We start from the raw sequence: 56,943 nt of genomic DNA on the forward strand, positions 1-56,943 counted from the left end.
GAATTTATTTTCTGGCGCACAACAAGCTATCCACAGGTAAAAAAGCCATTTTATTCTGTTCCTCTATGGGTTCAAGTCATTTATCGCCGGGTAGCAGGTATTGTTAAATACCGGCCAAGCGGGCATCTCAACCGTCTTTTGATGCTATTTTTCTTATTATTTCGTGCTCTAAAATTCACAAACTCATGCCCTGATACGTATATTTACCCGATCAAAAACAGAATAAATCACTCAGTAAAAACCCAACCGCCTGATTTAATTTCCCGTACCCAGACCCGTCAACAATTAGCATTTTATAACCATGGCGCGCTAACGACTTCTTGCGGTCAAAATGGTACATTTCATTCAGTGTTGATAAAGAGCAAGGTATTATGACCTCCAGACTCCCGCCGCTTATTGCGGTAATTGGCAGTGATGGTTCCGGAAAGTCTACTGTCTGCGAACATCTGATTGTCCATGTCAAAAAATATGGTCCTGCGGTAAGGGTTCACCTCGGTAAACAGGCCGGTAATGTCGGACGCGCCGTTTCACAACTGCCATTAATGGGCAAATCCTTCGAACGCGCTATTGAGCGCAATACCAAAAAAGTCAAAACGAAAAAGACCAAACTGGGTCTGTTGCCGTCGGTGGTGATAATGACCTTTGTCGTTCGCCGTTTATTACGTTTTCGCCGCATGCTGGCTTATCGTCGACAAGGGCTGATGGTCTTAACCGACCGTTTTCCTCAGGCGCAAATTCCCGGTGCCTATGACGGAACGGTGTTCCCGCCAGACACCAAAGGCAACGGCCTGGTAAAATGGATGGCCGGGCGCGAGCGTTCTGCCTTCAGGTGGATGGCCGCACATAAGCCGGACCTGGTGATCAAACTGAATGTTGATCTCGATGTGGCCTGTGCACGTAAGCCCGATCACCGCCGCGAACAACTCAGCAAAAAAGTGGCTGCCACACCGCTACTGACTTTTGAAGGCGCACAGCTGGTTGATATTGATGCCAATAAACCTGTCGATCAGGTGATTGCCGCGGCGGAAAAAGCTATCGCTGAATTCATGGCCGCCCAGGGTTATGTGCCGGTTTATGAAGGTGAGTCGGTCGCCCACTCGCAATAACCTCCGCTTTCATCCTGCATTCCCTGCTCATGCATGAGCAGGGAATGCGCGGTTACTTTTTCAGTTCCGCAAACGCCTGAATGATTTTATCGATCTCTTCATCACTGTGTGCCGCATTGACGCTACAGCGCAGCAGCGTGACGCCAGACGGCGCCGCCGGCGGCAGAACCAGGTTGACGTAAACCCCTTTCGCTATCAGATCGCGCCAGAAATTCAGGCCATCTTCTTTCGAGCCGATCATCACCGGCACCACCGGACTGATCCGTGGCCCCAGCTCATAACCAATCTGCGCCAGCCCGTTATAAAGACGGTTGGCATTGCTCCACAGCTTTTTGCGTAATTCAGGCTGCTGCGCGATTTTCTGCAGGGAGGCACGCACCGAAGCAATGCTGGATGGCGAAGGTGACGCGGTGAAAATATAGGGGCGACTGCTGTAGCGCAGCACGTCCATGGCTTTACTGCCCACGGCAAAGCCACCAATCGAGGCCAGGCTTTTGCTGAAGGTGCCGAGGATAATATCGACCTCTTCTTCCACACCCAGCTCTTCGGCCAGACCGCGACCGTTTTCGCCCATCACGCCGAAGGAATGGGCTTCGTCGACCAGCAAATACCCGCCAAACCGGCGCTTGATATCGACAATTTCCACCAGTGGAGCCACGTCGCCGAGCATGCTGTAAATGCCTTCGACGATGATGATCGCCTCTTTTGCCCGTTCGCCCAGACGGACCATCCGGCGTTCCAGATCGTTAGCATCGTTGTGACGGAAACGAATAATTTCAGCGCCGCCCAACGCACAGGCATCATAAATACTGGCGTGGCTGTCGGCATCAATCAGCACCACCGCGCCAGGGCCCGCAAGGGTGCTGATGACGGCGAGGTTAGCGGTATAGCCCGTGGAGAAAACGATGGCACAGGGGCGGTTGAAAAAGGTCGCCAGCTCCTGCTCCAGTGCCAGGTGTGAACCGTAGCTGCCGTTTGCCATACGCGAGCCGGTGGTGCCGGTTCCCTGCAGGGCTAAAGCGGCCTGACCATCAGCAATGGCCTGCGCATCAAAGGTCAGTCCAAGGTAATTGTTGGTTCCGGCCAGCACAATTTTCTGGTCGCCAATGCGCCCTTCCGTCGCGGAGTAAATCTCATCGATACAGGTTCCAAAAGGATTCAGTCCGGACGTCTGGAATTGCTCACGCTCACCCGCGAGGCGTGAAAACTTATCATACAGACCCATTGGCGCTCTCCAGGTGAGGTTGCAGCGCGACAAGCAATTGCTCAGGCGTTCTGACATCCAGCAGAATATTAATCGGAATAGAAATATCCAGTTTGTCTTCCAGCATCATCAGCAAATCCAGCACTCTGATGGATTCCAGGCCAAGATCGTTAACGAGATCGCTGTCCGGCCTGACATCCACCCCGCCCTTTACGATGTCCTGTAAGCAGGTAAGAATATAATCCATCACTTCGTCGCGATTTAGCATAAGAACGTTGAAAACCTCTACTCGTAAGAATTAAAACAGTCTTTCACGCAGCGCGCGTTCCAGACTGACCTCTGGAAACCAGTGAATGGTTTCAGATAAAGATGTGTTGCTTGCCGACCAGTCCTGATGGGTTAATTCGCGGATTTTGCTGTGCGTCAGCATCGGCTCAGTTCTGGCCAGCCGGTTCCACAACATACTGACGTCGGCGAAGAATTTAAGCGCTGGCAACGGCACGCCCAGCAGCCGCACCGGACCTCCGCGCACCGCTGAACCGATCGCCTTCAATCGCAGCCAGTTGTATCCGCCCTGCACGCCATCACAGAGTTCGCAGGTTTGCGTCTCCGGCACGTCGGCAACCAGCCACTGGCTGACGGCTTCGGCAAGATCGCTGACGTGCAGAAACGACAGCTTCGCTTCGGGTGAGCCCAGCCGGGGAAGCACGCCGCGTAACAGCCAGTCGAAAACCGGTTTCAGCTCTTTATCACCAGGCCCGTAAACAGCCGTCGGGCGAAATATGCCCAGAGACATGCCAACGGCCATTGAGGTCAGCTCGCGCTCGGCGACAAATTTCGATCGCGCATACCAGGACAGCTGAGGATGGCGGGCTGCCAGAGACGACATAAACAGGAATCGCTTACAGCTGCCGCTTAACCGGGCCGCCTGCATCAGGCCGACGCTGCCGTTAACGTTGCATTGAGTGAAGGTATCTTGCGAACTGCCCCGCACCTGCCCCGCGCAGTGAACGACACTGGTCGCACCGCGCACCAGCTCCCAGAGTGAAGCCTGATCTTCCAGCGAGCCCTGGATCCACACCAGATTGTCATCGGTGGAGGGTTGCGGCGTGCGGGTTAAGGCCCGCACCCTGAAGCCCCGCGACAGCAGATTCCCGACGATGTGTTTCCCAATGAAACCCGTTGCGCCCGTCACTGCGACCGTGGTGCTCATCAGGCCAGCCCAGCCAACTGCACAGCAGGATAAAGGGCGGCGGATAACCAGCGCTTTTTGGCTTCTGCTCGCGCCGGTTTACCCGAGGAAGTGCGTGGAATACTGTGAGGCGGCAAAAGTTCGATATCCACCGCCACGCCGAATTCGCTTTGAATGCTGGCCGACAGCGAGTGAACAATTTGCTCACGGCGCTCCTCAGAACCGATCCTGCACTGGATCTGCAAAATAATTCTGGCGCCCTCGCCGTGCTCTTCGGTGACAAACGCAATTGCATCGCCGGCGTGAATTTCCGGCTCCGCTTCGGCAACGTATTCAATATCCTGCGGCCAGATATTACGGCCACGAATAATAATTAAGTCTTTCTTGCGGCCGGTGACGTAAAGGTTTCCGCCTGACAGATAACCCAAATCGCCGGTATCCATCCAGCCCGTCGCCTTGATCATTTGCTGCGAGACATCGTCACGGAAATAACCGTTCATCAGGCTGGGGCCGGCGATATAAATATGCCCGACCTGATGTTCCGGCAACACCGATCCATTCTCACTGCGAATATCAATGCGATGACCAGGCAACGCCTTGCCGCAATTCACAAATGAGGAGGTGGCCAGCGTATTTTTGCCTGGCGCGACGGCGCGGCCTTCGTATTCCAGCACTTCGCGGTCGATCTCATGAATTTGCGCACCGGCGTTCTCTTCCGAGAAACTCACCGCCAAAGTGTTTTCAGCTAAGCCGTAGCAAGGCATAAAAGCGTCAGGGTCGAAATGAAGATCGCTGAAATGCTCCCCGAACTGCTTAAGCAGCTCGGCAGGAATAGGTTCCGCGCCGACGCCGGCCACGCGCCAGCTGGAAAGATCCAGCCCGGCCAGCTCTTTCATGTTGCTGCGACGCAGGCACAGATCGTAGCCAAAAGGTGGCGCGACGGTGACCGTGCCACGGTTTTTATCGATCAGCTTTAACCACTGTAAAGGCCGCATGGCGAAATCTTGCGTCCGCAGATAATCCACTGAAAGCTGCGTCGCCACTGGCGTTAGCAGAAAACCGACCAGCCCCATATCGTGATAAAACGGCAGCCAGGACACGCAGCGGTCGCCAGCGCGTAATTTAATGCCGTCATGGCTGATAACCTGCAGATTGGCCATCACGGAACGCTGGGTAATAATCACGCCGCGCGGGAAACGCGTGCTGCCGGAGGTATATTGCAGGTAGGCAATATCGTCGGCGGACGGTTTTGTTAACGCAATATCCCGTTCCGGCAGGGCATTGAATTCGGCATTGCTGAGAATATGCGGAGGCGGTGCATTCTCTGTGGCTGAGCTGATTAACGGCACCCACTCGTCACTGCTAATAATCGCCGCCGGCGCGCAGCTGGAAATCAATCCTTTCAGCTTGACGATATACGACGCCCGCTGGCCGATGCCCATCGGAATGGCCAACGGAACCGCGACTAAGCCGGCATACTGGCAGGCAAAGAACGCTTCGACAAAACCGACGCTGGTCTCTGCGATCAGCGCAACGCGGTCGCCTTTTTTCAGATCCAGCGACAGCAAACGACGAGCGCCGCTTATCGCCCGCTCTTTGAGCGTCCGGTATTCCAGCACGGAAACCAGTTGATTACGCCGGTCGTAGAAGTTCATTCCTGTGCTCCCCTGGGCGGCGTAATCTAACGCCTCCACCAGAGAGCCAAAATCGGCATAGCGCATAGGAAGAGAGTGAGTTGAGCGTGTTTCAGACATAGACAAATCAGCCATAGATTCAAATCACCAAATGCGACAGGCAGGGTTGGCGAGAGAGTTGAAGTTTTATTATGAAATTTTTTATAATCCGTTATTTAACTCTTTTTATTCCGCCATTAGCTTCGCAGGCAGTTTTGCATTCGCAAACCACCCATTACTAAAGAAAAAGAGTCTCACTGGCATTCATATTCAGGATGCCAGGGTATATTCCAGCACCTTCACATGTTCATTACTGAACCTAAACACTTCATAAACAGTAGCCGGAAGCCGGTTAAAAGTGAATAGCTGATTCACGATGATTATGACAAAAGCATTAAGTGATAAAAAATAGCCGCACTCCAGCAAAAGAAACTCAGTAGACTAAAAACGCTCACGGGTCTTTACAAAACTAATAGCACGAAAGCGCAAAAGCATAAATTGCTTAACCAGTAACGGATGGACTCTGCCAATAATTTCATAAGCACGTAATGTTCAAAATAATACTGCCCAGCGTGAATCCGGATCCTTATTAACAAATAATGCTTTTGCCATCAAACGCATCAGTATTCAGTTCTGTTTATTCATCGCGTAAAGCACTCAATATTGCCTGCCAGATAGCCACGGGCTTCTTCGAACAGACGAAAATAATTAAAGGTTTTTTATGATTCACATTGAAAAAGTCGCTGACAAGCGCGATCTGAAGGCATTTATCGCTTTTCCCTCCTCACTGTACCGCGACGATCCCAACTGGATTGATCCGCTGTTTATTGAGCGTGAGGAGCATCTTTCAAAGAAAAACCCAAGCGTTGAACATATTGAGTGGCAGGCGTTTCTGGCGAAAAAAGACGGTAAGGTTGTCGGGAGAATTACTGCACAAATCGACAGTCTGCATCGTGAACGTTATGGCCAGGATACCGGGCATTTCGGCATGATTGATGCGATTGACGATCCGGCGGTTTTCGAGGCGTTATTCGCGGCCGCCGAAGCCTGGCTGAAGTCAAAAGGGGCGGTAAAGATTACCGGCCCTTTCAGCATGAATATCAACCAGGAAAGCGGCTTATTAATCGAGGGATTTAATACGCCGCCTTCTGCTCTGATGACGCACGGCAAAACCTATTACGCTAATTACCTTGAACAGCAAGGCTATGCACAAGGCATTGATCTGTTGGCCTATTGGATGAAACGCACCGATCTGCATTTTGAACCTTCGCTGACTAAGCTGATGTCTCAGATGAGAAAAAAGGTGAGCATTCGTCGCCTTAATCGTAAGAAGTTTGCCGAAGAAATGCAGGTGCTGCGGGAAATCTTCAACTCCGGTTGGCAGAATAACTGGGGGTTTGTGCCCTTCACGGAACACGAATTCGCCACCATGGGCGATCAGCTGAAATATCTGGTGCCTGACGACATGATTTATATCGCCGAAGTGGATTCGTTGCCCTGCGCATTTATCGTTGGCCTGCCAAATATTAACGAGGCTATCGCTGGCTTAGAGGGCCGTCTATTCCCCTTCGGCTGGGCAAAACTGTTATGGCGACTGAAGGTCAGCGGCGTGCGCACAGCGCGGGTGCCATTGATGGGGGTTCGCCATGATTTCCAGTTCAGTCGGATGGGGCCAATTATGGCGCTGTTGCTGATTGAGGCGTTACGAGATCCCTTTGCAAAACGCAATATTGATGCGCTGGAGATGTCGTGGATCCTGGAATCCAACACCGGCATGCGAACGATTCTGGAGCGCATTGGTGCGGTGCCCTATAAGCGCTATCGCCTGTTTGAAAAGACGCTCTGAGCCATCTGCAGACGCTATTTACCGTCGACTCTCGCGGCGGTGTTGCTTACCCGCAGCCGGCCATGTGGCACTGTACTGTAAGTGAATATCGCCGGGAGATGATTAATTAAAATAATTAATCATTAAAAGCCCCAAATAACTCACCTGACGTTATTAATTCGGTAGGGTAATTCAAACTCATTTATAAGAGTAAACGCATGTCCTTTGAAAAGAAAAAAGGCATCAATCGCTTCATCAGCAGCGTCAATAATTCCTGGGAAGGTTTGAAAGATGCCATCTTCACCGAGGATGCTTTTCGCCAACTCATCATCATTAACGCATTCTTACTGATCATTACATTTTTTCTGGACATCACAAAAACAGAAAGACTGCTGTTAATTGCCACCTGCTTTATTTTGCTGATCGTGGAATTGTTGAATACCGCCATTGAAACGGTGGTTGATCGTATCTCTTTAGAGATTCATCCCCTCTCTAAACGCGCCAAAGATATTGGCGGTGCGGCACAGTTAGTCGCCGTGGTGATGACGATCATCATTTGGCTGAGCGTTATCTTTTAGCGATTAATACCCTAAAAGCGCAGAAAAAATCCGGCACATGGCCGGATTCTTCTTAACAGTGCGCTCGCGACTTAAAAGCGGTAGCCAACACCCACATTAAATCCATTCACTGCGTAGTCCGTAACGCCGTCTGTGACTCTTGAACCCTCATAACCCACGTCGATGGTGAGATTATTCCATGGGTTGATTTGCACACCCGCGCCATACATCAGGTTGGTAGATTTATTGTCACTCGTACTGCTTGAATTTCCCAGGCCAAATTTTTCCAAGTCATAGCTGTAATTAACTTTGTTATAGTTCACGCCAACTAAACCATAGAGACTGAAAAAGTCATTGATACGATATGCCGGACCGACGGCTAAAGAATAATACTTTACATCAACTTCTGGATAGATAGTATTATTGACGTTTGAATAATGACCGTCATTACTGCCATTCCAATAGGTAAATGAGGTTATGATACTGAGAGGAGAGTTCCACTCGTAGCGATATTTCGCATTAACCCCCTGGATGTTTTTAAAATCCTGTACTTTGCTTTGCGCATATCCCAGGGTGATGGTGTGGGCTGCGGCGTGCACAACAGTCGCGGTACTAATGGCAGTTAAAATAGCCAGAGAGATAATCGTTGTTTTCATAAATCATCCTTAATTAATAAAAATTGTGCTCATCATTCCTTTCAGGAATATTAATGCGGGGTTCTCTTACCGGGAACTTTACTTCCCGTTGTAGAAACCGCCTGGGTCAACCCCACCCAATCCCCGGGCAGCCGAACTGTGGAACTTAGCCGTTGTAGTGTCAAGGCTTTTTGTTTGGTCATGGATATTGGCTAATAGAAGTAACAACCTCTTAACCAAGTGGTATTAAAAAATGCCAAAAGTTTAAAATTTTATTACTTTAAAAAAACTAAGTAAGGCAAGCCCCGCCCCCCGACACCTCCTGTATAAGATCCAACTTTTATTCCGTGTAAACATCCTGCGAGGTGATAACAAACCCTTCCCCAAAGAGCCAAAGTAGTAATGAGAAAAAAACCTTTCCTATAACAGAAACAACAATTATAAAAACCACAGTGGCAACTAAGTTAAACAATGATTGAATCACCCTGAGATTAAGATCATTTTTCATTTACCTCTCCTGATTTTTTGCGTGCCTTCTCAGCAGCTTTTGCGCTCCCCTCTGAAATTGCTTAAGCTCCAATATTTCCTATGCTACGGGGAATTTTCTCGGTAGCATTTACTTAGAGATCCCCAGTGGTCCTTCAACTTCGGTATATTTTAAAAGCTCAGGATTAAACTTAGGATTCCAACCGCCTGTCACCCATTTCCGATGGTGATAACGTTTGTCCAGCCAGCCACAATTGAGTTTACCGGGTTCCCCGTACCATCATCGGCGTACTGAGCAACTGTGTTAAGCCCTGCACCCAGCGCCCACATCGCCTGTGCTGGCGCAGTTATAGATGCCACGCCTCCAGTTGCCAACGCGCCAGCAATCGCTTTATTAACCGCCTCACCACGCTGGCAGCTGGCTGATGTTGGATTATCTGAACAGGACAGCACATCCTTACCGTGTTCTTGTACAAACTTCGCCTGCGACTGCTCATTCCCAGCCATTAGATTATTCTCAACCGTCGTTTCGCCCGACTGGGCTGCAGATACAGCATCCGCACTGCTGTCTCCGATCAACCCACCTGAAAGACCTGCGACCAGCGTTGCCAGCGCGCTTACCGTCTGCCTTTCCGATTCCGTCAGCTGGCTGCCCTGGTGTTGGTTCTGCGTCATCGTCTGTTCAGATTTTGACGACTGGCTGCCATACGACAGGTTAACCCCCACCAGGCTTCCCGCGCTTCCCCCGGCCTCTGCCAGTGACGCCCCCTGATAAGCCTGAACCCCGGTCAGTGCAGCCTGCATCCCCTTGAGCACCGCAAGCCGCCCGCTGGTTTCACTGCCGGCATCGGTTGCCATGGTCACCGCCGAATTGATTGCGCTGCCCACCACGCCCGACAGCGCCAGCGTCAGGCCGCTCTGCTTCTGCTCCACGGTGTGCTTCTGCGTGCTCTGATTTTCGGCCGCGAGGATATTCACCTCGCTGCCGCTCAGAGTCAGATCCTGAGCGGCCAGCAGGTCAGAGCCTTTCACCGTCAAGGTGTTGCCGGCGGTCAGGCTGACATTGCCGTTGGTGCTTCCCACCGTGCTGCCCGCGCTGCTGTGGGATAACGCATCGTCGGTCACCTTCAGTGAGCTGCTGCCGGCCGTGAAGCCGATGCCTCCGGTGCCGGACAGCCCGCTTTTGGTTTCTTTATACTGGTGATTTTCCTGCCGCATTTCTTCTGCGGTGGTGAGGGTCAGATCGCGGCCTGCCGACAGCGCCACGTCATTGGTACCAACAACATTGCTGCCGCTGAGTGTCAGATCGCGCCCCGCCTGCAGCGACACGCTGTCGCCGCTGAAGCTGCTACCGATCGCGGTCTGACTCTGCACCTCGTCGTGAGTGGTGACCGATTTCCGCGACAGCAACCCGCCGCTGCTCTGGTGGCTGTCTTCCGTCAGGTGGTAAGTCGCATTGCCGCTGGTCAGATTAAGGTCGTTGCCCGCCACCGCGCTGAGGCTGTCCTGCGCGGTAACCGCCGCCGCGCGCGCGTTAAGGTCGTTGCCAGCCAGCAGCGACACGTCGCCGCCGCCGTTAATCTGGCTGCCCACCTCCATGCTCTGCGTCAGGCTGCGTGAATTGCCGCCGCCCCAGTCGCCGCTTTCGCTGCCCGTGGTGGTCAGGGTGTTCAGGTTGAGGTCGTGCCCGGCAATAATCTGCGTCTGGCTGCCCGCGCCAGCGTTACTGATTTGCGCCGCGGTCAGGTTGATATCATTCATCGCCTGCAGGCCGAGCGTGCCGTTTTCACCCTGCACGTAAATGCCCGCCGGACGGTCAAAGGTGATGTTGCCCGCGCTGCCGCCCAGCGTGCTGATGCTGTTAAGGTCGCGCCCGGCAATGGCGGTCAGACTACTGCCGCCCTGCAGCGTGCCGCCAATGTTGTTGATGTCGGTGCGGGCACGCAGGTCAACCTTATCACCGCCGATAAAGCCGCTGTTATTCAGGTTATCCGCCGTCAGTTGGGTCACCGTCCGGCCGGTAATGTGCCCGCTGTTGGTCAGATCGTTGCTGACCGCCAGCGACACGCCGTTGCCCGACAGCAGCGCACCGCTGCCGTCCAGGTCGCCCGGTTTCACGCGGGCATACAGCTGCGGCACCAGAACCTGTTGCGTGCTGCCGTCCGGCAGGCTAACCGTCTGCGTCACCAGCCAGACCATATCGCTGCTTAACAGGGCCATCTGCTGCGCCGACAGCGCCACGCCTGGCGTCAGGCTGTATGTTTTGCCAAAGAGCACGCCGGCGTCCATCAACGCCCGGTACTGCGCCTCGTCATTGCTGTAGCCGTTCAGATAGCGGTTGCCCGTCAGCGCAATGACCTGCCTGCGGATCAGCTGCTGCTCGTAGTAACCATCGCCCAGACGGCGCAGCACGTTATTCGGATCCTGGGTGAACTGGTTCTGCATATAGTCGCTGCCGAGCCACTGTTTCTGGTTGGTGAAGCGCGGATCGGTCTCCACCAGATAACCAACGTTACTGTCAGGATGTAGCTGGAACAGGCTGTTGTCCGGCAGTTTCGTGTCCGGCGCTATCGCGCGGATGGTGCTGTTATCGCTGCCTGGCTGAACAATTTCCATGATTTGCCCTGGCGGCAGCGTAACGGGTGTCTGCCCGGCCGGGGCAGACACGGCGCCAGGATCGACAACCGCCACCGTGATGCCTGCGGGCTGACGGCTGGCGGTGGATGTCCCGCTACCGTTCACCGGCTCATTGCCCTGCCAGGCCAGGGTAAGCAAATCAATGGTCTGCACGACAGGCTCCGGATCATATTCACTGCTGTCTTTACCCTGCGAGGTTTTGGTTGGGCCTAACGGTTGTCGTGTCTTTTTGGCATACCAGCGGGTCTGCTGGCCTGCACCGTCGGCAGCCGCTGCAAGTTTTCCAGCCCCTGCTCAATGTCGCGTAAATCAAGCAGATTGCCGGCATGGGCCGGGAAGGCAGCGTACAGCGAAACGTAACGGTCGCTGCCCGGCGTCAGGACCACCTTGCGCACCTTGCCGGGCACAATCACCAGCTTTAGCTCGCCGCTGGTCAGATCCTGGGCCGGCGCCAGTACCCGCGTGGTGATATAGCCATGATCGATCAGGCGGTTCTGCAGCGCGCTCATCAGCAGGTTAATGCCCTGACCGCCGAGGCACTGACCGGTGGCCTGACGGGTGATGAGCCGCAGCGGCAGCCAGTGCGGTAAGGCGTCTTTGCCGCTGAGCACCACCTTATCGATTGGAAAACAGGGGTTTTCCTGTGGAAACTGAATACGGCTGAAGCTGGACGCAGGCGGCGAGAGGCGCACGTCGGGTGTTGGCGGTGTGAGCTGCTGCTCCAGCGCTTTTTGCCGCTGCTGTTGCAGAACAAGCGGTTCATCGCCAGGCGCGGCGAGGGTGTCATTTGGCCCAAAAAAAACAGAGAAAATCGCCAATAGCACCGCGTAGCGGCTGCAGATTAAACGCGGGGAATGTAATGACATATAACAATCCTTGTTATAGAAAAATTATCTGACCCGCAGATTCCTTCCAGGGGCCCTGGTTAACGCCTGATGAGACATTGACCTCTTGATCTCACTGGCACTAATCGCTCACACAATAAGCACAGGTGAACGGGAACGCAACGATATTTAAGCTAAATTTCGCGGCCTCAGTCTTATCCTAAAGAGTCTGCCGCAGCGTCCTAATCCACAGTTTCAGACGTTTATTGGCGACCAATAGAAGCAATTAAACAGCGGTTTTCGAAACAGGTTTAAAAATTAAAAGATCGCGAATCTGACCATGATTAAAACCGTGAAATAATACCCTTACGAAAATATTGATCAAAAGCTGTACAGTCTGGTATAAGTGCTCAAGCCGATTTTAGCGTCAGCCTCTCAGTCTTAACTTATTCTATTCATTGAAATATTTTATACGCGGATTGAGATAAGAACGCCTTTCACTTCATAATTAATTCATACATAAAGTGTTCTAAAAGGAAATAGAATGATGCTAAAGTGTTTCCGTCATCCACAGAAATGCCACCAGGCGACGACTTTTCCTAACGATTATTTGACTTAAATCTCTCATATCTCGCCTCTGATCCTCACCTCAAAACTCTAATTTCAGAGGGTTAATTTATTACAGAAGTGGAGTCATCTGCACCATGCCCAAGCAAAGAGTTGTCAAATCTCCGGGTGAAGAACATCTCGCTTTTATGTGCCGTTCCGCCTTTATTATTGGTTTAATCGTGATATGTGGTTGGTGTACGGTATTTCTTATTTTGCATGAATGGTCGATGGCCTCTTCAGATATCCTCCTGATTATTGCCGCAATTATCTGCTGGGGCGTAACGGAAAAGAGAAGTTTTTCGGCAGGTCTGATGCTTGCTCAGATAGTTCATATTGCCTACGCCATCTATTTCTGTTTATTTTTTGACATCCCTGAAATTGATGCACCAAGAACAACCCACCTTTATCTTCTGACGATAGCGCTGGTTGGCTATATCAATTACCAAAGGCAGAAGAGTCTGCTGCAATTGCTCATAATATTACTCTCGCTGGCGACGTTCAGCGTATTTAGTGCAGCCAATTTGGTCTTCCCTTTCGCAGAACCTATTCCGCATGAACTCAGAGCGGTTCTCCCCTGGATTAACGGCATATTGTCGACCGCTATCCTCTCTGGGGGCATCGTCGCCATGCATATAGATTTCTCGCGCAGAAGCGAAAAAATCCGATCTCTTCAGAATGCGATTTATAACGACGAATTCGTTATCTATTACCAGCCGCTGCTTAATTCGTTGGGTCATATTTCTGGGGCCGAAGCGCTGTTACGCTGGAATCATCCCAAAAAAGGGTTGGTTCCACCGTCGGAATTTATTCCCGATGCGCAGCAAGCCGGGCTGATGCCTTCGGTGGGTGAATGGGTGATCGTGAATGCATTTAAAGAATTAGCGGAATGGCGGTTGGATCCCAAAACCAGTCACCTGACGCTATCTATTAATGTCACCGTCGACCATTTGATGAAGCCAGACTTTGTTCAAAGCCTGCTGAACCAGGCCAAAATCGCGCAGATCACCCCCTCACTGGTGAAGATTGAACTCACCGAAAGCGTTTTTGCCTCTGATATTGAAACCGTGGTGGCAAAAATGACTGCGCTATCGAATGCAGGATTTAGATTCTCGCTGGATGATTTTGGTACCGGTTTTTCATCATTAAGTTACCTTCGCCGCCTGCCACTTGAGCAAATAAAAATCGACCGTAGTTTCGTGTTTGGCGCGAAAGAGAGCATGAAAGGCGCCGTTATCGCCAGGCATATTGCGCGAATGGGGCTCGATCTGAAACTTGAGGTGCTGGCAGAAGGGATTGAAACACCGGAACAATGGTCGTTGATGAAGAGTTTTGGCTGCACTGCATTTCAGGGCTTTTACTTCTCCCGCCCGTTAAGCATCGCGGATTTCAGGGAATTTACCCACAAAAAGGCCGCCCCGTAGGCGGCCTCTTGCGACACTTCCGTATGCAACCCTTCCTTATTTGTACAATTCTGCAGTCATATACACGTTGTTATTGGTGTTAGCACTGGTGATTTTGTACTGCTCGCCGTGTTGCTGTGCCTGTGCAGCGATTTTAGCTTCAGCGCCGTCCAGAGTCGATGAGGTAACGGAGACGCTCTGCGCGAAGCTACCAAATGAAATCAGGGAAAGAGCGGCTACAGCGGCAAGTGACAGTGTTTTGATGGTTTTCATGGTTGTAATCCTTAAGTTATTTGTTTTGGAGGTTTGTTTGCCTCCGATGAAACAATCATAACCCAAGTTATTATTAGTGTAGTAACAATTAGTGCTGTTATTGTGATCTTGCTATCTATTATTAACATCCTAATCACGCACGTGGAGGCTTCAGGCTTGGGCCTGATGTAGATTATTCTCCAGAGTCTCTCTATGATGAGAAGGTTTCCCACATGCTTGTTGGGACTTATCAACCAGTTAGGGACTTCGGCGGGATGACAACTTTACATGACCTTGATTTGCGACAGCTGGAAGCCTTTGCCAATGTCATCTCATCTGGCAGCGTGACGGCGGCAGCGAAAGCGCTGGATCGTTCACAATCTTCGGTTTCCCGGCTGATCCAGGAGCTGGAGCAGTCGCTGGGTTATCCCCTCTTTATCCGTAACGGCCCGCGCATTCACCCCACGGAAGAAGCGCTTCAACTGCATCAGTACGTGCAAAAAGCGCTGCTGTCGCTGCAACAAATCCGCCTGCGCGCCAATGAAATTGGCCATCAGCAGCATCGACCACTCAGTATTGCGGCCACGCCCGCACTCGCCGCAGGTTTGTTACCTCAGGCGCTGGCATTGCTGGGCCTGCAAAACAAAGTGCAGATTGTCAGCCAGTCCGCTGAACAAACCGCGCATGCCGTGATCACCGCCGAAGCGGATCTGGGTCTGTGTAGCCTGCCGCTGGAACATCATGCGGTGGATTTGCACTGGATTGGGCAATCCCGATGCGTGGTCGCGCTGCCAGAAAGCGATCCGCTGGCATCAGAAGAGTTAATTGCCATTGGTCGTTTAGCTGGCAGGCGTTTAATTGTGCCGTGGAGCCCGCTGCGCCTGCGAGGACGTTTCGAAAAGGCGCTGAAAAAGCTGAAGATCCCGCCTCATGAAACCATCGAGACCAACTCCTCCGCCAATATTCTCGCCTGCGTGCGTGCCGGTCTTGGCGTCGCCATTCTGGAGCCGGTCACCGCCTGGGGAATGCCGCTGGAAGGCGTCGCTATTCGCACGCTGGAAGAAGAGATCCCCTACTTTTTTGGGGTGATCACCCCGCAGGGTCGGCAACTCTCAGCGGCAGCTCAGTCGCTGGTTGAAGCGCTGGAGACCGCAGCCGCCAACCTGCTTCCCGCCTTCCAGCGGCTGCCGGCCACCGAACATCAGCGGGTTATGAAGCTGATAAATCAGGACTGATTTTCCAACACCCTCCTTTTCTGAACGCCCCGCCACTCATCTCAACACGCCTTTTCACTGCCGCCGCCTGCGGCATATGCTTTTTTCAGCATAAGATATAAGAATTTCATTGGTTAACAAGTAATCACCCTGCTTGACTCCCATCCGGGGGAAGTGGATTATGCGAAAACTGATTTATTACCATGCGCCAGACAGATAATGAATGCTAAATCATGCGCCAGGCAGATAATAAAATTATCTCTCCACGGGCATAAATTTGCTGGATTTCATCTTCGCCAGGCCTTTACCGCAGCACTTGTGACAGACTGAATTCACCACAAGTCGGGGAAATTTATAATGACAACGCCTGCACCTTCGCCACTGCCAATCGGCCTTTCCGGGTTGGAAGCCCAGCTTCAGCAAGATCTGGAGTTTCTGGAGCTGCCCGCAAAACCCTGGGTTCCTCAGCATCAGTATCAGGGCGAAGCCGTACGCGATGTTGTGGTCATTGGCGCGGGCATGTGCGGACTGGCCGCCACGGCCAGGCTGGTGCTGAGCGGCATCAATAATGTCATCGCTTATGATGCGGCCCCGCAGGGTTTAGAAGGACCGTGGATTACCTTCGCCCGCATGGAAACCTTGCGATCGCCGAAAACGCTGCACGGCCCGGCGCTGGGTCTGCCTCAGCTGACCTTCCGCGCCTGGTTTACCGCGCAGTGGGGCCAGCAGGCCTGGCAAGAGTTGGACAAGATCCCAAAAAGCCAGTGGATGGAATATCTGGTCTGGTATCGCCGCGTGCTCAATCTTCCGGTACAGAACAACGTGCGCATGACCGGCGTCTCGCAGGTTGGCGAATTTATCGCGCTCGATGTTGAAGGCGCGGAAAAGGGCCGTGTGCTGACCCGTCGACTGGTTCTGGCCACGGGACGGTCTGGATTGGGCGGTTTCGCCGTGCCGGACTTCCTCAACGGTATCGATCGCGCTTACTGGGCGCACTCGGCGGACGACATTGATTTTGCCGCGCTGCAAGGCAAACGAGTGGCGGTAATCGGCGCGGGCGCGTCCTCGATGGATAACGCCGCCACCGCACTTGAAGCGGGTGCCGGTTCGGTAGAAATGCTGATCCGCCGCAAAGAGATGCCACGCATCAATAAAATGACCGGGATTGGCAGCCAGGGCGTGGTGCACGGCATGCATCAGTTGCCGGATGCCTGGAAGTGGAAGTTTGTCGACTACACCGCTTCCACCCAGACGCCACCACCGCGCTCTTCAACGCTGCGCGTGTCGCGCCATCCCAATGCCCGCTTCCTACTGGACTGCGGCATCGTCGCGGTAAAACAGCAGGCGGACGGGCTGCTGATTGAAACCACTCAGGGTCCTCGCCAGGCTGATTTTCTGATCGCGGCCACCGGCTTTTCCAATGACTTTAACGGCCGCCCGGAATTTTCCGCGCTGGCCTCGCATATCCGCAACTGGGCCGACGGACGCTATCAGCCCGAGATGGGACCCGCCAGGCAGAATATGCTGGAAGCTCCGGATCTTGGCCCATCCTTTGAGTTCCGCGAGCGTGTGCCGGGTGCCTGCCCGATGCTGGCACATATCCACTGCTTTAATGATGCGGCGATGCTGACGCACGGCAAGGTCTCCGGTGATATTCCGGCAGTCAGTGCCGGTGCCGATCGTCTGGTTCGCGGCATCACCGCCTCGCTGTTTGCAGAGGATGTCGACGCCCACTTTGCCAGCATGGTGGCTTACGACATCCCGGAACTGCAGGGTGACGAATGGGTTGATTCAACCCCCTTGCTACATCAGGAGAACACGTTGTGATCGACGCAATAGATAAGGCTGCCGGACTTTCACCGGACGACGCGCTGTTTAAGGCCCGTCGCTTTCGGGCAGAATTTGTGGAGGGCGCAGAGCTTTGCCGCCTGTCTGTTTTACAGCCAGAGGACAATCAGGGACTGGCGCCGGCCTTGCGCCTGGCCCTTGCTCACCGCATGGCCGCGCTGAATGCCGCAGAAGAATTGATGGCGGACTATGAAGTACAGCTGGCCGCGCTTTCCCCTTCAGAACAGTTGCTGAAGCTGGCGAATGGCGAAGTCGATCTGGATGAGCCGCTGGCGACGATTGTTCGCCATGCCGATCTGGTCACCATGACCCCGAGCGTGGCCGCTGCCAGCGATATGACCCGTCTGCAGCAGGCCGGGCTGAACAATGCGCAAATCGTTGCGCTGTCCGAGCTGATCGCTTTTGTTAACTTCCAAACGCGCGTTGCCGCTGGCCTGCGCCTGATGAGGTCCGCATGATCCCCCTGGTCAGCCTGAAGCCTCTGGCCTGGCATCCTTACATCGCGCCCGTCGACGTGGAAGACGCCACGCCGGCACAGCGTGATGCGATGAAGGTGACGCCGTCCAACAAAAAGATTTCCGAGTACGTGCGCACGCTGGCGCACGATCCGGAAAGCTACGTTGCCCGCACCGTTTTGTTCAACGCCATTATGTACGTCGAGGGCGGGCTTAACCGTCCGGATCGGGAACTGGGGGCATTAGGGGCGTCGATCGTTAACGGCTGCAAGTATTGCGCCGTGGTTCACGCCCGCCGTCATGCCCAACTGACCAAAAGCGATAAGCTGGTCAGCGCGATCTATTTTGATAAACCTGAAATGCTTGGCCCGCGCGATGCCGCAATTTATCGCTTTGCCCGCCGGTTATCGGCTGCGCCTGCCGAAGCGACGGTGGACGACATCGCCTCATTGCGCTCTGTGGGTCTGGATGACGTCGAAATTATCGATCTTATCCACGCTATTTCGATTTTTGGCTGGGCAAATCGCCTGATGCACGTGCTTGGCCATGCCACGCCCGGGAAATAAAGAGGACTACCAACATGCTTGAACTCCACGATCTTAAGCTGTCTTACGGCAGTTCTCCGATCCTGAAAGGCGTCAATCTCTCGGTCAAACGCGGCGATGTGGTGTCGATTATCGGCCCAAGCGGCACCGGTAAGACCACCCTGCTGCGCTGCATAAACTATCTGGCGAAGCCCAATTCAGGGTTGATCACCTTCGACCAGGTCAAAATGGATTATCAGTCGCCCGATAAGCAGGCTATCCAGGCTATTCGCCTGCGGACGGCAATGGTCTTCCAGCAGTTCAACGTGTTTAAAAACATGACCGTGCTGCAAAACGTGATGGATCCTCTGGTGGTCGTACAGCGCAAATCGAAAGAAGAAGCGCGTGATATTGCAATGGAAGAGCTGAAGCGAGTGGGCCTTGACGCAAAACAGGATCACTACCCTTCCCAGCTTTCCGGTGGACAGCTGCAGCGAACCGGCATTGCCCGCGCGTTAGCGGTGAAACCGGATGTGATCCTGTTTGATGAGCCGACCTCGTCGCTGGATCCTGAACTGGTTAACGAAGTGCTGAAAGTGATTCAGGACGTCACCTCGTCAGGCATCACCTCGCTGCTGGTCACCCACGAAATGCAGTTTGCCAAAAATATCTCGAACCGAATCGTCTTTATGGACCAGGGCGTTGTCGCCGCTGAAGGCACGCCGACGGAAATTTTCGATAATCCGTCCCTTCCACGACTCGCCCAGTTCCTGAATTCTGAACACGCACTCTACTAATAAAAGGAATAAAGACATGCCTGCAATCAAGACTACCTTTCGTCGCCTGGCCGTTATCGGCGGCGTGACGCTCGCCATGGCCTCCGCTGGATTGAGCTTCACCGCGTCTGCTGACACCGCCGTGCGCACCATTAAAATCGCCACTGCTGCTGAATCCAAGCCGCTGTCCTGGGGCGCGATTGGCGTTGAGCCAGAAGGCTACGAGCCTGACGTATTAAAAGCGATCAATGCCAAACTGCCACAGTATAAGTTTGTGATGACCGGCGCGGCCGACATCGCGCAGGAAACCGGTCTGGCGACCGGGAAATACGACATGGCCACCGGCGGTTTCTATAAAGCGCCAGCCCGTAGCAAGCAGTTCCTGATCCCGGACAGCCCGATGGGTGCCAGCCTGATGAAAATTTACAGCCGCAAAGACAGCAATATCAACACCCTGAAAGATCTGGTCGGTAAGAACATCGTACCGGTGACCGCAGGCGGCGGCGTCTACAAGCTGGTCACGCAGTGGCAGCAGGAAAATCCAAACGACAAAGTGAACATCAAAGCGTCAAGCGCCGGTGTGCCCTATCCGGATCGCCTGAAGGAAGTGCAGAACGGCAAGTACGATGCGCTGATCCTGCCTTCCAACCTCGGTGAGCAGACGGTTATCGATAACCAGAAGCTGGCTATCCAGGCAAGCGAACCGATTTCCATCAACAATACCTATGTGTTGATCCACCGCTCGGCGGAAAATCAGGCGCTGAACGATGACATCAACAACGCGCTGAAAGCGCTGAAGGCCGACGGCACGCTGGATAAGCTTTCACAGAAATGGTTTGGCGAAGACGTCGTCAAATACATGAAGTAAGGCTGTTCTCATTTTGTCGCCGACGGGCAAAGCTGCACCCAGGAGTGTTTCAACGTGAATCTTTCTACCATGATCCCCGAGCTGCTCTCGGCTTTGCCGCTGACGTTAGCGATTATGTTTGTCGCGCTGATCGCCGGATTCTTTCTGGCGATAGTGGCCACCACCTTGCGCGTGCGCAGGTTACCGGTGCTCAGCCAGCTGGCCGATCTCTATGTTTCCTACGCGCGCAGTGTGCCGGTGGTGCTGCAACTGTTCGTCGCCTTTTATGGTCTGCCGCTGGTCGTCAGCGGGTTTGGCCTGGCGGATTTTATCACCGCCAATATCGCCTCGATGGTCGGGCTCAGCCTGTATCACGGTGGCTATCTGTCTGAAGTGATGCGCCCGGCCTACCTTGCGGTAGAGCGGGGTCAGCATGATGCGGCGGACAGCATGGGTTACACCTTCCGCCAGAAGCTGACGCGCATCATTGGGCCACAGGCGGTACATATTGCTCTGCCGGGTTACGGTAACTCGATCATTTACCTGATCCACAACGTGGCGCTGGTGATGTACATCGGTGCGGCAGATGTGATGGCGACGGCGCACCTGATTATGGAGCGGGATTATAACCAGTATCAGTTCGGCACCTATCTGGTGTTGGCGGTGATCTACTCCCTGCTGTGCCTGGCGGCCTGGCTTATCGTGCGTTTCTTCGAGATGCGTCATGCCAAGTACACATCGAAAAGCGCCGCAGCCAAGATAAAGTTCACGGCAAGCGTGTGAAGGAATAAGGACTCAGAATATGTTTGATCTTGATGTGCTGCTGCCGGACTTCTGGAGCATTATGGATGCCGTGCCGGTCACGCTGGCGATGGCGGTGACCATCTTTATTATCTCGACGCTGCTCGGTGGCTTGCTGGCCTTCATCGAACACAAAAAGATCCCGGTGCTGCGTCAACTGGTGGTGGTGTACAAAATCACCTTCAAAGGCATCCCGATGGTAGTGGTGATCTTCCTCGCCTATTACGGTTTGCCGCTGGCACTGCAATCGATGAGTTCACTGCTTGGGGTAGAAATCAACGCGCATGCCATGCCGAACTGGGCGATCATTATCATTGCCCTGACCGCATGTGTCGCCGCGTTCCAGGCCGAAGTGGTGAAAGGTGCGCTCAACTCCTTTGACAGTGGTCAGTCCGATGCCGCGCATTCACTGGGTTACAGCAATGGCCAACTGTTCCGTCGGGTGTTGTTTCCGCAAATTATCGTTGCCGCCATCCCGGATTTGGCGAACTCGTTTATGGTGATCATGAAGGCGCTTTCTCTGGCCTTCGCGATTGAAGTGGTCGATATCTTTGCCCAGGCTCAGCTGACCGCCGCCCTGAACTTCTACTATCTTGAGGCGTTCCTGATTGCCGTGGTGTTCTATATGGTGATTGCCTATGTCGTGACGAAGGTCGCTGATAAGATTGAAGCTGCTCTGCGGGTTCGCACCTGAGAAACAGATTAAGCGGTCTTCTTCACCCCTGAAACCAGCCTGCGGGCTGGTTTTTTTACATGTAATTCACAAGCAAAATTGCCCTGGTATGGCGTAGTATAAAAAGTAAAAACGCTGTAATTCACGCCCCGGCATTATGTCAGGCTAAAGTTACCTGCTTGCTGGGTACGTAGTGGGACGGCATCATTTGCATACTGGCGGCTGCCGCATCAACACCCATCGCCAGTCGTTTACGGGTTCTTTTTCTGCTATCTCCGGTTGTTTAACTTCCCCAGGCATTTCGGCATACGTCCTGCGCGCGGGTCTGTTTAAGTCCACCTCCTGCACTTTGATTTGTAAGCGTAATCTCCCGGTGTCATCACCCCGCGATTTTCTGCTCTGACATTCAATCATCTCCTTGTGCCGCAAAATGTAGGAGATCTGAAAGGTCGCCCGCCGTTCGGTAATCGCAAAAGCGTCGGAGATTTGTTGTCGGTCTATCCAGCTGTTCTGATGCCGGCACCACAACGCGATCAACAGATAGAGAGGTTTATCCGCATACTCCTCCAGAAGTTCTGGGACTTGTGCACTGTCATGGTTGCTTTGCGCCACGACTTTACGCAGCGGAGACTTAGTACTTCTGTCTTTTACGTCCACATCCTGTTCCTCCTTTCCCTGATGAAAAAAATCCCCGCCTCAAAATAAGCTAAGGCAGGGACGATGATTTAAAAATTACCAGCTGTAGTTCACACCGACAGTGGTCTGCCATGGTCGTTCAGAATCATGGCCCTTGGTGTAGTCATAGGCGACGTAACCCCCAAAGTTGTCGGTTACTTTCATTTCGGCACCCAGGCCAAGCTGAATGGCTGCGCCATCAATACTGTTGTTCAGCGTGGCGTTATTCACCCGAGTTTTGTTGTTGTCAGCAAACTCGTTGATGCCAGCCAGATGCAGGTAAGGCTTCAGGTGACCGGCGCCCATCTCGAAGGTGTAGCCAACATCTGCTCCCAGTTCACCCTGCAGGGATTTATAATCATTCCCGTTGACGACCATGCCGTTGGTCAGGGTGTAGTGGGCACCGTAGAACGCGCGTCCGGTGGCTTTCACGTAAGGTTCAACAAACAGTCCGTTGTCTTCCCAGGTGTAACCCACCTTCATGCCGAGGCCGTAACCGTTGCCGGAGAACTCCGCATGCGCTTTGCGACCGTCCAGCATCCGCACCGAGGCACTGTTGCTGAAGTGATCGAACTGGCCCTGGGTATCAACAATCAGGCCATTCTCAAAGCGACGGGACAGGTAGAACTGCGCACCGTAGCTATCCAGGTCGCCCGTGCTGTTCATTACGCTGAGGTTAGAACGCGCGGAGCTGAAGGCTAAACCGGCCAGCCAGCTGCCGTTTTTCTCAATGTCGAAACGGTTATCCACACCCAGCATCACGCCGTTGGTCTTCAGGTCATAGTCAGCACCTGCAGATACACGCTGTTCGTTTTTACCGCCGAAGTAAGAAATCCACACGCCGCCGTCATCGTTAGAATTACGCGAAGCGTTCAGATGTTTAGCCAGTGCATTCGACTCTAAGGTTGCTACGTTGACCTGAGCCGCCGGGATGCTCAGTGCGGTGGCGGCAGGGTTGGAGAGTTTGCCGCTGCGTTTGAAGTAGACGTTACGCTCGCCCGGTAAGGTGTCGTCATACTCATCGGACGCGATGTACTGGTATACACCCAGCTCAGTTTTACCGGTGAAGGTCGCATCGCTGTTAGCGTCTTTGTAGTTTACAAAGCTGTGGCCAACTTCTGCGTTGTGTTGAGCATCGTCCAGATAGTCGTTGTAAACGTAAGGTTCAATGCCGGAGCTGGCGATATGCAGCAGATAATTACCCGCAGCGCTGCCTTTTACCTGCAGAGAACCCCATTCATATTCGCCGCCCAGGTCCAGCAGCGGAGCGACAATACTGTCACCAATAATAATCTGCGAGCCAAGGTAGTTGCCGTTAACGTCTTTATCCTGCGTCAGGTTGTTATGCACCACCACGCGTGCGGTGCTGAGGTCCTGGGAGCGATTTTTACCGCCCAGGGTCGACGTTTGGCTGTTCAGGTTCACCAGATTCAGCGTTGAGGCAGTCAGGTTCAGGTCATGCAGATTGCTGACCGCGACTTCCGTTCCCTGGCCATTAGAACGCGCAGCGGCATTCCATACCGAGCCGTTTTTCACGGTCAAATCCGGGTTCCACGTCAGCACCCGCTCAGCGCTCTGGTGAGCATAATCGACAGGATTGAAGAGCGTGGTGGTGCCGGTGACCTTACCGTTTAACATGCTCTGGTCCAGATTAACGGTCACGGGTGTCCAGGCACTGTTGGCATTGGCCAACACGGTTTGATTCGTACTGCTGACCACGTTGTTATAAATTGACTGCGCGGTGGCATGCACGGTTGGCGCAATGTTGGACTGTGAGTTGGCATCAGTCACATCCACCAGCTGCACGCTTCGGAATTGCGATCCAGCTCGATGGTTTTGCTGACGGTCAGCGGGATCTGATGGCCCTGCGAATCAACGACGTAAGTGCCATCCGCATTTTTCTGGTATTCGATATTTCCGCTGGCGTCACGCTGATACAGGGTGACCGCCTGGGTTTTAACATAGCGATTATCCGCCGACCCCATGCGCAGTCCCTGCACCACGTTGGTTGGTCGTGAATAGCCCTGTTCCGTTAAGGAATTGGCCAGACGCTGCCCGAGAACAGAACGCTGATAACCTCTTTCAATCAGATAGTTAGCGTCAAAATCCAGCACGCCCGAAGCACTGTTCAGATAATCCGGATAGCCGCTGCTGCGAACCAGCGCATCAAAGCCTGGCGTATGGATATTGATCTTCTGCCACGCCGTACCGGCGGTCACATCTTTGCTACAGGTTAAATCAGAGCCACCAATAAAGACCGAACCGCCACCGACATACTGTCCATTACCATCTTTACTCAGCGCGCTAACATCCGGCACAGCAATCGCTGCTGCATTAGCCGTCAGCGCGGTAGCGCCAAGGCTAAATAAAACGGATAATGCGACAGCGCTCAGACTGAAACTGCATTTTTTCATTACTGAAATTCCTTTTAACATATAAAGACGCACAAAGGGTTATCAAAATAAACCCTGCATCCCTTCAGCAGTTAAACAATTAAGGCACGCAGTACACAACTTATTAACTCCGAAAAAACATCCATGACATATGGCCTGTTAGGGGTAAATCTTGATTTAACCTTTCGTTATTTACGTGACGTTATTACAGCCAGCAGTATATATCGTGGCGAGTATGTGAATTGCAGATAAAAGCTGTAAAACAAATATTTTTTATCGTAATGATCTATAACTCTTGTTATTACAAAAACCTAAATCTTTGTATTTGATGAATTAAATGATTTAATGTCACTAAAATTAAATAATCACTCTAAATAACAAATAATGACTTTAACTTTCCCCTGAGCTGATTAACCCTCATAATGCAAGACTATTCTTAACAGTTAAACCGGCATAGACATGGCGATTCATCGGCATAACCGATCGGTGCCACTAAGAATATTCTCAAGCAAAGAAATGACCGCAATAATATTTTTCCTTATAAGCACAAAATAGCTTTTAAAAATAAACATACGCATCCCTTCCGCTGGCGAGATAAAATTAAAAAAAGACGACTTAACACTAAAAAAATTAAATAGCGAATGCTTCAGATAATAATTAACTCTGAATCCTCATCTGGTTAATCTGACTTCAGAACAGGATGAATCACCTGTCCTGACTGACACAGCATCTGACCGTCTAAACAAAGCCACCAGTTACGCTTTCCATTAGTGTGAAGGTCAGATTAAACAGGCTGTGACCTGCGGCCATGACTGTGACGGGAAATACCACGCTGATTGCGGCGTCTGCCGCATTTGAAAGTCTGGGTGACGGGAAGAAAATGTCGTGGGGAAAACCGGGGGCGAGTGTCGCCCCCGTTCTGATTAGCCTTTCGGGAAAATCCACACGTGCGCGGCTGGCAGTGACAGATGACAGTGCGCCGGGTCGCGCAGTTCTGTGCCGTAGGCGCGGATCACAAAGTCATCGCCCGCCGTGCGGAACAGGTATTCCCAGCGGTCGCCCAGGTACATGCTGGTCAGCAATGGCAAGGCCAGCGCATTCTCCTCCGGACCGTCGGTCAGGCGTACCCGCTCGACGCGAATGACCGCGGTGGCATCCTGTCCGACGGTCACCCCTTCGGCTGCCCGTCCCCATAATGCCCAGTCCACGCCCTGAATCCGCGCTTTGCCCTCGCTGACCTCCGTCACCTTGCCGTGCAGGCGATTGTTGCTGCCCATAAACTCGGCGGTGAACAGCGTGGCAGGCGAACCGTACATCTCCTGCGGCGTGCCCTGCTGCACAATCACACCGTTGTTCAGCAACAGAATGCGGTCGGAAATGGCCATCGCTTCGTTCTGATCGTGGGTGACCATCAATGCCGACAGCCCCAGCTTGACGATCAGCTCACGCAGAAACACCCTCGCCTCTTCACGCAGCTTGGCATCCAGGTTGGACAGCGGTTCATCCAGCAAAATCACCGGCGGGTTGTAGACCAGCGCACGACCAATCGCCACGCGCTGCTGCTGTCCGCCCGACAGCTGGTGCGGATGCCGCTGGCCAAGATGACCGAGGCCCAGCTGTTCCAGCACCGACTGCACGCGCTGCTTAATCTCCGCCGAGGCGACCTTACGCAGCTTCAGCGGGTAGGCGACGTTCTCAAACACCGTCTTGTGTGGCCATAAGGCATAAGACTGGAACACCAGCCCAAGATTGCGTTCTTCCGCCGGGATCTCACTGCGCGGATTGCCGGCATAAACGGTTTTGTCGCCAATAACAATGTTGCCCTGCGTGGGTTTCTCCAGCCCGGCGACCGCGCGCAGCAGCGTGGTTTTGCCGCTGCCGGAAGGGCCCAGTAGCGACACCACCTCGCCCTTTTTCAGCTGCATAGAGACGCCTTTCAGCACCGGATTGTCGCCATAGGTCAGATGCAGATTTTCTACGGATAGCTCAATCATGTAATTTCACTCCAAAGCGCAGGGCGACACCAAGGCCAATCACCACCAGCAGGATATTGATAAAGGAGAGCGCCGCGACGATATCGATCGCGCCCGCCGCCCACAGCGACACCAGCATCGAGCCAATGGTTTCGGTGCCTGGCGAGAGCAGATAGACGCCGGTGGAATATTCGCGCTCGAAAATCAGGAACATCAGCAGCCAGGAGCCGATCAGCCCGTAGCGTGCCAGCGGGATGGTGACGTGGCGGGTGATCTGCGCGCGGGACGCACCGGTGCTGCGCGCGGCTTCTTCCAGCTCCGGCCCGACCTGCAACAGCGTCGATGAGATCAGCCGCAGGCCATACGCCATCCACACCACGGTATAGGCCAGCCAGACGCTGAAGATGGTGCTGCGCAATGACCTCAGCCAGACGATAAAGTGTTCACGCAGCCATTCCGCCATCGGCAACGCCGAAAGCCAGCCATGCTTCAGCGACTGATCCAACCACATCGGCAGGAACAGGAACACCCACAGAAACGCCAGACCGGCCAGCAGGCCCGGCACCGCGCGCGGCACCAGTACGCTGTAGTCGAGAAAGCGCGTGACGTTATCCGGCTTACGGTGCATGGCAATGCCGATAAACAGGTAGCAGGCCACCGCCAGCGCGCCGCCGAACACGCCGATTGCCATCGAGTTGACGATGGCGCGCAGCAGGTTCGGCTGCTGCCAGATGGTGCGGAAGGTACCGATCGACAGCTCATCCCAGATCGACACGCCGACGCCCCAGTTGGAGATAAATGCGCGCAGCACCACGCCCAGCAGCGGCACGCCAATGGTGATGGTCAGCCATGCCGCCACCACCGCACCGGCCACCCAGCGCCATTTGCCCAGCGGCAGCGCGCGGGCCTGCGACGCCTTGCCCTTCAGCGTCACAAAGCGGTTCGCGGTGCGCATCAGCCGCCGTTGCAGCATCACCAGTGGAATGGTAATGCAGATCAGCACCACCGCCACCGCCGCCATCAGATGGTACGACGGCGTGCCCAGCTTGTTGGTCAGCTGATAAAGATAGGTCGCCAGCACCATATTGCCTTCCGGATCGCCCAGCACCAGCATCAGGCCAAACACCTCCAGCCCGAGGAAGAACAGCAGCACGCTGGCGTAGAGGATCGAAGGTCGCACCATCGGCAAGCTGACCGCGGTCATCACCTGCAACGGCGAAGCACCGGCAATGCGCGCCGCTTCTTCCACGTCCGAACCGACGCTTCTCAGCGCCGAGGAGATATACAGATAGGCATGCGGCACGTGGGTCAGCCCGGCGATCACCACGATGCTCGGCATTGAGTAGATATTCCACGGCACAAAGCCAATCAGCTTTTCTGCCCACAGCGAGAAGAAGCCGACCGGCCCGGCCGCCACCACATAGCCGAATCCCAGTACCATCGGCGAGACGAATATTGGCACCAGGATCAGCGGTTCAATCAGCCGCCGGCCGGGCAGATCGGTTCGCACCATCAGAAAGGCGAGGATGCCGCCTAACGGAATGGCAATAATCACCAGGCCGAATGCCAGAATAAAGCCGGATTTCAGCGCCTTATAAAAATCGGGATCGGTAAAGATAAACCCGAAGGATTCGAGGCTGAACACTTTCGAAGGGGAAAAGAACGGGGCCGAGAGGAAGCTTTGAACCACAATAAACAGCAGCGGCACATAGATAACCAGCGCGGTTATCAGTACCACGATGCTGCGCGGCAGGCCCTGCCACTTTCTGCGCAATGCTATCATCAGTCATCCCTTGGTTGGTCGGCTAAGACTGGCCGGACGGGGAAACGCAGGCGCGCCAGCACAGCGCGCGCCCGGACAGGAGCTTATTTCGCCGCGGCTTCGCGCCACTGTTTGATGTACTCAAGGCGTTTTTTCGGCTGCAGGTATTCCAGCAGCGATTCATCCACCGGGATCGGCTTCAGCGCGTTGCCCAGTCGTTTGGTCATGCCGTCGATATCGTTGGTGCCTTCAATATCGTTACGCAGTGAGGGAATGTCGGCCTGGCTGGCCAGAATGGTTTGTCCTTTTTCCGACAGCACATAATCCAGCCAGAGTTTGGCGGCGTTGGCGTTCGCCGCTTCCTTGCTGATAAAGGAGACGCGGGAAAGCACCAGCGTGTAATCTTTCGGATAGGAAATGCCTAACGACGGATCCCCTTTGGCACGCGCTTCGGCGTAGGAGCCAAGGATGTTAAAGCCAATCAGGTTTTCGCCAGACGAGACCCTTTCCATCATGGTGCCGGTGGATGACTGCACCGCCATCCCGCCTTTCGCCACGTCGGCCAGGGTTTTGAAATAGTTCGCATCGGCCTTGCTGTCCTGCACGGAAAGCATAAAACCGAGGCCCGATTTTTCGATGTCGTAGGTGGTGACTTTCTTATTAAATTTGTCGGTCTGGCTGGCGATCAGTTTCGCCAGTGCCACATGGGAATCCGGCACGTCGCCCTGCGGGATCAGCCGTTTGTTATAGATAAACACCACCGGTTCGTAGGTGGTGCCATAGGCTTTTTGCTGCCAGACCGCCCATTTGGGGATCTTGCTGATTTCCGGCGAGGCATATTCCGCCGCATAGTCGGTGGCCAGCTTCAGGCCGGTATCCATCGAGGAGCTCCAGACCACGTCCCCGCTGGTGCCGCCGGACGCCTGCTCGCTGATATAGCGGTTATAGAGCTCGGTGCTGTTCATATCGTTGTATTCGACTTTGATGCCGGGATAGGTGGCCTCAAACCCTTTGATCAGCGGGGCGGCCGCCTTGGTATCGGTGGTGGAATAGATCACCACTTTGCCCTCTTTGACCCCGGCCTCGACCAGCTTCTGGTAATCCGCCGGATAGCCCTGTGGCAGATCGGCGAACACCGGAGAAGCACAGGCTGCTGCCAGGGAAACCATCATCGCACTCAACTTTACGGACATAAATTTAACCTCATGGTTACATTTGGAAAACCTTATCCCAACATATAGCCCTTGCGCGGCGAGGTGCAATCAACATGGCGGCTTATCTTTCGGTTTTGTGAGGTTCGGGGCGGTTTTACGACCTAAAGGCGGGGAAGTCAGCCCTGCACTGCGGAGGCAGGCAGGGCGAAAGCAGAGGGATCAGTGCTGGCGTAAATCGCTGAGGAAACGCTTCGCGCGCTCGTGTTGCGGATTGCTGAAGAAGCGCTCCGGGTTGGCTTTCTCCAGAATTTTGCCCTGATCCATAAACCAGATGGTGTCGGCCACTTCACGGGCAAAGTTCATCTCGTGGGTCACGCACATCATGGTCATGCCCTCCTGCGCCAGGCCGCGCATCACGTTCAGCACTTCGCCGACCATTTCGGGATCCAGCGCGGAGGTCGGCTCATCGAACAGCATCACCGGCGGCTTCATCGCCAGCGCGCGGGCAATCGCCACCCGCTGCTGTTGACCACCGGAGAGCTGCGCCGGATAGGCATTGGCCTTATGCGACAGCCCGACCCTTTCCAGCAGTTCGCCGGCGTGGCGTTTGGCTTCAGACCGCTTAACGCCCAGCACTTTCATTGGCGACATCATGATGTTCTCCAGCACCGAAACGTGCGGGAACAGATTGAAGTTCTGAAAGACAAAACCAATCCGCGTGCGCAGCTGATTCAGCCGGGTGCTGGTGCCGTGAATATCGGTGCCGTCAAACAGGATCTGGCCCTGCTCAATCGGCTCCAGGCGGTTTACCGTGCGGATCAGCGTCGATTTGCCGGAGCCGGACGGGCCGCACACCACCACCACTTCGCCGCTTTGAATTTCTGCACTCAGATCGGTCAGGGCCTGATACTCGCCGTACCACTTGTTGACCTGATTGAACAATATCATGGGTCTCATTTGCCTTCCTTTATCAGTCAGTCTTGGTCAGAAGCAGGACCTGCGCGGTCTGCACGGCATCGGGCGTCACATTGCGGCGTTTGCGTGCAATGCGCTCTTCCAGTTTGTTGGCCAGCCAGGTCAGGCTGAAGCAGATCAGGTAATAGCTGATGGCCACAATCGCAAACACCTGGAAAGGTTTGGTCAGCAGCTGGTTATTCACCTGGTTGGCCGCATAGGTCAGCTCCGGCACGTTAATCACGTAACCCAGCGTGCTGTCTTTGATAATCGACACCAGCTGGCTGACCAGGCTGGGCAGCGCGTTGTACAGCGCCTGCGGCAAAATCACCACCCGCAGGGTTTTCAGGTAGCTCATCCCCAGCGCGCGGGAGGCTTCATACTGGCCGCCCGGCAACGCCTGAATGCCGCCACGCACGATTTCAGCGATATAGGCACTCTCGTAAATCACCAGCGTACACAGCATGGTGGCAAAGCCGCTGATGTTATGGCCAATCAGCAACGGCACGCAGAAGTAGGTCCAGAACACCACCATCAACAGCGGGATGCCGCGCAGCACGTACACCCAGCAGGCGGCGGGCCAGCTAAACCAGCGCCACGGAGAAATCCGCGCCAGGCCCAGCAACACGCCAATCGGGAAAGCCAGCAGCACCGCCAGTACCGAGATCAATAAGGTGCAGAGAACGCCGCCGAGCGGGCCGTTGGGATACTGGCCCATCAGCAGCAGCATGCCGTTATCGTGCAGAATGGTGAAGAAATCAGACATCGGATTACCTCGCGTAAGCCCGCTGGAAGCGACGGGCCAGTAACGCCCCCGCGGCCATCAACAGCAGTGAGAAGAACAGATAGCCCACGGAGGCCACCAGGTAGGCTTCGAAGGTCCGGAAGGTCTGGTTCTCGATATCACGGGTGACGTAGGTCAGTTCGGCCACGCCAATCACCATCGCCAGGCTGGTATTTTTAAACAGCAGCACGGTGTGGTTAAGCAGCGACGGCAGCGCATTGCGGATCGCCTGCGGCAGGATCACCGAACGCATTGAGCGCACGTAACTCATGCCCAGCGCGCGTGAGGCTTCGTTTTGCCCGTCAGGAATGGCGCGCAGGCCGCTGCGAATATCCTCGGAGAAATAGGCCGCCTGGCACAGGCCCAGCGCGCACATTGAGAACAGGAATTCGGCGTTGAAATCATTGACCCACATCTGCACCGACTCCGGCAGCAGCGTCGGGATGGCGAAATACCACATCATCAGCTGGATCAGCGTCGGCACGTTGCGGTGATAGGAGACATACGCCGAGACCAGAAAGACCGCCAGGCGTTTATTGGTTAAGCGGATCACCACCAGCAGCAACGCCAGGGCCATTGCCAGCAGCCACGACCCCAGCGCCAGCTTGAGGGTGACCAGCGTGCCGTCGACGATCATCTGCCCAAACTGGCCGGTCAGAACGGCACTGAAATCAAGTGTCATCGTCTGTTCACCCCTCGTGAAAGCTGTTATTCAGCGCGGTCGCCGGGACGCATGGTGGAAAGTCCACCCGGCACCTGCAGCGTTGGCGTAATTTCAATGTTGCCGATATTGACGGCGACCGGAGCCGACAGCGCAAAGGCAACGCAGTCGGCAATGTCCTTCGCCTGCGGCAGTTCGAAACCGTCGATAAAGCGGCGGCGCGCTTCTTCCTGATCGCCCATCACGTTGCCGAAGATCTCGGTGGCGACGCGGCCAGGGCAGATTTCGGTGACGCGCACGCGCTTGCCGTAGCAATCAACCCGCAGCTGACGCGACAGGGCATGCACGCCCGCTTTGGTGGCGTGGTAAATCGAGTTGCCGTTAAAGTTATAGATGGCAGCAATCGAGGTAATGTTGATCACATGGCCACGGTCACGCTTCATCATGCCCGGCACCAGCAGACGGCACAGGTGCAGCACCGCACGCAGGTTGACGTCCACCTGGGTATCAATGCCCTCTTCGTCGGCATCCAGAATCGATCCCGGACGGGACACGCCGGCGTTATTGACCAGGATATCCACTTCCAGCTCGTTACACAGACGGGTGATGCCGTCTAAATCGGCCACGTCTAACGCGTGGGGAATACAGCCGGTGCGGGCCGCCAGCGCCGTCAGCTGCTCTGCGCGGCGGGCCACGGCATGGACGATAATCCCTTCCTGGCACAGACGTTCCACAATGGCTTCACCCATTCCGGCGGAAGCGCCGGTCACCAGCGCGATCTTATAATCTGAAAATGGCATCTCGCCTCTCCTGTCGTTCCCGGCCAACCATTTCGCCGGGTTTAGCAATAAATCTGACTGTATCCAGTAATCCCCAACCGGCATAAGACATAAACGGTGTGAGGCAATAAGGGGGACTTATAACGCCGGGTTCTCCGCGCTGGGCTGACGTAATTGCCGGGAAGGCGACAGCAGCGGGATGGCTAACTCGGCCAGCAGTTCCCGCAGCGTGTGCACCATGGCGATGGATTCCGGCGTGTCGCCATGAACCAGAATCGAACTGGCATTCACCGGCAGCGTGACGCCATCAATGCTTTGCACCGTGCCGTCCAGCAGCAGCTGACGCACGCGGCTGCGCACCTGGTCTTTATCGTGGATCACCGCACCAGGCTTGCTGCGGCTGACCAGCAGGCCATCGCTTTCGTAAGCGCGATCGGCGAGAAAGGTACAGACCACCGGCAGCGCTAGCGCCTGCGCCATGCGATCGACCGCATTGCCCGGCATGGTGCTGATGATCATATTGGCATCGAAGGTTTTCACCGCCTGCAGCAGCGTTCGCGCCAGCGCCTCGTCTTCGGAAACCATGTTGCCGAGCGCGCCGTGAAAGCTCATATGCGTCAGCGGATAGCGCGCCGCTGCGGCAAAGGCCGCCAGCGCCCCGAGCTGATAGGTGACGTAATGGGCCATCACTTCCGGCTCAATCTGCATCCGGCGGCGGCCAAAGCCCAGCAGGTCCGGGAAGCCAACGTGCGCGCCCAAATCCACCCCGTGTTGTTTCGCCAGCGCCACCGTGCGCGCCATGATCGCCGCGTCGCCGGCATGAAAACCGCAGGCCACATTGGCGGAGGTGATTAACGGCATCAGCGTGGCATCATCGGCAATCTGGTAATCGCCGTAGCCTTCACCGATGTCGGCATTTAAATCGAGATATTTCATGCGGCCTCCTCAGCGGGAAGCAGCGTGAAGATTGGCTCGCCGTACTCCACGCATTCGCCCTGAGCAATCGCCACCGACGCCACCACGCCCTTTACCGGGCTGCGCAGCGGCAGATAAACCGGCCCGACCTTCAGCAATCCCAGCAGCGCGTCTTTTTCCGCCAGCGCGCCGGGCGTGATATAAGGCCGATCGGCTAAAGGATGCTGCAACAGCACCACGCCAGGCATCGGCGCGCACAGGGATTCGTTTTTTTGTGGCGTGGCCGCAGGCGCAGGCACCGCCGCAGAAGGCTGGGGCACAGGCCGCGGTGACGTTTTCAGCCGCAGGCGATAATGGCCGTCGGTGAGTTCAATGCTGCTGAGGCCAGACGCCCGCATCTTGTGGGCGATCTGACGGATATCGCGGAGTGCTAGTGTTCTGTTTTCCATTTCCATCCCGCCGGGAAGACTGACTAAACCGTGGGATCACTGTAGCGTGGCCATCCCGGCGCCTGGTAAGAGCGTTTCGCTTTACGGTGATAAGGCAGACTTATTACCCCACCAGCGTCAGCGGACGGTTGTCCACCGTGCGGTTCGCCATCAGCGACAGCAGAATGCCTTTCACCGCTTCCGCCGGCTGCGACAGCGGCAGGTGATCGGACATGCAGAACGACAGCGAGACCTGAATATCCGGCTGTTCAATCTTCGCCATCCACGCATCGGAGGCTTTTAACATCGCCCGCGCCGCCGATTCCGGCATCACCGTGCAGCCGAGGCCCGCCGCCAGCGCGGCATTCAGCGTGGTCTGCGACTCGATTTCACACTTCACGCGGTAGGCCAGCCCCTGATGAATAAAGGCCTCATCGATCACCTTGCGCATGATGTTATAAATGCGCGGCAGGAACAGTTCGGCGTTAGCGACGTCCGCAAGGCTGACGGTTTTCGCCGGTTTTGCCAGGCTGTGCGGGCAGACAAAATAGAGGTCTTCCTTAATCAGCGGCATAAAGCGCAGCCCGTGAATTTCGCGGTTGCCGTAGATCACCGCCATATCCATCCGGCCATTCATGATCAGCTCGCTGAGGGTAGTGCCGAAATTTTCATTGAAGTAGAGAATGATGCCGGGGAACTGGCGATGCACCTCTTCCATCAGCGGTAACGCCAGCTGCTGCGCTGCGGTGCCCGGCGCCAGGCCCACCGACACGCTGCCGGAGAGCGCCAGGCCGGAACCGTCGATGGCGCTTTGTGCCTGCTCGCACTGCCGCAGAATGGTTTGCGCGTGGACATACAGCGTTTTGCCGGCCTCGGTAGGCGTCACGCCGCGCTTGGTGCGGATCAACAGCTGCTGATTAACTTCCCCTTCCAGCGTCGCCAGCTGCTGGCTCAGCGCAGGTTGAGCAATATGCAGAATGTCAGCCGCCTGGGTCAGGCTGCCGACATCGACAATTTTAATAAAGTACTTCAGCCGACGGAGATTCATCACCGCGTCCTCAAAATGCGAAACAAAGTCTGATATAAGCAAAATTGATGCCAGGCACGGGCTGAATGCACAAATTGTGCGGTTTATCCGACCGTTACCGCCTGAAGCGTCGCGTTGGTGTTCCGGCCACCGTGCCGATTTTCGGCCCTGCAGGCCGTTACGCACCATACCAGTGCATAAGGCTGCCGCGCGGCGGGCTATTATTGTTTTGTGTTATGTCACCACAACAAAGCGCTATTGGCCTGGCTGCGCCATTCATTATTACCCTGCTTGAGTCCGCCCCCTTTTCAGCCAGATGGCCAGGCCACACGCATGGCGATCGTTCTGGCCCTACTATTGGAACCCAAGCGCCATGCCTGATATTGCCGACCGTTTAAAGAACGTCTCCGTCTCTGCGTCCGTCGCCATGACCCAGAAAGCCCGCGATCTGGCGGCCGGAGGCGTGCATGTTGTGGCGCTGTCGACCGGCGAGCCTGATTTCCCGACGCCGCTGCACGCCATCGAAGCCGCCTATGCCGCCGCGCTGGGTGGCGATACCCGCTATCCGCCGACCGACGGCACGCCCGCGCTGCGCACCGCCATCCAGAAAAAATTCCAGCGGGATAATCACCTGCACTATGCCCTGAGCCAGATCCTCACCGCCGGTGGCGCCAAGCAGATCATCTTTAACGCCATGCTGGCCACCATCAATCCCGGCGACGAAGTGATCATCCCGTCGCCGTCGTGGATCAGCTACGCCGATATCGTTAAGTTCGCGGGCGGCACGCCGGTGCCGGTGGCCTGTCCGCAGGAGAACGGCTTTAAGCCCTATCCGGCCGATCTGGACGCGGCGATCACCGACAAAACCAAATGGCTGCTGCTCAATTACCCCAGCAACCCGACCGGTTCCGTCGCCACGCGCCAGGAGTTACAGGCAATCGGCGAGGTGATGCTGCGCTATCCGCAGATCTGGATCATGACCGATGATATCTATGAACATCTGATCTACGACGACGTGACCTTCTGTACGCTCGCCGAAGTGGTGCCTGCGCTGTTTGACCGGGTGCTGACGGTGAATGGCGTCTCGAAAGCCTACTCGATGACCGGCTGGCGGCTGGGATTCTGCGGCGGCCCGCAGGCGCTGATTAACGCCATGAGCAACGTCAATACCCAGAACAGCGGCGGCGTCACCACCCTGACCCAGGCGGCGGCGGTGGCGGTGCTGGAAGGCCCGCAGGATCTGCTGAAAGAGCGGGCGGCAATCTACCGCCAGCGCCGTGATTACGTGCTGGAGCGTCTGACCGCCATTGACGGATTACGCTGCCATAAGCCGCAGGGCGCGTTCTATCTGTTCGTCAATATCGCCGCGTTTATCGGCAAAACCACCGCCGGCGGCCGCACCATCAGCAACGATGCCGACTTTGTGCTGGCGTTGATCGAGGAGCAGCATGTGGTCACCGTTCAGGGTGCCGCCTACGGTATGAGCCCCTATTTCCGCCTCTCATATGCCACCAGCATGGACGTGCTGCAGGATGGCTGCGACCGGCTGGCCGCCTTCTGCGAAGGCATGCGTTAAGCGCTGAGCAGCAATAAAAAAGCGGGCAACCTGTTGGGGTTGCCCGCTTTTTTTGTCGCTTACAGCCCGATGACGCGTTTCATCGGCAGGCAGGAATCGCGCAGGCGCGTCAGCCAGCGGGCGATCTCTGCGGCCACCTGAATCGCTTCCTGCGCATCACTCTTCACCAGCTGGATAAACTGGCCGGGCTGAACCTGCGCCAGACGCCACAAATCCTCTTCAATGATCCCGGCCACTTTCGGATAGCCTCCGGCGGTATTGGCATCACTGAGCTGAATAATCGGTTCGCCCGCCGGTGGCACCTGCACAATGCCCGGCACCAGCCCGTAAGATCGCATTTCCACCACGTTGTCCGGCAGGATCGGTTCGCCCGCCAGACGATAGCCGGTGCGGTTGCTCTGCATCGACACCTTCCAGCTCTGCTGCCAGAAGCGCGCATGATCGGCGGCGAACAGCGCGTATTCTCCGGCCGGAATCGCACGCAGCTGCACCACGCCGCTGGCGCTGGTTGGAAACGCGTGCGCCATGGCGACCGCAGGCGGCTCAATACCCATTCCGGCGGCCGGCAACGCCAGTGAAAGCGTCTCGCCCTGCGGCAGCCGATCGCCCTTCTGCAACGGTCGGCCTTGATGACCGCCGAAATTGCCACGCAGCGCGGTGCTGCGCGAGCCCATCACCAGCGGCACATCAATGCCGCCCGCGACGCACAGATAGCTGCGCGCGCCCTGACGGGGAAAGCGGCACTCCAGCTCCTGCCCCGCGCGCACCGCGCATCCCCACCACGGCGGCAGGTCAACGCCATCAAGCTGCGCACGGCAGTCTGCGCCGGTCAGCACGATGCTGGTATCGGTCAGAAAGCGCACGCGGAACGGGAACATCTGCACCTCAATGCAGGCGGCGTTTTCGTCATTGCCCAGCAGGATATTGCCGGCCCGTAACGCCAGTGGATCCATCACGCCGCTGACCGAGACGCCAATATGGCGGTAGCCGTTACGCCCCAGATCCTGCACGGTATTGAGCGCGCCGGTTTTAATCATTTCAATCACAGTTCAATCCTCGCAGGGATAAAGCGCACGCTGTCGCCCGGTGCCATTAACGCAGGATTTTCTGCATGGGGATCGAAGACGTTAAGCTCCGCAAACCCCAGCGCGTTCCAGCCGTTCGGCCCGGTCAGCGCGGAGACGCCCGCCTGCGCGCCGCCGATGGTCACCGTGCCTTTCAGCATATGCAGCGAGGGGACTTTTTTTCGTGGCGTGGCCAGCGAGGGATCGAGGCCGTGCAGATAGCCAAAGCCCGGCGCGCTGCCCAGCGCAAATACCGTGTAATGGCCGTTGGCATGACGCCGCACCACTTCCGCCGCCGTTAAGCCGGTGTGCTGGCAGATAGCCTGAAGATCGGTGGCATGTTCGCCGCCGTAAATCACCGGGATTTCGATCAGCTTGCCGTTAGGATCCACCGCTTCGGCCTTGTCCCACAGCTCGCTGAGCATCCGCAGCGTGGCGTCGTAATCGGTCGGCGTTTGCACAAACACCACCAGCAGATTGGTGACGCCGGGGATCAGCGAGTCAACGTCCGGGCGGTCGCTGAGCGAGGCCGCCAGCGACCAGATCCGCCGTTGCGCCGGCAAATCAAAGGCACCCGGCGCTTCCACCAGCCACGCACGGCTGCCGATGGTCGAGATCTTCACCCGGTCGCCATGGCCGTGCAGATGAAAAGAGGCGCTCGAAGGCGCCTCACGTAACCGCATCGTCATCGATTATTCCAGAGGTTCGAATTTCAGGCTGGACAGCGGCTGCACCTTCTCTTCGCGCACCATTTTGTAGTCGGTGTTGGGGCCAATCCATTTGTCCCAGATTTTGTCGATGGTGCCGTCATCGTCCATCGCTTTCAGGCTGGTATTCACTTTGGTCAGCAGCGCGGGCTCGCCCTGCTTCATGCCAATGCCAATCGGCTCCAGCGCCATTGGCTCTTTGATCATCCCCAGCTCGATGCCGTCTTTGCCGGCCTGGGTAATCATCTTGATGCCGGTCATGGTGTTGGTGACAAAGCCAACGGCTTTATTCTGCTCCAGCGCGAGGAACGCCGAGGCCGCATCCTGGAAGGTTACCGCTTTGGCGCCCGCCAGATGGATTGACTGCTCGGAAGTGGTGCCTTTGGTGGCACTGATGCGCTTACCTTTAAAGTCGGCTTTGGTTTTGTCGACGTCCGGCTTTTTCACCACCAGCATCTCTTTCGCCACGTAGTACGGGTCGCTGAACTGGATCTGCTTGCCGCGCGTTTTGGTGTACGCCAGGTTGGCAATCAACACATCGGCACGGCCGGTGGCAATCACCGCGATACGGGCTTCAATCGAGGTCGGCATCAGGTTGAGCTTTAGCCCCATCTGCTGTGCCAGCGCGGTACAAAGGTCAACATCCATTCCCACCAGCTGGCGGGTTTTCGGGTCCGGTGATGAAAACGGAGGAACGTCTGAGTAAACGGCACAGTTCAGCTGACCGCGCGCCTGGATATCGGACAGGGCATCGGCCTTAGCGGAAGAAAACGCCATCATTAATGGCAGTGCAAGTACGGAACAAGACAGTAGCTTCAGTTTCATCAGTAATTCCCCGGTCGGTAGCGATGACTTTCGTCCCCTGGCTCAGAATGAGCAAAAATAATGGGTTTGGCAGCGTTTTTACGGTGGCGGCTTTCGGCACCCTGATCTGACTATATAAGCCGCGTTTTGCCTTGTATAAGAGGGAAACCCTGTGTGGGGATATGCATTTTATATGACAGAAAATAACCTGCACGCTCTAAGGTAAAACGGACTTCCCCGTGGCGGGAACCGGGTTGCACGATGAAAAGCGAAGGTAATGATGAATTCCAAACTGGGTGTGTTGCTGAAATTACTGTCAGCCCTCTGCGCGACATTAATGCTGGCCTGCGTCAAAGGGCTGAGCGGCACCATTCCGACCGGTGAAGTCATTTTCTTTCGCTCGTTCGTCGCCCTGTTTCCGCTGCTGATCTGGCTGAAAATGCAGGGCAATATTCTGCCGCAAATCAAAACGCGGAATATCTTCGGCCATTTGATTCGCGGCTTTTCCGGCACCGGCGGCATGTATTTCAATTATATGGCGCTGGTCTATCTGTCACTCGCCGACGCCACGGCCATCAGCTACGCCGCGCCGCTGTTCACGGTGATTCTGGCGGCGGTGCTGTTAAAAGAGACCGTTCAGCTCTATCGCTGGCTGGCGGTGGTCATCGGCTTCTCCGGCATTCTGGTGATGCTCTCTGCCCATCTGAACGACGGAGGCTCGTTACTGGCCGGTAACGCCTTAAACCTGTCCGCCGGGTTGGGCATTCTGTTAGGGCTGATGGCCGCGCTGTGCACCGCGGTGTCGCTGGTGCAGATCCGCTTTCTGAACGGCATTGAAAAACCCGGCGCGATTGTGTTTTATTTTTCGTTGATGACCATGCTGATTGGCCTGTCGACGCTGTATTTCGGTTGGGTGATGCCGGATAGCACCCAGCTGTTGCTGTTGGTGGGCTGCGGCTTTTTCGGCGGCATGGCGCAAATTCTGGTCACCCTCAGCCTGCGCTATGCCGACGCCTCGCTGCTGGCGCCGTTTGATTACACCACGCTGGTGTGGTCGATGCTGATTGGCTATCTGTTTCTTAACAGCCTGCCGGGGTCGTCGACGATTGTTGGCGCGGTGATTGTCGCCTCGGCGGGGATCTTCACCGTCTGGAGCGAAAGGCGCAAGCGCAAGCTGATGATGATCCGCACCCTGACCTGAGTTCGCCGTGCCGACATTTACCGCTCAGCGCACAGGTTTTACTGGCAGCGCGCCAGGTCACACGTTAAGCTCTGCGCAAATTTTTACTGCCAGAACCGATCGCCATGAAAACCAAACTGCTCGCCATCCTGATCCTCGTCGTTATCGCCATTGGTCTTTACCTCGCGCTGAAGCCCCACCCACAGAATCCGCACTACTATGCGGCGGCCTGCGTGATGATTAACGATATCGGCCAGCCGAAAAACCCGGATGAATTTATGGCGAAGTTGCAGGCGGTGATCGTCAATGAAAACGCCTCCTATGCCTTTGATAAGGTGGAATTCGATCGCCATTCGGCGCAGGGTGCCAGCCAGCGTTACTACGCGCTGAGCCAGGCACAGCAGGCTGATACCCGCAAAGGTCTGGATAATTGTCTGGCGGTGATGCTGCCCGCCGCCAGGCCGTAATCGTTGAGGTTAAATGACAGGCCAATTTCTCTGGCCTGTCATTTTTATTTCAGAGACATAAATATAATTTATTAGTATTAAAGTCCTACTGTATTAAGACCGCGTCTCAGGAATAGTATCAATAGCCATAAACAGTGATGTTTTTGGGCATCCAGGATAAAGCCGACTATTTATTCAATAAGAGCGCCAAATCATTAATAACCGCTGGGCGTAATTATTCTGCGTGCATTGCGGTTAATTCCTTGTAATTCAGTTACCCCGTCTTGCAGTAATCAGAAAAAACCCACCACTGCCATACCGGAGATTTCTTTATTAGTGCCACACTTCAGTAGCTTACGCCTGATATGTTGCGGCAGGCCGCGCACCGTGGGGATGAATGAAATATCAGCACCCCAAATCAGAATAAGGCGAAATGATTACCCAGGCTTAACCACGCAGTCAGGGCATAATCTGTAAAATCCGGCCAGGCGGGCTGCGCGATATAGAATGTCAGTTAAACAATAGCCACTAAAAATAACTCACATGTCATTCAGACCCTTTTATGAAGGAGGCGATAAAATGCCTGCCGAATATTATTATGTGACACAGCAAATAGATAAATCTGATTTTCACATGCTGCATCGGGCGGGATGTCCTTCCCTGCCCAGAAAGGAGACGCTGCACTTTATTGGCAGCCTGTACGATGCCTCTCAGGCCATGACCGTGGCCAAAATGCGCGTAGGGCAGCAGGTCAAAGCCTGTTTCATCTGTTGCCGCCCGCAAAATGAGGCGAACAAGCCGTTGCCCGACAAGATGCACGCGCGGCAACATTCGGGAAAATAACACGCCTAAGGTCAATACGGGCCGGTTTCATCAGGGCGATGTCACCGGTTTGGGTCTGAACACGGGCAGGCGGGAAATCGCCTGCCCGTCACGCGTTACTGACTGACGCGGTAGCGATCCAGCCAGTGCGCATACGGTGCGGGCAGCACCCAGGACGCCTGCTCTTTCTTCAGGTCGCGTGCGGCCTGGTACGTCCAGTTCGGGTTGGCCAGATGCGCCTTGCCGACCATCACCAGATCCAGCTCGCCTTTCTCAATGGTTTGATTGGCAATAAGCGGCGCGTCAATGCCCCAGGCGGACGCCACGGCAATGTTCGCTTCGCGCTTCACGCGGACCGCAACCGGGGCCAGGAAAGCCGGTCCCCACGGAATGTTTGAGTCCGGCGTGGAGAAGCCGACGCTGACGCTCAGCAGATCCAGGCCGTTAGCGCGGAACTTTTTGGTCAGGTCGATGGCTTCGCTCAGCGTCTCTTCATCGCGGCCATCGTACTCAATCACGCCGAAACGGGCGGTCAGCGGCAGATTTTCCGGCCACTGGTGACGCACGGCATCCAGCGTTTCCAGCAGGAAGCGCCCGCGATTTTCGGCATTGCCGCCGTACTGATCCTGACGCTGGTTGGCGTGAACCGAGAAGAAGCTCTGCGCCAGATAGCCATGGGCAAAATGCAGCTCCAGCCATTCAAAACCGGCCTCACGCGCGCGGCGGGTGGCGTCGGCAAAGTCGTTGCGCACGCGGGCAATATCGGCCAGCGTCATTTCCTGCGGGACCTGCGGCAGGTTGCTGCCAAAGGCCACGGCGGACGGGGAAAGGGTCTCCCAGCTGCGCGGATCGGTTTTAACGATATGATCGTCACCTTCCCACGGCAGGTTGGCGCTGGCTTTACGTCCGGCATGACCAATCTGGATGCCAGGGATGGCACCGGCCGCTTTGATTTCGCGGGCAATCTGCGCCAGCTTTTCCGCCTGCTCGTCATTCCACAGACCTAAACAGCCCGGGGTGATGCGACCTTCTGGCGAAACGGCCGTGGCTTCCACAATCACCAGCCCCGCACCACCGCGCGCCAGGCTGTTGTAGTGCACGCGGTGCCAGTCATTACTGACGCCATCAACAGCGCTGTACTGGCACATTGGCGGCACGGCAATACGGTTACGTAACGTTACGTCTTTCAATTCAAACGGGGAAAATAGCCCTGGCATAGAAACCTCAGTAGTCGAAAACAAATTCAGAAAATAGCGGGATACCATAACGCCCAATGGCACTGCGACCTGTAGCACCAAATGCCATCGGCGGCGTTGCGCGCGGTAACCAATCCCTTTTTCCGGCAATGCTTGGTCTTTATTCGCATTTCCTCTGCCCTTCCCCTTGGTTAATTCTGTTGACCCTTATTGGTCAATTTTGAGACACACCATGGAAATTTATTGGTATTTAACCGCACCAGACGGTCACCAACCCTGGACGGCCTCCGGCAGCCGTCAGGTTAATTATGCTTACTTCCAACAGCTTGCCCGCGCGGTCGATCACCTCGGTTTTACCGGCGCGCTGCTGGCGACCGGCGCGCACGATCCGTGGATCCTTGGCGCATCGCTGATCCCCTATACCGAGCGGATGAAGTTCCTGATTGCCATCCAGCCGGGGCTGATTTCGCCGACGCTGCTGGCCAAGATGGCCGTCACCTTTAACCAGTTCTCGAAAGGTCGGGTGCTGCTGAACGTGGTCAGCGGCGATAAAAACACCCTGAGCGCCTATGGCATGCATCTGGATCATGATGCCCGCTATGCGCTGAGCGATGAGTTTTTGCAGGTGTTGCGTCCGCTGCTCAATGAGGAAAGCGTTAATTTCAAAGGGGAACATCTCGACGTTGAAAACGCCAAACTGGCGCTGAGCAACGGCGGCTATCCGCCACCGCCATTGTGGTTTGGTGGCTCCTCCGAATCCGCGCAGGAAGTGGCGGCTAAGCATATCGATACCTATCTGTCGTGGGGCGAAACGCCGCCGCAGGCCGCTGAAAAAATCGCGCAGGTGAAGGCCAAAGCCGAAAAGCATCACCGCCAGCTACGCTACGGCATTCGGCTGTACGTGATCGTGCGCGAGACCGATGAACTCGCCTGGCAGGCCGTAGATGCGCTGTACGCCACCATGGATGACAAGGCGATCGCCGCCCGTCAGCAACTTGCCAACGGTTCCGATTCGGTCGGCCAGTCGCGGATGAGCGCGCTGCATAATGACCAGAAACCGGCCGATCCGCGTGAACTCGAAATCTATCCTGGCCTGTGGGCGGGTATCGGCCTGGTCCGTCCGGGTCCGGGCACGGCGATTGTTGGCAGCCCGGAAACCGTTGAACGCACGCTGCGCGCCTATCAGGACGCCGGGGTTGAGGTGTTTATCCTTTCCGGCTTCCCGCTGCTGGAAGAGGCCTACCGGTTTAGCGAGCTGGTGATGCCGCGTCTTAACCTCAGCCAAAGCGAACAGCAGCCGGACAACAGCTTTACCTGGGGCAATCTGTGGGACCGTCCGCTGGACCCGGAGGAAAAGCCGCGATGAAAATTCGTCTGGGCAGCCACCCCAACAATCTCTCGCTGTTTATTCTGCGCCATCGTGGAGTGATTGAACCGCTGGCCGCCGAACGCGACTGGCAGATCGACTGGTTTGATTATCCGCAGGGCGCGCGCAGCGGTGAGTGGCTGGCGGAAGATCGGGTCGATATTGTCGGCACCGGCTCAACGCCGCCGATAACCGCCGGGGCGGGCGGGCTGGACGTCGCCTATCTGGCGGCCTCACCGCCGCGTGATAACAACTGCGCCTTGCTGGCGCTGAAGGGCAACGCGCTGACGTCGCTGGCCAACACGCGTCTGTCGGGCATGCCGGGCTCCTTTACCGATCATTTTCTGGCGCGCCTGCTTCATCAACAGGGCCTGAGCCGCAAGGACGTGACGCTGGTGGATATTCAGGGCGACGCGGCGCTGCACGCGCTGCTGGCGGGTGAAATTGATGGCTGGCTGGCGGTGGATCCGTGGCTGGCGCGGGCGCTGACTCACCCGTCGACAGAAGCCCGGATGTCAGTCGGCAGTCAGATCGTTAACCGCTCGTTGTTCTGGACGCGCCGCGCCTGGCAGCAGGCGCATCCCGACGCGGCCCGCTGGGTGGTTGAACAGCTGGCGCACAACGATCGCTGGATTGAGCAGAATCCGATCCCGGCGGCGCAGATCCTCAATCAGCAGCTTAACCCGGCGATCTGCCTGGCCGAATGGCAGCAGACCCTGCGCGCCCGGCCATGGGGGATCATCCCGGCCAGTGACGCCTTGCTTAGCGAACAGCAGCAGCAGGCTGATGACCTTTTTGCGGTGGGCTTTATTCCCGCTGCCGTATCGGTGTTTCCCAGGAGAAAAGCATGACCCGTTGGATAAAAAGCGCGGCCCTCAGCGCGCTGTTGCTGTGCGCCGGTGCGGCACAGGCGGCAGAGTCAATCACCCTGCGCATTGGATTTTTGCGTGGGCCGACCGATCTGGCATTAGCCAAAGAGAAAGGCTCGCTGGAAAAAGCGCTGGCGGCACATCAGGTTAAGGTGGTGTGGGCCGGTCCGTTCACCGCCGCTGCACCGGCGTATGAAGCGCTGAATGCCGGGGCTATCGACATGACTACCGGCAGCTCCACCGCCTTTGTGACCGCCATTGCCGCCGGCTCGCCGCTGCGTTTCTTTGCCTATCAGGCGATGCCTGCCGACGGTGAAGGCCTGGTGGTGCGCAACAGCAGCGAGATCCATTCGCTGAATGATTTGCGCGGCAAAAAGGTGGCGGTCAACAAAGGCGGCACCGGCGAATACCTGCTTTCACGCGCGCTAAGCAGCGCCGGCATCCCGGAAAACGCCGTGCAGAAGGTCTATCTCAGCCCGTCGGATACCGGCACCGCTTTTGTCGGCGGCCATGTCGATGCCTGGGCCATCTGGGATCCGTTCCTGTCATTGGCGCGGCAGAGCTACGATGCGCGGCTGTTAAGCAATGGCAAACAGTTGGGCTCGGAGAATGCCGCCGGCTATTTTGTCAGCGACGCGTTTTATCAGGCCCATCCTGACGTGCTGAAGTGGGTGTATCAGGTGTTGCAGCAGGAGAACAGCTGGGCCAAAGCGCATCCGCTGGAGGCCGGGAAAATCTGGGCAGCGCAGATGGGGCAAATGGGCGAGGCGCTGGCCGCGCAGTTAGGCCACGTTAACACCGTCCCGGTGACGCCGGTTGATGACGCGGCAATCGCGCATATTGAACACATTGCCGACTGGTATCAGCAGCAGGGCTTGATCAAAAGCCGCCCGGATATTCGCCAGCATGTGGTGACGCTGACGCCGTAATTTTGGCAGCCTGTGGTGATGTTGACGCCGTAGTTATGCCAGCAATGGAGGGTGCCAGGGATGGCGCCGGACTTTGCCATGCAGAATGCGGGTTTTCGGCCTGCGCCAGTCCCACTCAGGAGAAGGTGTCGAACAGCTGCTGCCGTATCCAGCGATGCCCGGCCGACGTATGGGTGCGTTCATGCCAGGCGACGGTTTTGGTAAAACCGGGGATCGCCAGCGGCGGCGCCAGCAGCGTCAGCCCGTGGGTATTCACCGCCAGCCGTTTTGGCACCACCGCAATCAGATCGCTGTCGCGCAGGATTTCCGGCAGCACCAGAAAACTGGTGACCGACAGCGTCACCTTGCGCTTCAGCCCCAACGCCAGCAACGCACTGTCGGTCACGCCGGAAAACATCTCGCCTTCGTAGGAAACCAGCGCATGATCCAGCGCGCAAAAGCGCGTTAAGGTCAGCTTTTTCGCCGCCGCCGGATGTCCCTCCCGCAGCATACAGACATACTCTTCATCGAACAGCCGACGCGCGTGCAGCTCTGGCGGCGTGCTCTCCGGCGTGACGATAGCCAGATCGATTTCCCCGCGTTCAAGCTGCTGCTGCAACTGGCGGTTTTCCACCGGCCTGACGGCGATCTGTAGCCCAGGCGCCAGCGTGCGCAACCGGGCGAGAAACGGCACCACCACCGCCCGCAGCGCATAGTCCGTCGAGGCGATCGTCAGCTGCATCTCGCTTTGCGCAGGATCGAATGCCGCGGGCTGCAGCATCCCGTCGATATCCCGCAGGATTTTTGCCACCGGCTCCGCCAGTTCCAGCGCACGCGGCGTCGGCACGATGCCGTGCGGCGCGCGGACAAACAGCGGATCGTTAAAGCTCTCGCGCAGTCGTGCCAGCATGCCGCTGACCGCCGGTTGCGTCAGCGACAGACGACGGGCGGCGCGGGTGACGTTGCGCTCCTCCAGCAGGGCGGAGAAGGCTTTTAACAGGTTCAGATCCAGCGTTCTGATATCAGCCATGGTGATAACCAAAATAAAAAACGGTGATTAGATTTATGTCAGTCTGACACGCATGCTGTGGGTTATCCACTCGCTGCAGGCAGAAACGTTGCGACGCCAGCGGGTGACTCTCTCACCACTGAACACAGGAATTTCCCATGCTTAACGCCATCATCTGGCCTGAAGGCTATCTGCCAGGCACCACCGATAACAGCGTCTCCAATGAAATCATCGTCGCCGGCATTACTGCGGCTCAGGTCTGGGCGCGGCTGAATAACACCGCGCTGTGGGCCAGCTACTACAGCAATGCCGACGATATCCGATTTCACGATGGCTCCGGCCCGGAATTGCGCGCAGGCGCACGCTTTCGCTTCACCACGTTTGGCTTCCCGGTTGAAGCGGAAGTGACGGAATACGTGCCGCCGGTGGCCGGTGAAGCGGCGCGCATTGCGTGGCATGGCTGGGTGGAAGGCGACGCGGATTCGCGTCTGGATGTGCATCATGCCTGGCTGTTTGAGGATCTGCCGGGCAACCGCGTGCGCATCCTGACCCAGGAAACGCAGATCGGGAAACCCGCGCAGGAACTGGCGCAAACCCGCCCTAACCCGATGCTGAATGCGCATCAGGAATGGATCGACGGACTGGCATCAGCCGCGCAAAAAGCCCAATAAACAGCAACATGGCGCTAAAGTTTGCCTTAGCTAAGATGTCTTTTCTGTAACATCTTCAACAAATGTCACACTTTAGTGCCCGCATATGCATCTTTCGTGTCGTGATTTGGCCGGTAATCTCTATCATGAGACCAGAAAACGACTAAAAATAATGCGATTGCCGGTTAATGAAATTCAGAAATTTTGAAGAAGAAGAAAAGCTTTTTGTTCGCAGGGCCTTAGTCGCCTTTGGGATAGTAGTGGCAGGGTTTATTACGCTGGTGGTGAATCTGTACCACCTGCAAATTGAGCAGAATCAGTATTACCAGACCCGCTCCAATCAAAATGACATCAAAATGATCCCTATCGCCCCGACGCGAGGGATCATTTTCGATCGCAATGGCATCCCGCTGGTCAGAAACGTCACCTGGCATGACATTGAAATCATTCCCTATAAAATCCAGGACATGAAGGCGCTGCTGACCGAACTGACGCCGATTGTCGACCTGTCGCCTGACGATATCGATACCTTTACCCGCGCGCTGCATGCCGGTAGCCGTTATAAACCGGTGGTGCTGAAAACCGAGCTGTCTGATGAAGAAGTCGCCCGCTTCTCGGTGAACCAGTACCGCTTTACCGGCGTTAACGTCAGCAGCTACGAAGACCGCCAGTATCCCTATGGGCCGGACCTGGCGCACGTAATCGGCTACGTGTCGAAAATAAACGACAACGATTACAAACGTCTTGATAAAGAAGGGGTTGGCGAGAACTATGCCGCCGACCACAACATCGGTAAGCAGGGTATCGAAGGCTATTATGAGTCGGTGCTGCACGGAAAAACCGGTTATCAGGAAGTGGAGGTGGATAACCACGGTCGGGTGATCCGCGTGCTGAAAGAAGTGCCGCCGGTGGCGGGCAAAAACCTCTACTTAACGCTGGACCTGCATCTTCAGCAGTATGTCGAAACGCAGCTGGTCGGTCAGCGTGCGGCGGTGCTGATCGAGAACCCCAAAGATGGCCAGGTGCTGGCGATGGTTTCCAGCCCGAGCTACGATCCCAATCCCTTTGTGAAGGGCATCAGCTACAAAGCCTATAAAGAACTGTTGGCGAACAAAGACCTGCCGCTGATTAACCGCGTGACGCAAGGTTTGTATCCACCTGCGTCAACGGTAAAACCGTATATGGCGATGTCCGCGCTGCTGACCCACGTCATTACGCCGCAAACCACCTTCTTCGGCGCACCGACCTGGACGCTGCCGGGCACCGATCGTAAGTATCGCGACTGGAAAAAAAGCGGCCACGGCACGCTGGATGTCACCCGCGCCATCGAGGAGTCGGCGGATACCTTCTTCTATCAGGTGGCCTTTATGATGGGCATCGACCGCATTCATACCATGCTCAGCCAGTTTGGCTACGGCAAACCGAGCGGCATCGATCTGAATGAAGAGTACAACGGCCTGCTGCCAAGCCGCGAGTGGAAGCAGAAGGTGCATAAAAAGGGCTGGTATCAGGGTGATACCGTCGCGGTCGGCATCGGCCAGGGTTACTGGATTGCCACGCCGATCCAGATGGTGAAAGCGCTGGATACGCTGATCAACAACGGTCGGGTGATCCAGCCGCACCTGCTGTATGAAGCCAAACAGGGCAAGAGCATCACCCCGTGGAAACAGACGTTGCCGGAACAGCAGATTGGCGATGCCAAATCGCCTTACTGGAGCCTGGTGCGCCATGCCATGTTCGGCATGGCCAATGCGCCCAACGGCACCGGCTATAAATACTTCCACACCGCGCCCTACGGCATTGCGGCGAAGAGTGGGACCTCGCAGGTGTTCGGCCTGCGGCAAAACCAGGTGTATAACGCCAAGATGATCCCAATCCGTCTGCGCGACCATATCTTCTATACCGCCTTTGCGCCGTTTAACGACCCGAAAGTGTCGATGGCGATCATCCTTGAGAACGGTGGCATCAACGGCGTCACAGCCGCGCCGCTGGCGAGGAATATTCTCGACCACATCTTCCTGCCACCGGACGTGGCCCCGATGCCGGTCACCGCCGATCCGACCAGCAACTTTACCGCCCAATAAGCCGTTTACTGCCCTGCCAGCGCGTTTGCTGGTGGGGCGATATATTCCGGTAGTTTCCAAAAAACATTCAGACATAAAATCTTCGTTAAAGAAGGCGTTACCCCTTGCCGATAAACGACAATGAGGTAATGTCTTATCTTCGTGAGGCCAGCGTTTAATGGCGACTGAATCGGTTTTGCTGGAAAGTAAATGACTAACGAACTTAGCCTGTTAAACGGGCTGCGACGCCACTTTATCCGTCATGTCGTCACGCCAATGATTCTGGTGGTGCTGTTCACCTTCCTTGCCTGTGGATTTACCGCCTGGTGGGTCACCACCATCAGCAATACCAAGGCGTTGGAAAAACAGCAGCAGGTCATCAGCAATATTTTTGCTCAGCATCTGGCTGAATATCTGCAACAGCATCAAAGCCTGTTGGGCTGGCCTGCGTTGCTGCAGCAGTTGAATGCCGCGCCGGCAGTGAGCAATCCCTTCGGACACTGGCTGAATACCCTGGCCGGTGATGGCGAAGTGTACCTGTTGGATGCGCAAAACCGTCCTCAGTCGGTGTGGCTCAAAGGCGAACGGGTGACCAGCGAGCGTTACCTCGACGTCAGAAACTCACTGCTGCCGTGGCTCGACAGCCTGCAACGTCTTTCCCGCACCGCTTCCCCGGCGTTTACCGGCGACTTTATTCGGGTCAACGGACGGGTGGCCGAAGTTGCCTTAGGCGAGGTGCCGGGCAGCGGCGGCAACAAGCTGATTTTCCTGCGCTATCTGCATTATAACTTTGTCGACTTCCTGCAACACCGTGGCGTGGTGAACGCCTTCCGCTTTACGCCCAGCTCGCCAGACAGTGTTAACAGCGCCGGTTTCCTGCTGCAATCCCATCTGAATATCCCGGTCAGCTACGTCTCCTGGCAACCGATGCGGCCCGGCAGCCAGATGCTGATGGTGACCGGACCGCTGGTGTTGCTGGCGATGCTGGCGATTACGCTGATGTGCATCAAGATGACGCGCCGGCTGTGGACCTCGTCGCTGAAGCTTTCCGAATCAATGCAGAAGCTGGAAGCCAGCGAAGCGCAGGCGCAACAGCTGGCGCTGCACGACGTGCTGACCGGCTTGCCCAACCGCGCGGCGATGGAACAACAGCTGACGCAGCGATTGAGCAACCTGTCCGCAGAGGGAGAAAATATTGGCCTGCTGCTGCTGGATCTCGACCGCTTTAAGATGATTAACGACACCTACGGCCATCACACCGGCGACGATTTGATTGTGGAAATTGGACAGCGGCTGTCGGCGCTGTTAAGGCCGGAGGATGCCGTGGGCCGGTTGGGCGGCGATGAGTTTGTGGTGGTGGTCAATCACCTGCAGGACGATCGGCAGATCACCGCGCTGTGTCAGCAGATTATTGCCTGCCTGACCACGCCGATCACCTTGCAGGGCAATCGCCTGTGGGTGGGGGTCAGCATCGGCATTGCGCTGGCGCCGCAGCATGGTACGGAGCGCCAGGAGCTGATGCGCAAGGCGGATATCGCGTTATATGCGGCCAAGGCCGAAGGACGCGGGCGCTACCATATGTTTGTTCCGGCGCTGGACGATGCGCTGATTAAGCGTCAGCAGCTGGCAGAAGAGTTGCGGCTGGCGCTGGAAAACACCTGCGGGCTGGCGCTGTGGTATCAGCCGATTATGGATATCAGCGGCACAAAAATGCTCGGCATTGAGGCGCTGCTACGCTGGCAGCATCCGACGTTAGGGCCCGTTTCCCCTGCCGATTTTATTCCCATCGCCGAAGAGACCGGGCTGATCATTCCGCTCGGCGACTGGGTGCTGCAACAGGCGGTGAAGCGGGCGAAAACCTGCCCGCATCTGAAGATGTCGATCAACGTGTCGCCGCTGCAATTCCTCGCCGGTGATTTTATTGCCCGCGTGAATGAGATTGTGCAGCAGCATGACGTTAACCCACGGCAGATTGAGCTGGAAGTGACCGAAGGCGTGATGCTGGAAGATAAGCAGCAGGCGCTGCATACCATTCAGACGCTGCGCGCGGCGGGCTTTAGCATTGCGCTGGATGACTTCGGCACCGGCTACTCCAGCCTGAGCTACCTGACGCAGTTCCCGGTGGATACCCTCAAAATTGACCGCTGCTTTACCCAGTTGCTGGGGATTCAGGCGCAGGCCAACACCATCGTCTCGTCGGTGATTAAGCTTGGCCACTCGCTGGGCCTGTCGGTGACGGCGGAAGGGGTGGAAACCGAGGAGCAGCGGCTGGCGCTGGCCGCCGCAGGTTGCGATAAGCTGCAGGGCTTCCTGCTCAGCCGCCCGCAACCCGCAGACGTGCTGTTCGCCGCCGAGGCGGTGTAACCGGAACGGCAAGATTAGCCTCAACAAGGCAGTAACATTAACGGCGCAGGACGATTTGCGGCACCGCATCCTGACTGTGGTGATGAACATGCAGATCGGCCTGATACCAACGGGTTAAGGTGGCTTCGGTCATCACCTCAGCGGGCGTGCCTTCTGCCACCAACCTGCCCTGATGCAACAACAGCATACTGTCAGACCACAACGCCGCCAGATTCAGATCGTGCAGCACGCAGCACACCGTCAGCTGACCTTTGCGGGTGAGCTGATGCAACAGGCGCAACGCGTGTTGCTGATGATACAAATCCAGCGCCGAGGTCGGCTCATCCAGAAACAACCAGCCACGCGGCCCATCATCGTGCCAGAGCTGCGCCAGCGCGCGCGCCAGCTGAACACGCTGCTGCTCGCCGCCGGACAGATGGCGATAGTCGCGGTCGGCAAGGGTATCGCTGCCGGTTAAGGCCATCACCTCGTCCACCACCGCTTTGGTGCGCTGGCCCGGCCACGGCGAACGGCCCATCGCCACCACTTCCCTGACCGGCAGAGGAAACTCGACGTGGCTTTGCTGACGCATCACCGCGCGGGTCTGCGACAGATGCTCGCGCGACCAGCTGCCGAGCGGTTTGCCTTCCAGCAGGCAATCGCCCGCCGCCGGTTGCAGATAGCCGGTCAGTAAGCGCAGCAACGTCGATTTCCCGGCACCGTTTGGCCCGATCAGCGACACCATTTCGCCGGCGCGCAAACTCAGCGAGACATCATCAATCAGCAGCCGCTGACCAACGCGCCAGCTGAGGTTTCTCCCTTCCAGCAGCTTAGTCATAACGGCCCTCTTGGCGGCGCAGAATCAACCATAAAAACCACGGCGCACCCAGCAGACTGGTCAGCAACCCCACCGGCATTTCCGCCGGTGCGACCACCGTTCTCGCCAGCGTATCGGCAATCAGCATCAGGATCGCCCCGGCCAGACCGGCACCCGGCAACAGCCAGCGGTGATCGCTGCCAATGCACATGCGCATCAGATGCGGCACCACCAGCCCGACAAAGCCAATCACCCCGCTCACCGCCACCGAAGCGGCCACCATCAGCGCGCTCAGCACCAGCAAAATGCGCTGAGTGTGTTTGACGTCCACGCCCAGATAATGCGCCTCTTCATCGCCCAGCTGCAGCAGGTTCAGCCGCCGGGCCTGCCACTGGGTGGCGACCATGGCGGGCAGGATAATCACCGCGCTGGCGATAACCGTGGACCACTGCGCCTGCCCCAGCGAGCCCATTCCCCATAAGGAGAGCTGGCGCAGCTGCTGATCGTTGCTGATCCACGAGAGGACGCCCACGGCCGCGCCGCAGACGGCATTAATAGCAATGCCCACCAGCAACAGCCGTGAAAGGGTGCCGCTGCCAGAGCGGCTGAGGGTAAAGATCACCACCGTGACTGCCAGGCTGCCGATAAAGGCCGCCAGCATTGGCCACCACAACGCTAACATCGCCGGCAGGCTCAGTGGGATCACCACTGAAATTGCCACCATCAGCGCGGCACCACTGCTGATGCCCAACAGCCCCGGATCGGCCAGCGGATTGCGAAACAGTCCCTGCATCACGCCGCCGGATAACGCCAGCGCCGAGCCGACCAGCACCGCCAGCAACACGCGCGGCAAACGGATGTTCCACCAGATTTGCCAGACCATGCTGTCGCGGGTTGACTGCCAGACCATCGGCAATGACAGGCGCATCGCGCCAATGTTGGCGGCAAACACCACGATGGCCACCATCAGAACCACCATCAGCACTAAGCGTCGCTGAATATGCTGTCCGTTCATTGCGCGAGGGCTTCCGCCGCTTTACGCAGTTTGGCAATCGCGCCTGGCGTTTGCAGGCCAAAGCCCAGCAGCGCCATTTCATCAACCACCAGCACATTTTGCTGCTTACCGGCCGGGGTCAGCGCCAGACCTGGCAGCTTCCACAAATTCTCTTCGCCGCCCATGCCCTTCAGGCCGTCCGCGCCAATCACAATCAGCTGCGGCGCACTGGCCACAATCCCTTCCTGGGTCAGTGGCTGATAATGCGGAATATTGCCCAGCGCATTTTGCAGCCCGGCGCCACGGATCGCGCCATCGGCCGAGGTGCCGCTGCCTGCGCCCATCGCTTTCATTCCGCTGTGGTTAAGGATATACAGCACCTTCACCGGCAGCGGTTTATCGGAAACGCCAGCCAGCTGTTTATCCAGCTTCTCCTCCAGCAGCTTGCCCTGATCTTCGCGGTGCAGCGCGGCGGCGATGGTGGCAATTTTGCTGTGGATAGCGCTCAGTTCAGGCTTGCCGGTGACGGTAATCACCTTGACGCCGGCCTGCTCAACCTGCTGCAGGGCAAGAGAGGGTTTGGACAGCTCGCTGGCGATCACCAGCGTGGGCTTCATCGCCAGAATCCCTTCGGCATTCAGCTGGCGCATGTAACCCACATTCGGCAGTTTGGTCGCCACGGCCGGTTGCAGACTGGTGGTATCACGGGCGACCAGATTTTGCTGCGCATCCAGCGCATAGATGATCTCCGTAACGTCGCCACCAATCGACACTACCCGCTCTTCGGCCAGCAGTGAAAAAGGCAGCGCCAACAGCGCAATCAGCCACAGTTTCATGCCGCTTCTCCTGCACCGGTCAACTCGGCCAGCTGTTCACGCCAGCGGCGTTGTTCCGGCTGACCTTCGCTGCGCTGTCCGTACAGCTGGGCAATCTGCGTGCCGTCGGCGGCAAACAGTTCCAGGCTGGTGACAAAGCCGTCAGCGGTGGGCTTGCGGGTGATCCAGCTTTCGCTGATGGTATTTTCCATCAGGTGCAGGGTGAAGGTTGGGTTGAAGATATTGATCCAGTTGTCCATCGGCACCAGCTTCTCAACCGCGCCGGTAAAGATCTGCACGCAGCCACGGTTGCCGATGAAAATCATGATTTCGTTGCCGTCTTGCTGCGCCAGTTTCAGCAGCGCGTTCAGCGTACCGTTATCGACTTTCAGCGCCAGATCGCTGGCCACCGAGCGGAACGCCTGCTGACGGGAGATATTGTGGCGCTTCAGTAAACCGAAGAACTGATGCACGTCGGTCATCGCACGCCATTCCTGCTCGATCACCGCCGCATCGGGCTGGTTGGTCTGGACAGGCACGGCTGGCGTCAGAGTCAGCGCCGGGGTTTCAGCCAGGGTGAATGCGGCAATCAGCGCATCCCACGCCGCCTTGTCGGTGGCCGCCGTGGTGTAAATTTTCAGCACTGCATCGCCGTGTGCATCAAAAATCTGGATGCTGTGACGCTCGCCGCGTTCCGTTTTCTCCACCAGCGAAAACGCACTCTTCCACTGGGACGGGAACAGGCGCTGATCGAGCGCGCGCGGGTTGAGGATCAGTCCGGCATGGCCGCCCAGATGCAGGTTTTCATACCGTCCCACCTGCTCATGTACCGCATAAGCATTGCGGGTGATCGACTGGGTTTCGCCCACCGCTTCCAGCGCCGGCAGCAGCGCGGTGAAGTCAGGACGCAGCGCCACCGCATCGTTCAGCGTTCTGGCCTGGGTCAGCTCCGCTTCACTGATGTTCATCAGATCCGCCAGGTCGCGGGCATACTTTTTCGGGTGTTCAGCTTTTAACGACTGATAACGCTGATAGAGGGTATTCAGTTCCATTTGCTCTCCTTGACGCCCTGCACGCGGTGCAGGGCAATGGGTAATAAAACAGGGTAATCAGAAGTCGACGTTCACACCCAGCTGGAAGGTACGGCCAGGCATCACCGCCAGCGCGTTGTCATACGCATCCTGGTTGGTGGTGTTGGTCAGCTCGCGGCTGCTGAGGTAATCCCAGTATTTACGGTCGGTCAGGTTATAGATCCCGCCGCTGACCTTGACGTTTTTCGTCGCCTGCCAGTAAGCGGTCATATCCACCATACCGTAACCCGGTACGCGCATATATTCTTCACTGGAATCGGTTAAGGTGCTGCCTGCCGCGTTGGTGTAGCTTTCACGGTTGGTGGCGGTGGCCTGCTTCCCTTTCACAAAGGTGGCGGTCACTGCGGCACCGTAGCGTTTGGCCGGATCGTCCCAGGCCACGCCAACAATGGCTTTCATCGGCGCGACGCTGTCCAGATCGACGTAGCTGTCGCCGGAGTAGCTGGACTTCGATTTACCTTCGCTGTAACCCAGTGCGAAGGTGGCGCTCAGGCCGTTAACCTCTTCAAACCAGGTGCCAAAGTTCACTTTGGTGGTCACTTCACCGCCATAGATATACGCCTTATCGCGGTTTTCTGCCTGGTAAACAGTGTAGATATTGGACGGCACGTTGGTAAAGCGGGCCGGGCTGCCGGCGCGGGTATAACGCGTGTAGGCAATGAAGTTTTCGTAGGTGTTGTAGAACACCGCGGTTTTCAGCGTGACGCCATCAACCACCTGCCCCTTCATGCCCCATTCCAGGTTGTTACTGGTTTCGGTTTTCAGATCGCTGTTACCAATCAACGCATACTGCGCCGGACCGGCATAGTTTGAACCGAGGTTCCACGAGCCGTACAGCTGGCTGGCGTTAGGGAACTGCGCGCCACGCTTGTACTGCACATAGGTCATCAGTGATGGCGTGATGTCGTAGTTGAAGCTCAGCGATGGCAGAACCTGGGTATCCGAGTTCTCTTTGCCATACAGGGTGTTCAGCTCGGATTCGTCCAGCACGGTGCTGCCGGTGGTCAGGCTGGAGAGGTTTTGTGGCTTGGTGGTCTGATGCGCTACCCGCACGCCCGGCACGATTGAGAAGCCGTGACCGTCCAGATCGAACTGGATTGCATCCTGCACAAAGGCACCCAGCGCATAGCTGCGGCTGTCGGACTCCGGCTGCATGATCGCCGAATAGACGCTTGGGGCC

Annotated in this window: 54 protein-coding genes and 2 pseudogenes (2 of these 56 running past the window's edge); 22 read left to right on the forward strand and 34 right to left on the reverse strand. The window is 56.2% G+C overall.

The window, feature by feature from the left end:
* Positions 1-20, reverse strand: the 5' portion of a protein-coding gene (locus EBC_RS20275) for a nucleoside/nucleotide kinase family protein (RefSeq protein ID WP_013203726.1). It extends 739 nt beyond the left edge of the window; the window shows 20 of its 759 coding nt (coding positions 1-20); it begins with the start codon at positions 18-20; its stop codon lies beyond the left edge, outside the window.
* 351 nt (positions 21-371) lie between these two features.
* Here EBC_RS20275 and EBC_RS20280 point away from each other — a divergent pair, with 351 nt between their 5' ends.
* Complete coding sequence (locus EBC_RS20280; RefSeq protein ID WP_013203728.1) at positions 372-1,106, forward strand: nucleoside/nucleotide kinase family protein; 735 nt, start codon at positions 372-374, stop codon at positions 1,104-1,106.
* Positions 1,107-1,158: 52 nt separating this feature from the next.
* On the opposite strand, the gene spt is transcribed toward EBC_RS20280, so the two are convergent.
* The 4 genes from spt to EBC_RS20300 are packed head-to-tail and all read right to left on the reverse strand — an operon-like array spanning position 1,159 to position 5,256.
* Complete coding sequence (gene spt / locus EBC_RS20285) at positions 1,159-2,331, reverse strand: serine palmitoyltransferase (protein WP_013203729.1); 1,173 nt, start codon at positions 2,329-2,331, stop codon at positions 1,159-1,161.
* Positions 2,318-2,578, reverse strand: a complete 261-nt coding sequence (locus tag EBC_RS20290) for an acyl carrier protein (protein ID WP_013203730.1) — start codon at positions 2,576-2,578, stop codon at positions 2,318-2,320. The genes spt and EBC_RS20290 overlap by 14 nt, the downstream gene beginning before the upstream one ends.
* 30 nt (positions 2,579-2,608) lie before the next feature.
* The gene (locus EBC_RS20295) at positions 2,609-3,523 is read right to left on the reverse strand and encodes an NAD-dependent epimerase/dehydratase family protein (RefSeq protein WP_013203731.1); all 915 of its coding nucleotides are present in this window, start codon (positions 3,521-3,523) and stop codon (positions 2,609-2,611) included.
* Positions 3,523-5,256, reverse strand: coding sequence for a fatty acyl-AMP ligase (locus EBC_RS20300; protein ID WP_013203732.1), 1,734 nt, complete (start codon positions 5,254-5,256; stop codon positions 3,523-3,525). Before EBC_RS20300 ends, EBC_RS20295 begins: the two co-directional genes overlap by 1 nt.
* A 640-nt stretch (positions 5,257-5,896) precedes the next feature.
* Here EBC_RS20300 and EBC_RS20305 point away from each other — a divergent pair.
* Positions 5,897-7,021 (forward strand): hypothetical protein, encoded by a 1,125-nt coding sequence (locus EBC_RS20305; protein ID WP_013203734.1) that lies wholly within the window; start codon positions 5,897-5,899, stop codon positions 7,019-7,021.
* Between the two features lie 197 nt (positions 7,022-7,218).
* Positions 7,219-7,578: a diacylglycerol kinase gene (locus EBC_RS20310; protein ID WP_013203735.1), complete on the forward strand. Its 360-nt coding sequence runs from the start codon at positions 7,219-7,221 to the stop codon at positions 7,576-7,578.
* A 71-nt stretch (positions 7,579-7,649) separates the two neighbouring features.
* Here EBC_RS20310 and EBC_RS20315 read toward each other — a convergent pair whose 3' ends face one another.
* The 5 genes and pseudogenes from EBC_RS20315 to EBC_RS20325 all read right to left on the reverse strand — a co-directional run.
* Positions 7,650-8,213 (reverse strand): Ail/Lom family outer membrane beta-barrel protein, encoded by a 564-nt coding sequence (locus EBC_RS20315; protein WP_013203736.1) that lies wholly within the window; start codon positions 8,211-8,213, stop codon positions 7,650-7,652.
* 319 nt (positions 8,214-8,532) lie between these two features.
* Positions 8,533-8,700 carry a hypothetical protein gene (locus EBC_RS25855; protein ID WP_157868034.1) on the reverse strand — a complete coding sequence of 56 codons (168 nt, stop codon included), beginning with the start codon at positions 8,698-8,700 and terminating at the stop codon, positions 8,533-8,535.
* 188 nt (positions 8,701-8,888) lie between these two features.
* Positions 8,889-9,290 carry a VENN motif pre-toxin domain-containing protein gene (locus EBC_RS26415; RefSeq protein WP_456236305.1) on the reverse strand — a complete coding sequence of 134 codons (402 nt, stop codon included), beginning with the start codon at positions 9,288-9,290 and terminating at the stop codon, positions 8,889-8,891.
* A pseudogene (locus EBC_RS25860) lies at positions 9,291-11,570 on the reverse strand (hemagglutinin repeat-containing protein); the annotation flags it as partial.
* Positions 11,564-12,181, reverse strand: a pseudogene (locus tag EBC_RS20325) (POTRA domain-containing protein); the annotation flags it as partial. The pseudogenes EBC_RS25860 and EBC_RS20325, both read right to left, overlap by 7 nt.
* 662 nt (positions 12,182-12,843) lie before the next feature.
* Here EBC_RS20325 and EBC_RS20330 point away from each other — a divergent pair.
* Complete coding sequence (locus tag EBC_RS20330) at positions 12,844-14,169, forward strand: putative bifunctional diguanylate cyclase/phosphodiesterase (protein WP_041692120.1); 1,326 nt, start codon at positions 12,844-12,846, stop codon at positions 14,167-14,169.
* Positions 14,170-14,205: 36 nt separating this feature from the next.
* Here the strand turns inward: EBC_RS20330 and EBC_RS20335 are convergent, their stop codons facing one another.
* On the reverse strand, positions 14,206-14,421 hold the full coding sequence (locus EBC_RS20335; protein WP_013203740.1) for a YdgH/BhsA/McbA-like domain containing protein: 216 nt from the start codon (positions 14,419-14,421) through the stop codon (positions 14,206-14,208).
* 254 nt (positions 14,422-14,675) lie between these two features.
* Between EBC_RS20335 and EBC_RS20340 the strand changes: the two genes are divergently transcribed.
* The 8 genes from EBC_RS20340 to EBC_RS20375 all read left to right on the forward strand — a co-directional run bounded on the left by EBC_RS20340 (position 14,676) and on the right by EBC_RS20375 (position 21,559).
* A complete protein-coding gene (locus EBC_RS20340; protein WP_013203741.1) occupies positions 14,676-15,635 on the forward strand; it encodes a LysR family transcriptional regulator in 960 nt (319 codons plus the stop codon).
* Between the two features lie 336 nt (positions 15,636-15,971).
* Positions 15,972-17,441: an NAD(P)-binding domain-containing protein gene (locus EBC_RS20345; protein WP_013203742.1), complete on the forward strand. Its 1,470-nt coding sequence runs from the start codon at positions 15,972-15,974 to the stop codon at positions 17,439-17,441.
* On the forward strand, positions 17,438-17,920 hold the full coding sequence (locus EBC_RS20350) for a CMD domain-containing protein (RefSeq protein ID WP_013203743.1): 483 nt from the start codon (positions 17,438-17,440) through the stop codon (positions 17,918-17,920). The genes EBC_RS20345 and EBC_RS20350 overlap by 4 nt, the downstream gene beginning before the upstream one ends.
* Positions 17,917-18,483 (forward strand): peroxidase-related enzyme, encoded by a 567-nt coding sequence (locus EBC_RS20355; protein ID WP_013203744.1) that lies wholly within the window; start codon positions 17,917-17,919, stop codon positions 18,481-18,483. The genes EBC_RS20350 and EBC_RS20355 overlap by 4 nt, the downstream gene beginning before the upstream one ends.
* 14 nt (positions 18,484-18,497) lie before the next feature.
* The gene (locus EBC_RS20360; protein ID WP_013203745.1) at positions 18,498-19,238 is read left to right on the forward strand and encodes an amino acid ABC transporter ATP-binding protein; all 741 of its coding nucleotides are present in this window, start codon (positions 18,498-18,500) and stop codon (positions 19,236-19,238) included.
* Positions 19,239-19,254: 16 nt separating this feature from the next.
* The gene (locus EBC_RS20365) at positions 19,255-20,085 is read left to right on the forward strand and encodes a transporter substrate-binding domain-containing protein (protein ID WP_013203746.1); all 831 of its coding nucleotides are present in this window, start codon (positions 19,255-19,257) and stop codon (positions 20,083-20,085) included.
* 69 nt (positions 20,086-20,154) lie between these two features.
* Entirely contained in the window at positions 20,155-20,847 is a 693-nt protein-coding gene (locus EBC_RS20370; RefSeq protein ID WP_197535592.1) for an amino acid ABC transporter permease, read from the forward strand.
* A 19-nt stretch (positions 20,848-20,866) separates the two neighbouring features.
* Entirely contained in the window at positions 20,867-21,559 is a 693-nt protein-coding gene (locus EBC_RS20375; RefSeq protein ID WP_013203748.1) for an amino acid ABC transporter permease, read from the forward strand.
* A gap of 183 nt (positions 21,560-21,742) precedes the next feature.
* Here EBC_RS20375 and EBC_RS24735 read toward each other — a convergent pair whose 3' ends face one another.
* From EBC_RS24735 to nac, 13 genes are all read right to left on the reverse strand, one after another.
* Complete coding sequence (locus EBC_RS24735) at positions 21,743-22,195, reverse strand: CaiF/GrlA family transcriptional regulator (RefSeq protein ID WP_049789629.1); 453 nt, start codon at positions 22,193-22,195, stop codon at positions 21,743-21,745.
* Between the two features lie 75 nt (positions 22,196-22,270).
* A complete protein-coding gene (locus tag EBC_RS24740) occupies positions 22,271-24,004 on the reverse strand; it encodes an autotransporter outer membrane beta-barrel domain-containing protein (RefSeq protein WP_157868035.1) in 1,734 nt (577 codons plus the stop codon).
* Positions 24,001-24,627 carry a hypothetical protein gene (locus EBC_RS20390; RefSeq protein WP_013203750.1) on the reverse strand — a complete coding sequence of 209 codons (627 nt, stop codon included), beginning with the start codon at positions 24,625-24,627 and terminating at the stop codon, positions 24,001-24,003. Before EBC_RS20390 ends, EBC_RS24740 begins: the two co-directional genes overlap by 4 nt.
* Positions 24,628-25,529: 902 nt before the next feature.
* Positions 25,530-26,600 (reverse strand): ABC transporter ATP-binding protein, encoded by a 1,071-nt coding sequence (locus EBC_RS20395; RefSeq protein ID WP_013203751.1) that lies wholly within the window; start codon positions 26,598-26,600, stop codon positions 25,530-25,532.
* Positions 26,593-28,362, reverse strand: coding sequence for an ABC transporter permease (locus EBC_RS20400; protein WP_013203752.1), 1,770 nt, complete (start codon positions 28,360-28,362; stop codon positions 26,593-26,595). Before EBC_RS20400 ends, EBC_RS20395 begins: the two co-directional genes overlap by 8 nt.
* Before the next feature lie 83 nt (positions 28,363-28,445).
* Complete coding sequence (locus EBC_RS20405; RefSeq protein ID WP_013203753.1) at positions 28,446-29,534, reverse strand: ABC transporter substrate-binding protein; 1,089 nt, start codon at positions 29,532-29,534, stop codon at positions 28,446-28,448.
* A 180-nt stretch (positions 29,535-29,714) separates the two neighbouring features.
* Positions 29,715-30,452, reverse strand: a complete 738-nt coding sequence (locus tag EBC_RS20410) for an amino acid ABC transporter ATP-binding protein (protein ID WP_013203754.1) — start codon at positions 30,450-30,452, stop codon at positions 29,715-29,717.
* A gap of 13 nt (positions 30,453-30,465) precedes the next feature.
* Positions 30,466-31,215: an amino acid ABC transporter permease gene (locus EBC_RS20415; RefSeq protein ID WP_013203755.1), complete on the reverse strand. Its 750-nt coding sequence runs from the start codon at positions 31,213-31,215 to the stop codon at positions 30,466-30,468.
* A 4-nt stretch (positions 31,216-31,219) separates the two neighbouring features.
* Positions 31,220-31,915, reverse strand: coding sequence for an amino acid ABC transporter permease (locus EBC_RS20420; RefSeq protein WP_013203756.1), 696 nt, complete (start codon positions 31,913-31,915; stop codon positions 31,220-31,222).
* Positions 31,916-31,941: 26 nt separating this feature from the next.
* Positions 31,942-32,694: an SDR family oxidoreductase gene (locus EBC_RS20425; protein ID WP_013203757.1), complete on the reverse strand. Its 753-nt coding sequence runs from the start codon at positions 32,692-32,694 to the stop codon at positions 31,942-31,944.
* Positions 32,695-32,811: 117 nt separating this feature from the next.
* Complete coding sequence (locus EBC_RS20430) at positions 32,812-33,609, reverse strand: LamB/YcsF family protein (protein WP_013203758.1); 798 nt, start codon at positions 33,607-33,609, stop codon at positions 32,812-32,814.
* Complete coding sequence (locus tag EBC_RS20435) at positions 33,606-34,037, reverse strand: acetyl-CoA carboxylase biotin carboxyl carrier protein (RefSeq protein ID WP_041692121.1); 432 nt, start codon at positions 34,035-34,037, stop codon at positions 33,606-33,608. Before EBC_RS20435 ends, EBC_RS20430 begins: the two co-directional genes overlap by 4 nt.
* A 103-nt stretch (positions 34,038-34,140) precedes the next feature.
* Positions 34,141-35,064, reverse strand: a complete 924-nt coding sequence (gene nac / locus EBC_RS20440; protein ID WP_013203760.1) for a nitrogen assimilation transcriptional regulator NAC — start codon at positions 35,062-35,064, stop codon at positions 34,141-34,143.
* Between the two features lie 352 nt (positions 35,065-35,416).
* Here nac and EBC_RS20445 point away from each other — a divergent pair, with 352 nt between their 5' ends.
* Positions 35,417-36,619, forward strand: coding sequence for a pyridoxal phosphate-dependent aminotransferase (locus tag EBC_RS20445; protein WP_013203761.1), 1,203 nt, complete (start codon positions 35,417-35,419; stop codon positions 36,617-36,619).
* 59 nt (positions 36,620-36,678) lie between these two features.
* On the opposite strand, the gene EBC_RS20450 is transcribed toward EBC_RS20445, so the two are convergent.
* The 3 genes from EBC_RS20450 to EBC_RS20460 are packed head-to-tail and all read right to left on the reverse strand — an operon-like array spanning position 36,679 to position 39,215.
* On the reverse strand, positions 36,679-37,665 hold the full coding sequence (locus EBC_RS20450) for a 5-oxoprolinase subunit C family protein (protein ID WP_013203762.1): 987 nt from the start codon (positions 37,663-37,665) through the stop codon (positions 36,679-36,681).
* Positions 37,662-38,366 (reverse strand): 5-oxoprolinase subunit PxpB, encoded by a 705-nt coding sequence (gene pxpB / locus EBC_RS20455; RefSeq protein WP_049789672.1) that lies wholly within the window; start codon positions 38,364-38,366, stop codon positions 37,662-37,664. Before pxpB ends, EBC_RS20450 begins: the two co-directional genes overlap by 4 nt.
* Positions 38,367-38,375: 9 nt before the next feature.
* A complete protein-coding gene (locus EBC_RS20460; RefSeq protein ID WP_013203764.1) occupies positions 38,376-39,215 on the reverse strand; it encodes an ABC transporter substrate-binding protein in 840 nt (279 codons plus the stop codon).
* A 259-nt stretch (positions 39,216-39,474) separates the two neighbouring features.
* Here EBC_RS20460 and EBC_RS20465 point away from each other — a divergent pair, with 259 nt between their 5' ends.
* The 3 genes from EBC_RS20465 (at position 39,475) to EBC_RS20475 (ending at position 41,663) form a co-directional block, all read left to right on the forward strand.
* On the forward strand, positions 39,475-40,395 hold the full coding sequence (locus EBC_RS20465; protein WP_013203765.1) for a DMT family transporter: 921 nt from the start codon (positions 39,475-39,477) through the stop codon (positions 40,393-40,395).
* Positions 40,396-40,499: 104 nt separating this feature from the next.
* Positions 40,500-40,841 carry a hypothetical protein gene (locus tag EBC_RS20470; RefSeq protein ID WP_013203766.1) on the forward strand — a complete coding sequence of 114 codons (342 nt, stop codon included), beginning with the start codon at positions 40,500-40,502 and terminating at the stop codon, positions 40,839-40,841.
* A 558-nt stretch (positions 40,842-41,399) separates the two neighbouring features.
* A complete protein-coding gene (locus EBC_RS20475; protein ID WP_013203767.1) occupies positions 41,400-41,663 on the forward strand; it encodes a hypothetical protein in 264 nt (87 codons plus the stop codon).
* Between the two features lie 95 nt (positions 41,664-41,758).
* Here EBC_RS20475 and EBC_RS20480 read toward each other — a convergent pair whose 3' ends face one another.
* Positions 41,759-42,859 (reverse strand): NADH:flavin oxidoreductase/NADH oxidase, encoded by a 1,101-nt coding sequence (locus tag EBC_RS20480; protein ID WP_013203768.1) that lies wholly within the window; start codon positions 42,857-42,859, stop codon positions 41,759-41,761.
* A gap of 211 nt (positions 42,860-43,070) precedes the next feature.
* On the opposite strand from EBC_RS20480, the gene EBC_RS20485 reads away from it, so the two are divergent.
* The 3 genes from EBC_RS20485 to EBC_RS20495 are packed head-to-tail and all read left to right on the forward strand — an operon-like array spanning position 43,071 to position 46,002.
* A complete protein-coding gene (locus tag EBC_RS20485) occupies positions 43,071-44,204 on the forward strand; it encodes an LLM class flavin-dependent oxidoreductase (protein ID WP_013203769.1) in 1,134 nt (377 codons plus the stop codon).
* Entirely contained in the window at positions 44,201-45,055 is an 855-nt protein-coding gene (locus EBC_RS20490; protein ID WP_013203770.1) for an ABC transporter substrate-binding protein, read from the forward strand. Before EBC_RS20485 ends, EBC_RS20490 begins: the two co-directional genes overlap by 4 nt.
* Positions 45,052-46,002: an aliphatic sulfonate ABC transporter substrate-binding protein gene (locus EBC_RS20495; protein WP_013203771.1), complete on the forward strand. Its 951-nt coding sequence runs from the start codon at positions 45,052-45,054 to the stop codon at positions 46,000-46,002. The genes EBC_RS20490 and EBC_RS20495 overlap by 4 nt, the downstream gene beginning before the upstream one ends.
* 115 nt (positions 46,003-46,117) lie before the next feature.
* On the opposite strand, the gene EBC_RS20500 is transcribed toward EBC_RS20495, so the two are convergent.
* Positions 46,118-47,011 carry a LysR family transcriptional regulator gene (locus EBC_RS20500; RefSeq protein ID WP_013203772.1) on the reverse strand — a complete coding sequence of 298 codons (894 nt, stop codon included), beginning with the start codon at positions 47,009-47,011 and terminating at the stop codon, positions 46,118-46,120.
* A 137-nt stretch (positions 47,012-47,148) separates the two neighbouring features.
* Between EBC_RS20500 and EBC_RS20505 the strand changes: the two genes are divergently transcribed.
* The 3 genes from EBC_RS20505 (at position 47,149) to EBC_RS20515 (ending at position 52,067) form a co-directional block, all read left to right on the forward strand.
* On the forward strand, positions 47,149-47,661 hold the full coding sequence (locus EBC_RS20505; protein ID WP_013203773.1) for an SRPBCC domain-containing protein: 513 nt from the start codon (positions 47,149-47,151) through the stop codon (positions 47,659-47,661).
* Positions 47,662-47,828: 167 nt separating this feature from the next.
* A complete protein-coding gene (mrdA, locus tag EBC_RS20510; RefSeq protein ID WP_013203774.1) occupies positions 47,829-49,724 on the forward strand; it encodes a penicillin-binding protein 2 in 1,896 nt (631 codons plus the stop codon).
* Between the two features lie 189 nt (positions 49,725-49,913).
* Complete coding sequence (locus EBC_RS20515) at positions 49,914-52,067, forward strand: putative bifunctional diguanylate cyclase/phosphodiesterase (protein ID WP_013203775.1); 2,154 nt, start codon at positions 49,914-49,916, stop codon at positions 52,065-52,067.
* Positions 52,068-52,104: 37 nt separating this feature from the next.
* On the opposite strand, the gene EBC_RS20520 is transcribed toward EBC_RS20515, so the two are convergent.
* The 5 genes in view from EBC_RS20520 to EBC_RS20540 are tightly spaced (at most 57 nt apart) and all read right to left on the reverse strand, a layout consistent with a single transcriptional unit that may run on beyond the window.
* Positions 52,105-52,884: a heme ABC transporter ATP-binding protein gene (locus EBC_RS20520; RefSeq protein WP_013203776.1), complete on the reverse strand. Its 780-nt coding sequence runs from the start codon at positions 52,882-52,884 to the stop codon at positions 52,105-52,107.
* Positions 52,877-53,842 (reverse strand): FecCD family ABC transporter permease, encoded by a 966-nt coding sequence (locus tag EBC_RS20525; protein WP_407919948.1) that lies wholly within the window; start codon positions 53,840-53,842, stop codon positions 52,877-52,879. Before EBC_RS20525 ends, EBC_RS20520 begins: the two co-directional genes overlap by 8 nt.
* Positions 53,843-53,874: 32 nt before the next feature.
* Positions 53,875-54,693: a heme/hemin ABC transporter substrate-binding protein gene (locus EBC_RS20530; RefSeq protein ID WP_013203778.1), complete on the reverse strand. Its 819-nt coding sequence runs from the start codon at positions 54,691-54,693 to the stop codon at positions 53,875-53,877.
* On the reverse strand, positions 54,690-55,724 hold the full coding sequence (locus EBC_RS20535; RefSeq protein ID WP_013203779.1) for a hemin-degrading factor: 1,035 nt from the start codon (positions 55,722-55,724) through the stop codon (positions 54,690-54,692). Before EBC_RS20535 ends, EBC_RS20530 begins: the two co-directional genes overlap by 4 nt.
* Positions 55,725-55,781: 57 nt before the next feature.
* A protein-coding gene (locus EBC_RS20540) for a TonB-dependent receptor domain-containing protein (protein WP_013203780.1) crosses the window boundary here: on the reverse strand, positions 55,782-56,943 show its final stretch. 1,238 nt of this gene lie beyond the right edge of the window; 1,162 of the gene's 2,400 nt are visible here — the last part of the coding sequence; its start codon lies off the right edge, out of view; the stop codon is at positions 55,782-55,784.

Source organism: Erwinia billingiae Eb661, assembly GCF_000196615.1.
Taxonomy (GTDB): domain Bacteria; phylum Pseudomonadota; class Gammaproteobacteria; order Enterobacterales; family Enterobacteriaceae; genus Erwinia; species Erwinia billingiae.

Excerpts from the sequence above, each read along its gene's own strand:
- EBC_RS20280 (WP_013203728.1), top strand. The coding sequence starts at position 372 with ATGACCTCCAGACTCCCGCCGCTTATTGCGGTAATTGGCAGTGATGGT.
- spt (WP_013203729.1), bottom strand. The coding sequence starts at position 2,331 with ATGGGTCTGTATGATAAGTTTTCACGCCTCGCGGGTGAGCGTGAGCAA.
- EBC_RS20290 (WP_013203730.1), bottom strand. The coding sequence starts at position 2,578 with ATGCTAAATCGCGACGAAGTGATGGATTATATTCTTACCTGCTTACAG.
- EBC_RS20295 (WP_013203731.1), bottom strand. The coding sequence starts at position 3,523 with ATGAGCACCACGGTCGCAGTGACGGGCGCAACGGGTTTCATTGGGAAA.
- EBC_RS20300 (WP_013203732.1), bottom strand. The coding sequence starts at position 5,256 with ATGTCTGAAACACGCTCAACTCACTCTCTTCCTATGCGCTATGCCGAT.
- EBC_RS20305 (WP_013203734.1), top strand. The coding sequence starts at position 5,897 with ATGATTCACATTGAAAAAGTCGCTGACAAGCGCGATCTGAAGGCATTT.
- EBC_RS20310 (WP_013203735.1), top strand. The coding sequence starts at position 7,219 with ATGTCCTTTGAAAAGAAAAAAGGCATCAATCGCTTCATCAGCAGCGTC.
- EBC_RS20315 (WP_013203736.1), bottom strand. The coding sequence starts at position 8,213 with ATGAAAACAACGATTATCTCTCTGGCTATTTTAACTGCCATTAGTACC.
- EBC_RS25855 (WP_157868034.1), bottom strand. The coding sequence starts at position 8,700 with ATGAAAAATGATCTTAATCTCAGGGTGATTCAATCATTGTTTAACTTA.
- EBC_RS20330 (WP_041692120.1), top strand. The coding sequence starts at position 12,844 with ATGCCCAAGCAAAGAGTTGTCAAATCTCCGGGTGAAGAACATCTCGCT.
- EBC_RS20335 (WP_013203740.1), bottom strand. The coding sequence starts at position 14,421 with ATGAAAACCATCAAAACACTGTCACTTGCCGCTGTAGCCGCTCTTTCC.
- EBC_RS20340 (WP_013203741.1), top strand. The coding sequence starts at position 14,676 with ATGACAACTTTACATGACCTTGATTTGCGACAGCTGGAAGCCTTTGCC.
- EBC_RS20345 (WP_013203742.1), top strand. The coding sequence starts at position 15,972 with ATGACAACGCCTGCACCTTCGCCACTGCCAATCGGCCTTTCCGGGTTG.
- EBC_RS20355 (WP_013203744.1), top strand. The coding sequence starts at position 17,917 with ATGATCCCCCTGGTCAGCCTGAAGCCTCTGGCCTGGCATCCTTACATC.
- EBC_RS20360 (WP_013203745.1), top strand. The coding sequence starts at position 18,498 with ATGCTTGAACTCCACGATCTTAAGCTGTCTTACGGCAGTTCTCCGATC.
- EBC_RS20365 (WP_013203746.1), top strand. The coding sequence starts at position 19,255 with ATGCCTGCAATCAAGACTACCTTTCGTCGCCTGGCCGTTATCGGCGGC.
- EBC_RS20370 (WP_197535592.1), top strand. The coding sequence starts at position 20,155 with ATGATCCCCGAGCTGCTCTCGGCTTTGCCGCTGACGTTAGCGATTATG.
- EBC_RS20375 (WP_013203748.1), top strand. The coding sequence starts at position 20,867 with ATGTTTGATCTTGATGTGCTGCTGCCGGACTTCTGGAGCATTATGGAT.
- EBC_RS20390 (WP_013203750.1), bottom strand. The coding sequence starts at position 24,627 with ATGAAAAAATGCAGTTTCAGTCTGAGCGCTGTCGCATTATCCGTTTTA.
- EBC_RS20395 (WP_013203751.1), bottom strand. The coding sequence starts at position 26,600 with ATGATTGAGCTATCCGTAGAAAATCTGCATCTGACCTATGGCGACAAT.
- EBC_RS20400 (WP_013203752.1), bottom strand. The coding sequence starts at position 28,362 with ATGATAGCATTGCGCAGAAAGTGGCAGGGCCTGCCGCGCAGCATCGTG.
- EBC_RS20405 (WP_013203753.1), bottom strand. The coding sequence starts at position 29,534 with ATGTCCGTAAAGTTGAGTGCGATGATGGTTTCCCTGGCAGCAGCCTGT.
- EBC_RS20410 (WP_013203754.1), bottom strand. The coding sequence starts at position 30,452 with ATGAGACCCATGATATTGTTCAATCAGGTCAACAAGTGGTACGGCGAG.
- EBC_RS20415 (WP_013203755.1), bottom strand. The coding sequence starts at position 31,215 with ATGTCTGATTTCTTCACCATTCTGCACGATAACGGCATGCTGCTGCTG.
- EBC_RS20420 (WP_013203756.1), bottom strand. The coding sequence starts at position 31,915 with ATGACACTTGATTTCAGTGCCGTTCTGACCGGCCAGTTTGGGCAGATG.
- EBC_RS20425 (WP_013203757.1), bottom strand. The coding sequence starts at position 32,694 with ATGCCATTTTCAGATTATAAGATCGCGCTGGTGACCGGCGCTTCCGCC.
- EBC_RS20430 (WP_013203758.1), bottom strand. The coding sequence starts at position 33,609 with ATGAAATATCTCGATTTAAATGCCGACATCGGTGAAGGCTACGGCGAT.
- EBC_RS20435 (WP_041692121.1), bottom strand. The coding sequence starts at position 34,037 with ATGGAAAACAGAACACTAGCACTCCGCGATATCCGTCAGATCGCCCAC.
- nac (WP_013203760.1), bottom strand. The coding sequence starts at position 35,064 with ATGAATCTCCGTCGGCTGAAGTACTTTATTAAAATTGTCGATGTCGGC.
- EBC_RS20445 (WP_013203761.1), top strand. The coding sequence starts at position 35,417 with ATGCCTGATATTGCCGACCGTTTAAAGAACGTCTCCGTCTCTGCGTCC.
- pxpB (WP_049789672.1), bottom strand. The coding sequence starts at position 38,366 with ATGCGGTTACGTGAGGCGCCTTCGAGCGCCTCTTTTCATCTGCACGGC.
- EBC_RS20460 (WP_013203764.1), bottom strand. The coding sequence starts at position 39,215 with ATGAAACTGAAGCTACTGTCTTGTTCCGTACTTGCACTGCCATTAATG.
- EBC_RS20465 (WP_013203765.1), top strand. The coding sequence starts at position 39,475 with ATGAATTCCAAACTGGGTGTGTTGCTGAAATTACTGTCAGCCCTCTGC.
- EBC_RS20470 (WP_013203766.1), top strand. The coding sequence starts at position 40,500 with ATGAAAACCAAACTGCTCGCCATCCTGATCCTCGTCGTTATCGCCATT.
- EBC_RS20475 (WP_013203767.1), top strand. The coding sequence starts at position 41,400 with ATGCCTGCCGAATATTATTATGTGACACAGCAAATAGATAAATCTGAT.
- EBC_RS20480 (WP_013203768.1), bottom strand. The coding sequence starts at position 42,859 with ATGCCAGGGCTATTTTCCCCGTTTGAATTGAAAGACGTAACGTTACGT.
- EBC_RS20485 (WP_013203769.1), top strand. The coding sequence starts at position 43,071 with ATGGAAATTTATTGGTATTTAACCGCACCAGACGGTCACCAACCCTGG.
- EBC_RS20490 (WP_013203770.1), top strand. The coding sequence starts at position 44,201 with ATGAAAATTCGTCTGGGCAGCCACCCCAACAATCTCTCGCTGTTTATT.
- EBC_RS20495 (WP_013203771.1), top strand. The coding sequence starts at position 45,052 with ATGACCCGTTGGATAAAAAGCGCGGCCCTCAGCGCGCTGTTGCTGTGC.
- EBC_RS20500 (WP_013203772.1), bottom strand. The coding sequence starts at position 47,011 with ATGGCTGATATCAGAACGCTGGATCTGAACCTGTTAAAAGCCTTCTCC.
- EBC_RS20505 (WP_013203773.1), top strand. The coding sequence starts at position 47,149 with ATGCTTAACGCCATCATCTGGCCTGAAGGCTATCTGCCAGGCACCACC.
- mrdA (WP_013203774.1), top strand. The coding sequence starts at position 47,829 with ATGAAATTCAGAAATTTTGAAGAAGAAGAAAAGCTTTTTGTTCGCAGG.
- EBC_RS20515 (WP_013203775.1), top strand. The coding sequence starts at position 49,914 with ATGACTAACGAACTTAGCCTGTTAAACGGGCTGCGACGCCACTTTATC.
- EBC_RS20520 (WP_013203776.1), bottom strand. The coding sequence starts at position 52,884 with ATGACTAAGCTGCTGGAAGGGAGAAACCTCAGCTGGCGCGTTGGTCAG.
- EBC_RS20525 (WP_407919948.1), bottom strand. The coding sequence starts at position 53,842 with ATGGTGGTTCTGATGGTGGCCATCGTGGTGTTTGCCGCCAACATTGGC.
- EBC_RS20530 (WP_013203778.1), bottom strand. The coding sequence starts at position 54,693 with ATGAAACTGTGGCTGATTGCGCTGTTGGCGCTGCCTTTTTCACTGCTG.
- EBC_RS20535 (WP_013203779.1), bottom strand. The coding sequence starts at position 55,724 with ATGGAACTGAATACCCTCTATCAGCGTTATCAGTCGTTAAAAGCTGAA.